Origin of the sequence: Legionella sp. PATHC032, assembly GCF_026191185.1 — a bacterium.
Taxonomy (GTDB): Bacteria; Pseudomonadota; Gammaproteobacteria; order Legionellales; family Legionellaceae; genus Legionella.
Genome location: NZ_JAPHOV010000001.1, coordinates 3,072,501 through 3,130,171 on the forward strand (window position 1 = coordinate 3,072,501; position 57,671 = coordinate 3,130,171).

Here is a 57,671-nt window from a genome sequence, read left to right on the forward strand (position 1 = left end):
CCCCATTGGCATTCGAGCAAAATAATACAACGGACTCACTAAATGTTGATGATAAAACTCCAGCGCAGAATCCCATTGGAATTGAACCAATACCCGTTACTAAAGCGACAGCCAACTGCGTTGCTCATCATGAGACCCAATCACTATCAACTGACGATAAAAAATCTGCTAACTCTGGTGAATCCATGAACTGTGACTGGAATGAAATAATACCACAGTTAAAATTATCGGGTTTAGCACTTAATGCCATAGAAAATGCAGAGTTTCTTGGCAAAGAAGAGCGAGAAATTACATTAGGAGTACATAAAGGTCACCAGTCCTTATTCACCCCCACAACAATTAACCGAATTGAAACCGCATTGGCTGGTTATTATAAAAACCCAGTAAAAATTATTTTAAACAGTCAAGATGCTGTGCATGCCTCTCCAGCGCAACAAAAAGAGAAAGCTAGCCAAGAAAAGCAAGAACAAGCAGAGGCAGCATTACACGCTGACCCAGTATTTCAACAGTTACAACAAGAATTTTCAGCAGAATTGGTCAAAAATTCTATTGTCCTGTTAAAAGATGACTTATAATACTTAAATTAACCATAAAATAGACGAGGCTGTAATGGATATTAATCAAAATTTAGGCAATTTAATGAAAGAAGCGCAAAAAATGCAACAACGTATGCAAGAAGCGCAGCAACAATTAAGCCAGCTGGTAGTAAATGGAGAATCAGGTGGTGGGATGGTTACTATTAAGATGAATGGACGTCATGATGTAACTGAAGTTAAAATCAAACCCACTTTAATGGATGAAGATATTGAAATGCTGGAAGATTTAATTGCTGCTGCAGTCAATGATGCGGTACGTAAAATTGAAAAAGCATCCAAAGAAAAAATCAGCCAACTGACTGCTGGCCTTAATATTCCAACTGATTTAATGGGTGGTAAAGAAGGAGAATAACCCTGACTATGGATGCTCTAAGCCGCTTGGTAGAGGCGCTTCGCTGTCTTCCCGGTGTGGGACCAAAATCAGCACAAAGGATGGTGTTCCATTTATTGCAGCACCAAAGGCAACGAGGCTTACACCTTGCCTCCTGTTTAGAACAGGCAATGAAGCACATTAGTCATTGTCAGCAGTGTAATAATTACACCGAGCAAACACTGTGTGCTCTTTGTCAAAATCCTAATCGAGATTCGACATTGCTTTGTGTGGTAGAGAGTCCAGCAGATGTTTCTGCCATAGAACAAAGCAATTCCTTTCAAGGCAAATATTTTGTCCTTATGGGGAAAATTTCTCCTCTTGATGGATTGGGACCTGATGACATTGGGCTACCCAAACTTAAGGAATTAATTATTAGGGAAAAAATTCAGGAAGTTATTCTTGCGTTAAGCCCCAGTGTTGAAAGCCAAACCACAATTCATTTTATTCATCAGTTGCTAAAGAATGAAACCGTCAATGTCAGTCAATTAGCACATGGAATACCATCAGGTGGTGAATTAGAATTTTTAGATGGGAATACTATAAGCAGTGCCCTTAAAAATAGAGCAGTGATTAATGTTTAAATCCAATTCCATGTTTATTTTATTCAGAAAAAAAATACTGTTCTTATTCCTTTTGTCCTTATGTTTCATAACAAGTACAGCTTCTGCTTCCTTCCACAGAAGTTTATGGCCCAAATGGCTGGTCAATGCACCTCTTTCCAAACAATCCATTTCTCATCAGGCATGGCAACATTTTCTTGATCATCATGTAATAACTAATGAAGAAGACATCAATCTGGTAGACTATGTCAATATAAATGAGAAAGAGTTGGCCTCACTAAAAGAATATATAAAAAATTTATCACAAATTGATATTGATAATTATAACCGTCAAGAGCAATTAGCTTATTGGATCAACTTGTATAATGCCCTTACAGTATTAACAGTTGCCAACTATTATCCCATTGCAAACATTCAGGAAATTAATATTTCTCCCGGATTATTTAGCGTTGGACCTTGGGGAGCCAATATTATCACTATCAAAAACACCAACTTATCCTTGGATGATATTAATAATAGAATTATTCGCCCAATTTGGAATGACCCAAGAACCCATTATGCTTTAAATAATGCCACTATAGGAGCACCTAACCTGAACAAACAAGCCTATCAAGGGGCATTACTGGAGCAACAACTTAACGACGCAGCAGCAAAATACATTAACTCTCTCAGAGGAGTTCATGTGATTGAAGGTAAATTAATTGTTTCTAAATTATATGACTGGTATGAAGAAGATTTTGGTGGTACCAAAAAATATGTCATCAAACATTTATTACAATTCGCGAAAGAACCTCTGCGCAACCAATTAAAGCATGTTAATACTATTGATAGTTATATTTATAACTGGCACATTAATTGTCCTGCAGACAATCAATCATGAAACACAAACATTCTACTTTTTCGTATTTTAGTCAGTTTCTTTTATTTAATCTTTGTTTTTTTGGTTTGCAATTGCTTCTGCTCTATTCACATGCCGAGAGCCTCGTCAGTTCGATCCAGCTGCCTTTGCCGGTCTATTTTGAAATTATCGGCACTCTCGTAATTCAACTCAGCCTGTATCTCATCATTTCCATGATTCAAACCCTGATGCTCATAGGAATTTTAAACCGATCTTGGCATTATTTTTCTACTGAGCAATGGCAAACCATTATTTGGTCCTTATTTGCGTGCTGTATATTAAGTGCTAATGCCTATTATTTCCCCCTTAGTATTTTTAGTAAATTATTTTCACCACCAATTCCTGAGTTTATTTTTTTAATATTACTTTATTTTTCCTTGTGTTGCTTGGGGTTACTCTTATTAAATTGTTTGTTTTATCGAAAGACTGCTTGCCTCTTATCAATGGCGCTACCCATTGGCGTTTGTATTATCTTGTTAAATAATTATTGGAAACCTTCTTTAAATCCTAACAAAGGTTCAGAACCCAATATCATTATCCTGGGCATAGACAGCTTAAGTCCTGAAAGTGTCACTGCTAAAAACATGCCTTTTCTTCATAAAGTGCTAATGGACAGTTTTCAATTTACAAACACGATTAGTCCTTTAGCCAGAACCTATCCTGCATGGAGCTCCATTTTAACTGGGTTATACCCCAAACATCATCTTGCTGAAGAAAACCTGGTTGAGCGAAACCGGGTTAAAAGTCAACTCAGCATTGTGTGGGATTTGAATAAACTAGGATATCACACCATATATGCGACTGATGATAGACGATTCAATAGCATAGATAAGGATTTTGGATTTAAAAAAATCATCGGTCCAAAAACCGGGGTCAATGATGTCATGCTTGGTTCGTATAATGATTTCCCGCTTGGGAATTTGCTGATCAATTTTCGCATTGGCGCCTGGTTATTCCCCTATAATTTTAGTAATAGAGCCAGCTTCATATCCTACTATCCGGAAACCTTTACAAATGAATTAAAAAGAGAACTGTCTGTACAACAAAATTTTCCTGTTTTCCTTGCCATACATTTTGCTCTTCCGCATTGGCCTTATGCCTGGGCTGCATCCTTGCCTGATCAAGTGGATAATGAATTCAGCCTCAGCAAGCGTGATACGCTTTACCTAAAAGCGCTAAAAACAGTAGACAATCAATTTAAAATCATTTTCTGTTATTTAAAAAAGCACGGCTATTTAAAAAATAGCCTGGTCATTATACTAAGTGACCATGGCGAAGTACTTTATTATCCCAACTCACGATTGACGAGTTACCAAAAATATCAAAGCTCGCTAACTAGCAAACTCGCAGAGTATTTTAAGGCCAAAACTGCAACCGAACTCGATAAAAGTGCCGGCCATGGTTCTGATATATTAAGTCCTATGCAATATCATAGCCTCCTGGCATTTAATATTTATAAAGATGGAAAGCCACTTACAAAAACAAACAAAATCAAAACAAGAGTAGCATTATTTGATCTGGCCCCAACCATTCTTGACTTTCTTAATATTACAAAAAAACAAAAAATGGATGGCATTTCATTGCTGCCTACTGTATTAAATCCTAACACTCTACTGCCACACCGAATATTCTTTATTGAAAGTGGGATGTATCCAAATCAAGATTTTACTAAAGAAAAAGCCATTGAATTAGGAAAAAAAATCTATAAGGTTAACCCGGATACCGGGCAACTTGAATTGAAGCCGGATGAATTAATGCAGGTAAATAATCAAAAGCTATACGGAGTCATTAGTGGAGATTGGATTTTAGCTCTATATCCAGATGACAACGCCTACATACCCGTTATTCTCAATCTTTCAACTGGCGAATGGATTGATAACCTGCAGAGTGATTTTGCCAAATCAAGTCCAGCAGAAGAACTAAAGAAACAGCTACAAGAGTTTTATGGTAAAAAACTGGTGTATCCCATCCAATAAAAGCACTATATAAAGTTAATGCATAATCGCCCGGACAAAGCAGAAGAAGTCTAGTATACTTCACAGTCTAGATTATTCTTAGTCAGCTGGCACTTCAATAACTCATATTTACTACTAAAGTTGCTTATTTGATTCCTCTATAAGATTAAACAATCTTTCTAATGAGTCACTCAGTACTATTCTTTCACAACCATAAATTGCAATAATTCTAAATACTGCCTCTCGATTACGCCTCCCTGTATGAATCTCTTTTTTCCCCAAATCATATAGATAAGGTTCAGTTGTGATAAACCTGTTTTTTAATTCAACTCTTAGTGCCTCCATAACACATTTTAGAGCTTGATATACTCTGGCTATGGCATTTCTTTCAGCTGAATTTAATGATGGCAACCAATCTAAAGAATAACCATTAATTATTGAATATAAAGTATAAAGTAAATATCGACTGTCATTGTTGGCAAAATAACCATATAAATCCAGGCATTCTGTTGTGGTGAGCTGACGATATAGAATTAGCATTTCTTGATGAAATTTTTCTAAATCATCCTCTTGAGATATACTTTCCATAACCAGACGTTGCTGCAAAACCATCACAGCATCAATTAGCCTGTTAGGATTAAACCAAAATTTGTATGCCCTTCCCAAATCATGTAAACGTTCCAGGGTAACTTTCTCATTATTTTCAGGTGTGAATTGTACTTTAAGGTTTTTAACAGCTAATTGGATTATATCTCTATAAACCTCATTGACTTCGATCAGAATACCTTGAGGCAGTTCCTCACCATGAAATAGGAAATCAATACCTGGATTTAGTCCGTATTGAAGCGCATTGCTATGTAATTGTTTTTGTAGAAGTTCTATAAATTCATGCAAAAAACCAAGGCGCATACGAACTGAAACCAATTTTTCAGGATGAATTAATTCATTAAATAATTTATCAGGATACAATTTATAAAAAAATATGGCATTTACTAAATTAACAACTTCAGATTCGGAAAAAAAAGTTAAGGCTATCGTTTGTTCTTCAAGATCCCAATTGCGAAATAACTTGGCTGGCTCTCTTAATAAAGTGGAATTATGATTCCAGATATCAACCAGAGTTGATAACCATAATTCAAGATTCTCTTTCTTAAATAACTGCTTTAGTCTATCAAACTGATTCAGGATTAAATGATTGATTCCCTCTGAAAGATCATATGGCTCAATTGCTTTAGCAAGATATTGATATAATGATGATATCTCAACAATAATTTTAGCTTCCTCCAGCAAATTCACTGCTGCAGATATTTTCTGTTTCAGATGTATAATCCTGTTGCAAGCTTCCGGATAACTAATATCCTTATGTGTCTCCAAACGCCCGAATCGTTTAAATTTTGAATCAATATCTATTAATTTCAAATACTCTGAATATTTATCTGCTAAAGCCATGTAAAGTGAATACCTGTTTTTTGAAAAGACTGTATCATCCTGCTGCTTAAAGCATTTGCCCAGCTGAGTCTCCAACTGTTTCAACTCATATTTGATTCGAGCTTTGGCTCTGTCATTATCCGTAACGAACCAATTTGGTAAAGTAAGTGTCTTTTGAGTCATCCCTTTCTCCTCAAGCATTATCCTGACACTTGAACTTTAACAATAGCATTGAAAAGAAATATTTTCCTAATTTTTATAACTAACAAAATACAAATTTTGCAATAAACCAGGTTTTGCTCTCTAAAAAGCCCTGGTAATCATAAATATTTAAAAATAATTGCAAGCAACTGATAAACTTGCCAAAATTAAAGCAATATATTTTTTGACCTTTGAGGCAAATTGATGTCACAACGCCACTATTTGCTATTTATTGATAATGAACCTGTCAGTGAAGAACTGAAAGATTATTTTGAAAAATTTAATCTTGATATTATTCAACAAAAGAAATTGTTTCCTATTCATGTTGAAAAAGGATTACCTACCGCCATTTTAATTAATTGGTCAATTTTAAAAACTGAACCAGAGGTAATTGAACAATTTTATAATATGTATCCAGTACCATTAATTGTTATTAATAATAAGCCTGATGAAGAATCAAGCATTGCCATGCTTGAAGCCGGTGCCGATGATTTTATGACCAAACCCATTTATCCCCGTGAACTGCATGCGCGAATTGGTGCTATTTCTCGTCGAGTAATCAGGGCGCAACAAAAAGTCGATCATGGTAAAGAAGTATTAATGTTTGCTAACTGGCGACTTTATCCAGCTTCGCGACAAGTATTCGGGGAGAATAATGAAGAATTACAATTAAGCGCCGGTGAATACGATTTGCTTCTCACTTTTGTCCAACAACCACAACGAGTCCTGGATAGAGAGTTTTTATTACAAATTACCAAGAATACAGACTTGGTTCCTTTTGACCGAAGGATTGATGTGCAAATTAGTCGTTTACGTCAAAAAATCGAAATAGATAAAAAAAAACCGGCTTTAATTAAAACCATTCGCAATGGTGGTTATATGTTCACAGCTCGAGTTGTAACCCTTAAAGAAAGTGACGCTACATTATAATTGATTATAATCTGGCAGATTTAAGCAAATTAGTTCATCTTATTTATTTAACACTTTTTTAAAAAAACATGAGCTGATCTTTGCTTTATTGGTGCAATACCTGACTTATCCTTTACATGCTGGCATTGCACCCTATAATTTCTAACTTCTGGATATCCCTGATTTACCAAGCATTGTCTGCCATCTCTCAAAACAAGATAAAGCACCAATTTATTTAGGCTTGTTATTAGAAGGCACTATATCTTTTGTTTCATTTTTTAATATCGCAACTGCGCTTTTCATTTCAACAGGCGTGTTAATACCTTGTTTTTCTATGTCTTTCTGCAAAGAAGACAAAGATATTTGCGATTGTTGTTTGGTTACTGTCGGCCGTTCTTGAGTATTTGCTTTAACTTTTGTTGGGCTGCTGGTTTTCGGTTTTGCTTTACTTATTTTTGACTTTGGCTGTCCAGCAATAGACTTTGTTTTACTTTTTGCTGTAATGGATTTTTTACTCGCTGATGATTTTGGGGCGTTGGTATCCACTTTGTGGCTTGCTTTGCCTATGATTGGATTAACTTTCTTTTCAGTTGGATTGTCTGCCATCTGATCATAAATATTAATCCAATGATGTTCCATTATTTGAAATACATTCAACATGTAACTCATTGCTTTTTGACTATTTTGAATGAATACATTCATATTTTTTTCCAGAATTTCTTCAGGTTTTAAAACATTGAATAATTCAACAGGAGTAACATAAGACACACTTTTTAATGTTTTAAGATTGAGATCCAACAAATCCTGAATTGGTTTTTCAACAGATCGAAACAAACTATTTAAATCTTTTGGCTGAAAAAATTGCTCTTTCATTACACTCTCCATATGTTGCAACGCACAAAAACAAGATTAGCTTAAAAAAATAATTTGTCAAACATTTAATTCCTTTTCGTCGTAGGTCCATAAATCAGTCCCCTCTCTAACTGGCTTGCTTCTAAATTATTTTTTACTCTCACCAGCAAGGTAATCATATCAAAACATTTATTCTTACTCTGAGTCCAATAATTATTGCGTTTTACAGAATATTTTTTGATAAAGCAAATTGTCACAAACAAAAATGTATCCAGGATAGAAACTCTAATTATTTACCCTTTCTCAACAAAGGGTTCTCTTCACCATTTTGTGTTTTTTTGCCTAATCGTTTGGATAAAAGAACTGAAGCTCTATTTTCTTTCACTTTCGCAAAAAAAGATTCTTCTTTCGTGGCTAATAACTCTTTATAAGTTTTGCTTTGATATGCTTTTTTAACAGGGGCTCTATGCGGTTGCTCTTCATCAAAAAAATTTAGAATAAACATTTTTTTAGCTACCGAATGTATAGGCGTTTTAGCATTGTTTGCAAAACTCCATTGTTTCCCAAATTCATCAACAATAGAAACTGAACCACTATAGTGGTAAATAGGTTTTTCTGACCTCAACAAAGAATGTCCCAATAATTCAGCCATCATTTTATTTTTTTTATCGGTCCCGCAGCAATAAAGATGAATCGCCGATACCCAATATGATATGGGTAAAATATCTCTCTCAAAGCGTTCAGCCACTTTTTTTATATCAAGGTGTTCTGCGATTAATGGATTGGAATGATTAAAAACAACCTTTAAGTTTTCATCATCTGAACCATGCGCACAAATATATATATCTATTTTTTCGTCAAATAGATCATAATCAATATCATCACTGAAATAAATTATTTCAGTGCGAACATTGGAAAATTGCTCATCGTTTTTTTTCCAAAGTTCAACCATTGATTTTAAATCGCCAGCCTGGTTCCTGGGGAAAGGTACATACAAAATTTTCATACGTTCTATTTCATATTAGAAATAGTATCATTATAACACTACTACCACAAAAATAATATACAATGATTGCTATTTGATCATGTGTTTAGTATCTTACCCCCAAAATGAGATCTTAATATATACATCGAAGCAATCTATTGCGATAAAATTAATAAATTGTATTGCTTTATCAATGAATGATCATTTAAGTAAACTAAAATAGAGACAAGCTGGAAGCCTATTGGGAACAGTATGATTCAACCACAATAGCGTAGCAGAAAAAATCGAGCTCTATTTTTGATAATGACAGAACTATTGATCGTCAAAGTCGATAAGAGTTATTTTCTTTTTTTATTAACCTTAATCATCTTTACACCTCTTATCATATTGTCGCTGACCCTTAATATTTCAATATGATAGTGGTCAATAACCAGGCAAGAATCAGGAGGTGGAATATATCCTAAATGCTCAATAATCAGGCCACTTAAGGTCCTTGGTCCGATTAAAGGCAGGTTCCAACCCATCATACGATTTAAATGGCGAATGGTTATACTGGCATCGACTATGACCGACCCATCTTGCTGAGGAGTAATATCACGACTTAGAGCAGCGATATCTGTTGTGAATTCACCAACTATTTCCTCAAGAATATCTTCCATCGTTACAAGCCCAAGAATATCGCCATACTCATCCACAACAAAGCAACTTCTTCTTTTCATTTTTCTGAAATTAAGGATTTGTATGTTTAATGGGGTAGCCTCTGGAATAAAATAAGGAACTTCAGCACTATTTAATAAATTTTCCATATCCAACTTATTTTCTAATGCTAAATTTAAAATATTTCTTACGTGGATCATCCCTACCAAATGATCAATAGAACCATGGTAAACTGGTAATCTTGTGTGTTGTGCTGTTTCCAATTGCTCTAAAAGCTCTATCCAGGGTAAATCTAAATCAATCCCAACAATATCAGCCTTGGGAACCATGATGTCTTCAACAGTTGCTTGTTCCAGATCCAATAAACTAATCAACATACTTTTATGCTCTACAGGCATTAAGCCTCCTGCCTCATGAACCACTGAACGCAACTCTTCGCCAGTTAGCATCTCCTTTTGCATCCGTTTTACCGATATATTAAATAATCTTAAGATGCCATTGGAAATCAAACTGATTAAATGGACCAAAGGAGAAAAAATCCATTGTAAAATGCTCAACGGCAATGAGGATGCAAATGCTACTTGCTGAGGGTAAATAGCAGCCAGAGTTTTAGGTGTCATTTCTGCAAAAACCAGGATCAGTATGGTCAACAAGGCAGTTGCTATAGCCACTCCTGCATCTCCATAAAACCGTTGCCCGATTAAAGTAGCTAGAGTTGATGCCACTATATTTGCCAAGGTATTTCCAATTAAAACCACACTTAATAGCTTATCAGGCCGAGCCAGCATGGAATTAACCCGAATGGCTTGCTTATCATTGCTTTTTACCAAGTGTCGTAATTTATATCTATTGATAGACATCATGCCAATTTCGGAACCTGAAAAAAAAGCAGACAGGCAAATTAGGAAAAATAATAAAACCAATAAAGTAGAAAGAGGGAGTTGCACTGAATATCCTTATACTTTTAAGAATGACAAATTATACAATAGAACTTGCTGTTTTGTAGTAGAAGGCGAGAGGGGCAGCAATAATAGCTAAGAGATAAGGTTGGTGCTGAGCAATGCCCAACACCAAACTCAGATAAAGTCACTGCATTATTTTTTTATGTGATTATAACGGTTAATACTGGATGTTATTTCTTCTCGAGCGGCCTCTGGACCTACCCAGCCCTCTACCTTGACCCATTTGCCTTCTTCCAGGTCTTTATAGTGCTTAAAAAAATGTTCGATAGATAATAATAAATGCTGAGGAATATCCTGGTAAGTTTGCATGGATTGATACATTTTACTTAATTTAGTTGTTGGAACAGCCAAAATCTTCGCATCAACTCCAGATTCATCTGTCATTTTTAACATGCCAACTGCTCGACATGAAATAACAGCCCCACTAATCAACGGAACAGGGGTTATTACCAACACATCTACAGGATCCCCATCTTCTGACAAAGTATTCGGGATATAACCATAATTTGTTGGATAAAACATGGCAGTCGTCATAAATCGATCTACAAATAAAGCACCAGTTTTTTTATCAACTTCATACTTTACAGGCTCACCGTGCATAGGAATTTCTATGATCACATTCACTTCATTTGGAACATCACGACCGCTCTGAATTTCCATTAAACTCATTTACGCACCCTTAATAATAAATAAAAGTAATATTATGCGAAAAAACGCATCAAAAGGCAAAGACAAGCGTTCGCAATATAATAAATGAAATGTATAATAGCATTTTGAATCGAACCATCGGATGACCTATGAATTGTTTGTTTTGCAAAATTGTCCAAGGTGAAATCCCTGCAACAATAGTTTTTGAAGACAAAAATATAATGGCTTTTCGCGATATTAGACCTCAAGCACCAACACATTTATTGATTATACCCAAAAAGCATATTGCAACTATTAATGATGTAAACGATGATGATAGCGAACTTCTTGCTAATATTCTAATAAGAGCAAAAAAATTAGCACAGGCTGAAGGGCTAAGTGAAATGGGTTATAGATTGGTTTTTAATGTTAATTCTGGTGGGGGGCAGGAAGTTTACCACATTCATTTACATTTACTTGGCGGGCGTCAAATGACTTGGCCGCCAGGTTAGGAATTCTTGCTATGGAAAAATTATATTCAAGTTTGCTTAAAGAGTTAGGCGAAGATATAAATCGTGAAGGATTGAAGGATACTCCTGGAAGAGCAGCTAATGCCTTACGTTATTTAACTAAAGGTTACAATGAGAACCTTGATGAAATCATTAACGGCGCTCTGTTTGATTCTGACATGAGTGAAATGGTTATCGTCAAGGACATAGAACTGTACTCATTATGCGAACATCACTTATTACCTTTTTTGGGTAAATGCCATGTTGGATATCTACCTGATGGCAAAGTAATAGGTTTATCCAAAATTGCTCGTATTGTAGATTTTTATGCGCGGAGACTGCAAATTCAAGAACGATTGACAGGCGAAATTGCTCATTGTATTGAATCCATTACCGGAGCTCGCGGTGTCGCCGTAGTAGTTGAAGCGAAACATCTTTGCATGATGATGCGTGGAGTCGAAAAACAAAACTCTGTCATGACTACTTCGGTTATGCTCGGTGAAATGCGTAACAATTCAAGCTGTCGTTTGGAATTCTTAAATTTAATTCGTTAATACAGATAACAAATGGGTAGGGGCTTTATCCCTGCCTGCAATAATAAAATAATTAACCCATTTATTGTTGATAACTTACCCGATATATTACATGAGCATAATCATCAGAGATTAATAGCGACCCATCCGGCATAACGAGCGTATCGACAGGTCTTCTCCATGCCTTTTCTCCCTGTAGCCTCAACTGATTCGAGGTTTGATCAACTAAGCGCTCAAAAACTAATATTTGATTATATTTTACCTGATGATTGGTTTGGCTCAAAGGCCAAAGGGGCTTTCATACTTAATGACTTTCATAAATTGTTTATTATCAATATTCAATCTAATCGCACATTAGGTTTATCGGGATAACGATGCTAAATACATGATATCAACAAGTAAAATGATTAGAGCCTGAAAAGAATGCGGCCTACAAAGTCGTTTGACTTAAAGGCCAAGACTTCTCATTGTAGCTATTGAAAATAGTATCCAAAAACAAAATAGCTCAACAATTATTATTTATTTTGTTTCTAATGGCATGCTTAACAGAGCCCAACGTCTAGAGTTTGTTACTTGCAAATGATTGAAATTTGAACATTGACGTTTTTACCAGCATCCTGGACAGGGGCCTATTTTAATAGAGCTCATAATCTCATTTATAGTAGAGTTTTCACTTAAAATATCTCGGATTTTTTTAAAATTAAAAGCATCTTCTCTAGTAAATATTCTAAATATATCTTTAGCAGGTCCCGAAAAATCACTTTCTTTATAGTGAGCAAGTTTTTTCTTAATTTTTACAATGGCATTAGCTATATTCTCCTCATCTGTATAATTAATGTTGCCTACAATTCTTTGCAACTCCTCAACTAAAAGTAAATTTTTTTTCGGTTGATCATGCATTAACGTTAGTGTTTTTAATACATCATAGACCGCTAAGATATTCGCTTGTCTTTCATTTTTAGGAATCATCAAAATACTTATCTTCATTTTCATTTGATTAGAGTTAGAAAATTGTGTTTGTCGTTCTGTTGGTTCATTTTTATTGATTTCTGTACGCGCACGTTTATTTTTTTCTATCTCTTTATTCTGAGTAGGTTGAGAAGTATTTTGATCAAAATCCCATATCCTATGTTTTCTCTTTTTTTCAGTATTTTTTGATTTATCATCCTTTCTCATTTCACCTTCAAATTCTGTGTCGGTAGCCTCTTTCTCTCTCCTCTCTTCTTTATATGGGCTTGAATATTCCTCTTCTTCCTCATCATTGATGTAATTAACATACTCCTTATAAAGCTCTAGCCTAGTGAGTAACTTGCTTATTAATTTATCTGCTTCGTGGTAATGCCCTACGGTAAATGATTTTTGTTTTATTTCTTCCAGAGCCACCTCTTCAACCTCAGCTATCTTTCTAATTACTGATATTATTCTTTCTCTATCTGAAAATAATTTTTTTGCAGAGAGGCTTTTAAACTGTTGTTCATCATAATCAATAAAATCAGTTAAATATCTATCATCTGATTCTTTCGCTATTTCATTTGTAAGATAATTGATAACAAAATTATCAATGTATTCTTCTAAATTAATATCATTCTTATCAATAATAAAGGATCTAAAACTAAAACCAGGATCAAGCCTTACAGCGTTAAAAGTGTTACCATCTTTGACAAATCCAAAATTTCCCCCCTCCCAATCTGCTTCACCTAAAAAATGACAGACCACAAACAAGTCTACTAATCCAACTATATTTACATCTAATATGTCCTCATCTTCATTGTCATCCCATTGAAAAGAAATAGCGTCAGTACCAGTTTCACGGACTACATCACACCAATCACTATAATTCTCTAATTTGTCCGATACGCGGTAATACTTCGTACCCATCGCATTGCTTGCAAGATAGTATTGTGGCTGTTGAGGGCCTAAAATGTAACGCAGTAAATTTCCAGAAAAAACAGCATATTCCGCTTCGAGAAGCATATCACTCAGATCTTGATGATTATTTGAACTAAATATATATTTTTTCCCCCCAAATGAACAAATAGATCTTCCCTCTCTTTCAAAAACCATAGATTCATTTGTTAAGCAATTATACTTTACCTTATCTTCTTCCTCTTTCCCTTGCATCATATTTATTCCGAATAATATCAATATATTTTTATTATAGGATATGTCGAAAATCTTTACTTTAATCAAGGAGACAGCCAAATTAAAATGGCATAAGGAATGGGTTTTCTAGCTGGGAAAACTAATTTGTGTCCAAAATAAGGACATATTATAGATCAATATTTGTGCCCCATATCTTTAGCTGACTGGAAGAGTAGCGTGAACTCAAAAATTGAGCAACCGCTATTAAATTGATCTGATCGATCAGCATTTAGCTATTATCCAACCACTAACCCCTGCAGAACAAGAACTAGGACATACAAGAAGCACTGATATTCGTGAAGTTATGAATGTCTTTTTTATAAGTCAAAATTTGCACTAGAATGCTTAATCTTCTTTTTTAAATTCACCCCGATTTTTTCAATTGGATTGAAATTAAGGCAGTAAGGTGATAAAAACATCAACTTTTCTAATAATCTCGAGTGTATTTTGATGCTGATTACATTAATTCAAAAATAAAACAGCTTCATGTTTAAACTCTACTTCAGTAGCTTATAATTTATGCAGCCATATACACCAATTGCAAGCACTCAATTAAAACTCGCTAAAAGGCTATGCTTTTTGCGAGTTTATAATGAATAGAACTTTAAATGCTACTATTTTATTATTCCTCTTCCTCAGAGATTTTGTTATCTGAATTAATTTCTTCAGATTGCTCTTCCATCGTAAGGAATGTAGCAGATACCGGAGCACCTTCGCCCTCTTTGGCTTCAGCTTGCGGTTTGTCCTTCCACTCCAGTTTCACTCGTCCTTGTTTATCGATCCCCGCAACAAAGACTTCAATTTCCTGACCTTCCTGCAACACCTCTTCAACTTTTTGTGTTCTGTCGGCACATATTTGTGAAATATGCAGTAACCCATCTTTACCAGGCAGTAAATTGATAAAAGCGCCGAAGTCAACTATCTTGCTTACCTTTCCTTGATAAGTCTGACCCACTTCAATTTCAGCAATTAGAGCTTTAATTTGTTTTTGCGCCTCTTCCAAAGCCATCTTATCCGGAGAAAATAACTGGATAACCCCTGAGTCATCAATATCTATAGACACTCCTGTACTTTCAATAAGTCCTTTAATCGTTGCGCCACCTTTGCCAATGATTGTGCGGATTTTATCTTCAGCAACTTTCATGGTAGTGATTCTTGGAGCGTGCTGAGATAATTCGGTTCTATGCTCAGCAAGGGCATTGTTCATGACGCCAAGAATATGGATACGACCTTCTAAAGCTTGCTCCAGAGCCTGTTCCATAATTTCATTGGTAATCCCGGAAATCTTGATATCCATCTGCAAAGCAGTAATCCCTTTTTCTGTACCTGCTACTTTAAAATCCATATCACCTAAATGATCTTCATCACCCAATATGTCTGTTAATACAGCATAACGCTCACCTTCCTTGATTAAGCCCATGGCCACACCAGCAACTGGCGCTTTTAAAGGTACTCCAGCATCCATCAATGCCAGACTTGTTCCACAAACAGTAGCCATAGAACTGGAACCATTAGATTCAGTAATCTCGGATACAATCCGTAACACATAAGGAAACTCATTGGTATCAGGCAGTACAGCCATTAAAGCACGCTTGGCTAAACGGCCATGCCCAATTTCACGGCGTTTGGGACTACCTACTTGCCCTGTTTCCCCGACAGAATAAGGAGGGAAGTTATAATGAAGCATAAATCGGTCTCTGGTTTCACCACTAATTCCGTCCAATATCTGTGCGTCACGCTCATTACCCAAAGTAGCGACAACAATAGCTTGGGTTTCTCCTCTGGTGAACAAACAGGAACCGTGAGTTCTTTCCAGGAATTTGGTACGAATAGAAATAGGTCTAACTGTTCTGTGATCACGCCCATCGATGCGAGGCTCACCGTCAAGAATACGGTTACGTACTATAGAACGCTCTAACTCACCAAACATATTGGCAATAACATCTGCTTTTAATTCATCATTTTCAGCCATCAAAGCAGAAATAGTTTGTTCTCTTAACTCGTCTAAGCGCTGATACCGTTGTTGTTTGTCTTTAATAAGGTAAGCGGCTTCAACCTCATTCCTCGCTACATCATTGATTCTAGCTTTTAGCACTGTATCAATTTCAGGCGCCTTCCACTCAGGCTTGTTCTTACCAACTTCTCTAGCAAGTTCTTCTATTGATTTTATAACACTTTTCATCATTTCATGGCCATATAACATAGCACCACGCATGATGTCTTCACTTAATTCTTGTGCTTCTGATTCCACCATTAAAATGGCATCTTTTGTTCCTGCAATAACCAAATCAAGTTTGGACTCTTCTTGCTCGTTTCTACTTGGATTGAGTAGATAAACTCCATCTTTGTAGCCTACCCTAGCAGCGCCTATAGGGCCATTAAACGGTACACCAGAAATTGAAAGCGCAGCAGAGGCTCCAATCATAGCGATAATATCAGGAGATACCTCGGGATTTAAGGATAGAACAGTGGCAATTATCTGTACTTCGTTAAAAAAATTATCCGGGAATAATGGCCGGATCGGTCTATCTATTAACCGTGAAATTAATGTTTCATTATCAGATGGTCGTCCTTCGCGCTTGTTAAAGCCCCCAGGAATTTTACCTATTGCATAGAACTTTTCTTGATAATTCACTGTTAATGGGAAAAAATCATTACTTTCACCACCATCCTTTTTCCAAACCACAGTCACTAGCACTTGTGTACCATTCATACTTGCCATTACGGCACCATCAGCCTGTCGTGCTACTTCACCTGTTTCCAGAGTTAATTTATGGTTACCGAATACTATTTCTTTTGTAATTTTTGCCACGTAATGTTCCCCATTAAGTAAATATAAGAAAAAAAAGGCGCAGAACGCTGCGCCTTTTATTCTAAAACTGATTTATTATTTGATGCGTCCCCATAGAGACAATAATCCCATCAATCAATAGGAATCTCTCAATCCCAGATTTTGGATTAATGTTTGATAGCGATCTTGATCATTACGCTTCAAATATTTTAGTAACTTGCGGCGCTTGTTAACCAATTCTTGCAAGCCACGTCTCGAATGAAAATCTTTTTTATTTTCTTTAAAATGATCAGTTAAATATTTAATGCGACTGGTAATTAAAGAAACTTGTACTTCTGGTGAACCAGTATCTTTATCACCGCGTTTGTATTCATTAATAATTTCTGCTTTTTCTGCGCTATTTAGCGACATTATTTACTCCTGGAACTCAGCTAAGTATTCTTTTAAAGGCGAACATTCTACCAAGGCATGTCAAATGAAACAAGTAGTGGATATTAATTTGTGTAAAAAATTTCATACTTTTCCCGAAATACACAGAAACTTTTACATAAATTGTAATCATAAAGCAAAAGAAATTAACCTTTTTGCTTTAATATCACCATGAATTAAAGCTTGGCCAATGCCAATAAATTGAGATTGCTCACTATAGAGACGCAAATCCTCTCCTTCACCGGCATCAGTTTTATTTGTAATCACCTTGCCCTGGCGAATTGCTGTTACTTCACAATCGGAAAGAGTTACTGGTGTTAAATGCTGAATAGCCTGATCAATTGGGATTAAGCAAGCAACTCTTTGTGATAAAGACATTTCCTGCAATTCATCAAGGGTGTACATTCGATTTTTTTCAAACCCTGCAGTATAGAGCCTATGCAATTTTGTCATATGAGCTCCTACCTTCAACGCATCACCAATATCTTCCACTAAATTACGTATATAGGTTCCTTTGCTGCATGATACAGTTAGTGAAAAATATTCTCCATCAAATTGTTCCAACTTCAATTGGCTGATTAATATATCTCTGGCCTTACGTTCTATCTCTATCCCTTCTCTGGCGAATCGATACAAAGGAGTGCCCTTATGCTTTAAAGCAGAAAACATGGATGGAACTTGCTTGATTTTACCCTTATATTTTTCTAACGTTGCAAGCAATTCCTCATGACTAACAGTATAATTTTCAAGACAAAATATTACTTCGCCAGTACAATCAGCAGTATTTGTTTTAATGCCAAACCTTCCAATTGTTTCATAACATTTATCCGCATTGAGAAAATACTGGCAAATTTTAGTTGCTTCTCCAAAACATAGAGGCAACATGCCGGTTGCTAAAGGATCTAAACTGCCTGTGTGGCCAGCTTTTTTAGCCCCAAACAAACGTTTAGCTTTCTGAAGCACAGCATTTGACGTCATTCCTTTCGGTTTATTTAATAGTAGGATTCCATCTGTAGAATACTGAGATTCAATTGTTGTCATCGTTATTTGAATCAGGAGGATTTACTTCATCAATTAATCGACTTAACCGTTGTCCATACTCAATCGATTCATCATAAATAAAATGAAGCTGCGGCACAGTGCGTAGTGTAATACTTCTTGCCAGAGCACTTCTCAAATAACTGGCTGCACCATTTAATATATTGGTAATCACTGATTTATCTTCATTAAGAACAGTAAAATAAACTTTCGCATGACCTAAATCGGCAGCCACTTTGACTGCTGAAATGGTAACAAAACCCTTCAAACGCGGATCTTTTATTTCCTGAGGAATGATCAAAGCTAATTTGCGCTGAATCATCTCAGCAATTCTGTCAGTTCGCTTAAAATTATTACTCATTTTCTATAAGTCACGCTTAATTTCGACTGTCTCAAAAACCTCGATTAAATCTCCAGGTTTCACATCGTTGTAATTTTTTACGCCAATACCGCATTCAAAACCTTGTCTTACTTCTAATACGTCATCTTTAAATCGCCTTAATGACTCTAAGGTACCTTCATAAATCACTACATTTGAACGCAATACACGTATTGGATTATTACGCTTTACAACTCCTTCAATAACCATGCATCCAGCAATAGCACCAATTTTGGGTGATTTGAATACATCCCTAACTTCAGCAATACCAATAATTTCTTCTTTAAATTGTGGCGCAAGCATCCCGGTTAAAGCACCTTTTATCTGATCTACTATGTCATAAATAACACTATAATAATGAATCGATACGGATTCTTGTTCTGCAAGACGCTTGGCTGTCCCATCAGCTCTTACATTAAATCCGATTAAAATGGCATTGGAAGCGATAGCCAAATGGACATCGGACTCTGTTATTCCACCAACACCACTAGATATCACCTCGACCTTAACTTCATCTGTTGATAATTTTGTCAATGCATCAGAAATTGCTTCCAGTGATCCTTGAACGTCTGCTTTTAAGACAATGTTCAAGACCTTGGATTCGGTAGCCGTCATATTTTCCATAATACCTTCTATTGTGGTTTTTTGACGTCTGGCTAATTTCACATCACGGAACCTACCCTGTCTAAACAAAGCAACTTCTCTGGCCTTTTTCTCATCTGGTACAACTACTGCTTCATCTCCTGCATGAGGTATAGCCGATAATCCGAGGACTTCCACTGGAATGGACGGGCCAGCACTATCAACCAAATCGCCATTGTCACTAACCAAAGCACGTACACGTCCATACTGAAAGCCAGCCAGTAAAATATCACCTTTATGTAACGTGCCACTTTGAACTAGAACAGTTGCAACTGGACCTCGTCCTTTATCCAGACGTGATTCAATAACAACTCCTTTTGCAGCACCATCAGTCACTGCTTTTAACTCTAATACTTCTGATTGCAATAAAATAGCATCCAGCAAATCATCTATACCCATACCCGATTTGGCTGAAATATTAACAAACATGGTATCTCCACCCCATGCCTCAGGAATAACCTCTTGGACTGATAGTTCATTCATAACTCGTTCAGGATCAGCATCAGGTTTATCCATTTTATTAATTGCAACAATAATTGGAACCTTGGCTGCTTTGGCATGCTGTATCGCTTCAATAGTCTGAGGCTTAACACCATCATCAGCTGCCACGATCAAAATGACTATATCAGTTGCTTGGGCACCGCGAGCTCTCATCGCGGTAAATGCAGCATGTCCAGGCGTGTCTAAAAAAGTAATGTTGCCTTTTGGTGTGCTGACATGGTAAGCACCTATATGTTGCGTAATCCCTCCGGCTTCACCTGCTGCAACCTTGGTTCGACGAATATAATCCAATAAGGAGGTTTTACCATGGTCAACGTGTCCCATAATTGTGACAACCGGTGCTCTACCCTCTGTTCTTGTGCCTTTGGAAATGGCCTCGCCTAAACCAGCTTCAACAGCGTCTTCTTTGATAATAACTGGTTTATGCCCCATTTCTTCTACAACGATTACAGACGTTTCTTGATCAATGACCTGATTAATTGTTGCCATCGCCCCCAAAGACATCATGACTTTAATCACTTCAGCGGCTTTTACTGACATTCGTTTTGCCAATTCGGCAACTGTAATTGTCTCAGGTATCAATACGTCTCTGATTATTGGAGCAGTAGGTAATGCAAAACCATGCGTTAATGTTTCTTCAGCCTCTCGGTATTTATCTGATTTTTCAGTTCCTTTTTTCTTTTTAAATTTACTTCGACCACCACGTCGATGAAGTTCTTGCTCCTCTTCATCATGTTCAAAAGTATGATATTTAGGCTTTTTCTTACCCTTTTTAAATTCAGAAACATCAGAATCAGTTTGCTCCAGATGTTTCTTTTTACTCGCTTTCTCAGGTTTAACTTCTTCCTTTTTGGAAACAGGGATGACATCCTCGACTACATCCACAAGATTTTCTAAAACATCAGAGCTGGCATGCGTTAATGCATCCTGATTCTCTGCTGTCTCTTCCTCTAAATTGCTGCTTTCTTCTTCTTTTGCGGTTTCTTCAATTTCTGTTGCAGGTTCAATGATTGTATGTTCTTCAGTCTCTTTCAACTCAGGAGTTTCTGCAGACACATCATTAACAACAGGGATTTCTTCATGGACAGGCTCTTCAACAACAGGTGGAATTACGGGCTCTTCTATCTCTGGTTGTTCGGGAATTGCACTTCTCTTTATGAAAGTTTTTTTCTTTCTAACCTCAATATTAACTGTTTTTCCGCTATGCATATCATGCCCAACAGTAACCTGAGACATGCTTTTACGTCTTAAAGTTATTCTTTCAGGCGCAGCACTAATATCACGATTAGAGCTACCTTTTAAATGATTAAGCAAGATCCTCTTTTGTTCTTCATTCACAGTCTGTTGATCATCAGTAAAAGATAACCCTGCTTCCTGTAACTGGTTCAATAAGCGCTCAACCGGGATACCAACGACTTGAGCTAATTGTTTAACCGTCACATCCGCCATATTTAATCCCCTCTCAGCAACTTTTTATAAAGCTGAATATATTTAAAATGCATCTAGCATTATATTGGTCAATTTTCGATAGCCATAGTTTATTGAAACCATGGTTCTCTTGCTTTCATAATTAAAGCACCTGCTTTTTCTTCAGTAATGCCTTCAATTTCTATTAATTCATCTACAGATTGCTCTGCAAGATCTTCCATTGTTGTAATTCCTTTACTTGCTAATTTATTTGCCAAATCCTCTGTCATGCCTTCCATGTTGATAAGCGAATCATCCGGAGTCCCAGATAAGCTTTTACCTGATGAAAGCGCCATCTCCAGCAACTTGTCATTTGCTCTGTTTCTTAACTCTTCAACTATTTCTTCATCAAACTCTTCAATAGCGAGTAGCTCTTCCTTAGGAACATAAGCTACTTCTTCGAGAGAAGAAAATCCATGAGCTACCAATAATGACGCAATTTCCTCATCAATTTCTAGCGCACTGGTAAACAGATTAACTATTTTACTCGATTCCTCTTGATTTTTGCTTTCAAATTCTTCCGTTGTCATGACATTCAATGTCCAACCAGTCAATTGGCTAGCCAAACGAACATTTTGTCCATTTCGACCAATTGCTTGCGATAACTGTTCTTTCGCTACAGCTAAATCCATAGTATGGGTATCTTCATCCACAACGATAGATGTGATATCAGCTGGAGCCATAGCATTTATGACTAATTGGGCAGGATTATCATCCCATAAAATGATATCAACACGCTCACCACCTAACTCGCTCGAAACTGCTTGTACCCTTGCTCCACGCATACCAACGCAAGCACCGATAGGGTCAATACGCCCATCATTTGTTTTAACCGCAATTTTTGCTCTATTTCCTGGATCGCGCGCAGCAGCTTTGATATCTATTATATTTTCACCAATTTCAGGAACTTCAATACGGAACAATTCAATCAGCATTTCATTTCGAGTTCTGCTTACGAACAATTGTGGCCCTCTCGCCTGTGGCGTTATTTCATACAGATAGGCTCGAACTCTGTCATTGGGACGAAACATTTCATGAGGCAACATTTCAGAACGAGGCAAGAAAGCTTCAGCTTTACCACCTAAATCAATAATTACATTATCTCGAGTTACTTTTTTAACAGTTCCATAGATTAGCTGCCCAAGTTTGCTACGGAACTGGTCTATGATCAATTCACGTTCCGCTTCTCGCACTTTTTGCATAATAACTTGCCGCGCAGTTTGAGCTTCAATTCTTCCAAACTCTATGGAAGGAATAATTTCTTCAATTCGGTCACCAATAGCTGCCGAAGGATTTCGTTCTTTTGCTTGCTCCAAGGACAATTGACGGTCTGGGAATTCTAATTCTTCTTCATTCACTACATCCCAATACCTAAAGGTTTCATAGTCACCTGTTTTAGAATCAATTTTGATACGCACACCTATATCCAAACCAAGAATCTTTCGAGTTGCAGATTCCAGTGCAGCCTGAATGGCAAGTATAATGACGTCTTTACTAACGCCTCTTTCGTTTGATAATGCCTCAGCAACTAATAACAATTCTTTGCTCATTGTTCGCCTCTCTAGACTGTCAAATTTGCTTTCACAATATTTGATAAAAGTATTTCTTGATGTTCATTATTAATATCCAATACTATTGTATCTTCTGATGCTGAAACAATAATACCTGATAATTTTCGTTTCCCATTTACTGGCTTAAAAGTTTTTACGTGAATTTCGTAACCAATGTAGCGCTGATATTGCCAAATGCTAAACAAGGGTCTGGGTATCCCAGGAGATGATATTTCTAAACTGTAGTGCCCTGGAATAGGGTCTTCAACATCAAGCATAGCACTGACTTGTTTACTCACTTCCTGACAGTCATCGATTCCTATTCCATCTGGTTTGTCTATATAAATTCTTAATAATGAGTGCTTCCCTTGGGAAAGGTATTCACAACCCCAAAGTTCATAACCCATATTTTTGATTATAGGCTCTAAGAGCACTATCAAGTCATTATTTATCATAGTATGTATAAACAAAAAAAGGGCGCACTCGCCCAAGCCTGGTAACTGACTTAGATTTAGACAGTATCCTAGTCAACATAATAAAAAACCCCAAAAATGGGGTTTTATAAAATTGGTAGCGGGGGCAGGATTTGAACCTACGACCTTCGGGTTATGAGCCCGACGAGCTACCAGGCTGCTCCACCCCGCGTCAACTGAGGGCAAGTATACTGATACTTGGGGCCCTAAGCAAGTACTTTTGTTAAAGTTTATTAATTAATTTGCAAATGCATTAATGCATGCCGCAATTAACGCGCCTGGGAAAATACCCAAATAGAGTAAAGAGAGGCAATTAAGCGAGTAAACTATGGTATTGCCTGTACCAATCCTTACTATATCTTCATTTTCTGGTTGATCAAAATACATAATTTTAACGATTCGCAAATAATAATAGGCACCTATCACTGTAAATAGCAACCCTACTACAGCTAACCAAGTCATTTGAGCATCTACTAATGCCTTCAATACCAACAATTTTGTAAAGAAGCCAACGGTTGGAGGCACACCAGCCATTGAAAACATGACTAATAACATCATAAAAGCCAGCCATGGGTTTCTTTTATTCAAGCCCTTTAAATCGTCAATACTATCAATTTCCATTCCATGATTTGACATCAATACAACTAAACCAAAACCAGCTGCTGACATAACAGCATAGATCAAAATATAATATAGAGCTGCTGCATAACCAGCAGAACTGGCAGCTAAAACCCCAAATAAAGCATATCCTATATGAGAAATTGCAGAATAAGCTAGCAAGCGTTTAATTTTGGTTTGAATAACAGCTAATAAATTACCTATACCGGTAGAAAGGAGAGCCATTGCTAAAATAATTTGCTGCCATTGAATAGTGATATCGACTAATCCAATAGTCAGAAATCGCAGTGCCATACCCAATGCTGCAATCTTAGGTGCTGTACTAATAAATAGTGTTACAGAGCTTGGTGCCCCTTGATATACGTCTGGAGCCCACATATGAAATGGAACTGCGGCTAGTTTAAATCCCACACCTGCGAGTATAAATACCATTGCAAAAGCAAAAAGAGTATTTTGTTGCTGCCAATTTACAGCAACCGCATTAGCAACATCTAACAAATCAAGTTTTCCTGTTGCGCCATAAACCAAGGATATTCCATACAATAGCATACCAGAAGCAATAGCACCCATAACAAAATATTTCATTGCAGCTTCGGATGCATCACTATCAGTTCGGCGGATGGCGGTCATTGCATATAGAGGCAATGACATTAACTCCAAACCTAGATAAAGAGACAACAGAGAGTGTGCTGAAACAAGAGTCATCATACCTAGCGTTGAAAATAACCCTAGAACATAATAATCACCTGTAGGCATTTGCCGTTCATCCAGATAGTTTTGGGAATAGATAAAACTTAACAATACCGTGATATCAATAAACAGTTTCATTAAATGACTTATATCATCACTTATAAATAATTTGTTAAGTATGAGTATTTTATAGCTTCCTATAAAGAAGAAGCTTACTGCTGCTGATACTATAATTCCAATACAAGATATGTAAAATGCAATTGATTTTAATTTATGACGAAAGAACAAATCAGAAAGCAACGCCAAGCACGCAGTTATTAAAATTATCATTTCTGGTATTGCTACATGGATATTTTCTAGTAATGTCATCATATTTAACCTTGCTAAGGAACTCGATTGCAATTTAAGACTATCGTAGTTCTTTGTTAGAGTTTAGATTTATCAGCTAATGCTAAAGTATGACTTACAGTTTGATGCACAAACTCTAACATGGGTTTTGGATACACTCCTAGAGCAATGACCATTATTGCAAGTAATACATAAGCACTTAATTCAAAGCCTGATATATCTTTTAAGGCAGCAACCTTTTTATTAGCTATGGGACCAAAAATAACTCTTTTATACATCCATAGCGTATAGGCTGCCCCAATAATCAATGTGGTTGCAGCCCAAAATGCAACCCAAAAACCAGCTTTTATACTACCTAATATCACCATGAATTCACCAACAAATCCGGATGTTCCTGGCAAGCCGGCATTCGCCATAGCAAAAAGCATAAAAAAAGAAGCGAATATGGGCATGGTATTTACTATTCCACCAAAATCCGCGAGTAGTCTTGTATGCATACGATCATATATAAAGCCTACACCAGCAAACATTGCACTTGAGACAAAGGCATGCGATATCATGACGACAATTGCACCTTCAAGAATTAATCCAGCATTGCTTAATCCTCCATGACGAGCAATTGCAAATATAGCGAAACAGCCCAGAGTTACAAACCCCATGTGTGAAATTGAAGAATAGGCAATCAATTTTTTCATATCCTTCTGAATAATAGCAATTAGTCCGATGTAAACTACTGCGATCAAAGATAAGGCAACCATCAAAGGAGCATATTTACTGCAAGCATCAGGGACTATTGGCAGAGAAAAACGGATAAATCCATAAGCACCGAGTTTTAACAAAATTGCTGCTAAAACAACTGAACCACCAGCAGGAGCTTCAGTATGCGCATCCGGCAACCAGGTATGAACCGGAAACATTGGTATTTTTATTGCAAAACCTAAGAAAAAAGCAATAAAAATCAAAGTCTGTGCAGTCATGCCTAATTTGATGGCATAAAAGGTTTCGATCTTAAATGAACCTGCAATGTAGCCCATGTATAAGAAACTAGCCAGCATGAGAACCGACCCTAAAAAAGTATATAAGAAAAATTTGATTGCCGCATAAACTCTATTATCAGAACCCCAGATACCTATAATCAGATACATTGGAATCAAGGTCGCTTCCCAGAAAATATAAAATACTATGGCATCCATAGCAGAAAATACACCGACCAGAAGCCCTTGCATAATTAAAAACGCTGATAAATATTGGGAAACCCTTTTGCTAATGCTATCCCACGTAGCTAAAATCACTATTAAATTAGTAAAAATTGTCAAAACAATTAAAAGTAAAGATAACCCATCAATACCAAGAGCATAATTAATACCCAGTGCCGGCATCCAGGGAATTTCCTCTATAAACTGCATGCCAAAAGATTGCGGATCAAATCCTTTAATTAAAGGTATGCAGAACACTAAACATAGAAGTATGGTGAATAATGTTAAATAACGCGATACATTCGGATTTTTATCATCTCCAGTCAGTAAAACAAAAACGCCACCTAATATCGGTAACCAAATTAATAAATTGAGCAAATAATGCATACCTTCACCTTATCTTCAGTCCAGGATTAACCAGCATAAAAAGGCCAGTAATCCAAACACCATTACTGTCGCATAATGATAGATGTACCCAGTTTGTATCTTTCGCCCTTTTCCAGAGAACCAGCGAACCAAGCGTCCACTACCATTGACTACTGCACCATCGATTAATTTCTGATCACCAATCTTGTAAAAAGCAATACCTAACCCCCTGGCTCCTTTCACAAAAAACAGCTCATTAAAGCGATCAAACCCATATTTATTGAGTAAAATGGAATAAATGATTGAAAAATATCTAGCTAAATAGCCAGGAATAGATGGGACGGCAATATAGCAAACCCAAGCAATAACTGCTCCAAGTACAGTAATCCAAAATGGAAAGGAATAAATCGCGTGAACTGCACTTGCAAATGGTGAACTCACTTCATGAGCAAGTTCTGCTAATACATTATGCTCAGGTAAAACAAAAATTGATGAGCTTAAGAGGTTTGGTGTATCAAATAGAATGGGCATGTAAAGCACATAACCTAAAATTATGGATGGGATAGCCAGTAATACTAATGGTAACCATACTACCCATGGAGATTCATGAAGATGGCTTAAAGTATGTTCATCCATGCGTGGCTTGCCATGAAATGTCATGAACAAGGACCGAAAGGTATATAGTGCTGTAACCATAGCACCTGCTGTTACACAAAAATAAGCATAACTGCTGCCAGGTATCTGGGAAAGCTGTGCCGCTTCAATAATTGTATCTTTCGAATAAAAGCCAGCAAAAGGAGGGAAAGCACATAATGCCAAACTACCTATGACAAAGGTTACATAGGTAATCGGCATTTTATTCCATAATCCGCCCATTTTCCGCATATCCTGTTCGTGATGCATACCAATAATGACTGAACCAGCACCAAGAAACAGTAGAGCTTTAAAGCAAGCATGAGTCAATAAATGAAACATACCAGCACTATAGGCAGAGGCACCCATTGCCACCATCATATAGCCTAGCTGTGACAAAGTGGAATAAGCTACCACACGTTTTATGTCGTTCATAACTAAAGCCAATATTCCAGTAAACAATGCTCCTGTTGCCCCGATTACTAATACTGTGCTAAGTGCTGTTGTAGACAATTCAATTAAAGGAGAAATACGAGCAATCATGAAGACACCTGCGGTCACCATTGTTGCTGCATGGATTAGCGCTGAAATAGGCGTTGGACCCTCCATGGACTCAGGTAACCAAACGTGGAGTGGTATTTGTGCAGATTTACCCATAGCGCCAACGAAAAGCAGCAGACAAATAACTGTAATCAATGACCAGGAGTAACCACTGAATAACTCTATATTCTGGCTTGCCAAATAATTTGCACTGCTAAACACCTTTTCATAATCAAGACTTCCAGCATAAGCAAAAATTAAACCTATTCCTAATACAAATCCAAAATCTCCAACACGGTTTACAAGAAATGCTTTCAGGCTGCCCTCTATTGCAGATTCCTTTTGATACCAAAATCCGATTAATAAATAGGAAACAAGCCCAACCCCTTCCCATCCAAAAAATAATTGCAGAAAGTTGTTTGCACTAACTAGCATGAGCATCATAAAGGTAAATAAAGAGATATAACTAAAAAATCGTTGATATCCATCATCATCAGCCATGTAGCCAATACTGTATACATGAACTAGCAAAGAAACAAAATTAACTATAACCAACATGACCACACTTAAGGGGTCTATTAAAAAGCCAATATTAAATTCGTAGGGAATTAATGCTCCCCCACTGGCCCAGTGATAAACAAGGCTATTTGTATTTGGGATTGAACCAGAAAACAGACCCCATGCAAGAAAAATTGAACATATTAAGGAAATGGCTACGCCTAAAATAGTTACTGTATGAGCTCCGACCCGACCAATCTGGTTTCTAAAAAATCCTGCTATAGCAGAACCAACGAGAGGAGTCAAAACGATTACTAAGCAGACTTGTTGAATACTCACGATTTTAACCTTTTAAATGATTCATTTTATCAACATCAATATTGCCTCTATTTCTATAAAGCAACATTACTATGGCCAAACCTATTGCTGCTTCTGCAGCAGCTACAGTTAAAATGAAAAAGACAAATACCTGTCCACCTACTTCATTGTAATAATGAGAAAATGCAATAAAATTTGTATTCACTGCCAATAACATCAACTCAACACAAACAAGTAATAAAATAATATTTTTACGATTGAGCATAATACCAACAAGGCTCAAGCCGAATAAAATCACCCCTAATACTAAATAATCATAAACAGGTATCATAAAGAATTCCCCAATAACTATTTCTCTGGTTTCATACTGATCAATTTCACTCGTTCTGCCCTTCGAGTCATAATTTGCTGAGTGATATCTTGTCGTTTTGACCTGACAGCACCTCTATGTACCAAGGTAATCGCAGACACTATGGCTACCAGTAAAATGACCGCAGCTATTTCAAAGGCAAGGAAATAATCCGTATATAGAACCATTCCTAATTTTTCTGTGTTCGATGTAACATTTTCAGGTGGAACCAGTTCGTCTTGAGTGGATAAATCCATTAATTGTGAGTTAACACTCATAGGCTTTTCTTGAATTTGCACACTGTTTTTAAATAAATCTTTAGGAATAGCTACCATTAATAACCCAGTCAATAAAGCAACTATGATTAAGCCAAACGGTAGATATTTAATTAAATGACTTTTCATGCTTTCAATGTCGATATTTAGCATCATGACGACAAACAGAAACAAAGTCATAACAGCGCCGACATATACCAGGATAAGGATTAATGCTAAAAATTCAGCCTCAGCCAAAATCCATAAAACCGCGCTGGTAAAAAAAGTGAGTACTAAAAACAAAACACAACGAACCGGATTGTTTTGGCTTATTACCATTAATGCCGATAATACGGTCAATAATGCAAAGATGTAAAAAATTGCTTGGATTATCCATTCATGCATAAATCACCCCATCAACGGTATTTTTCATCAGCAGCTCTGTCTGCTGCGAGTTGTGTTTCCATCAAATCGCCCACTGCCAAAAGTTTCTCTTTTGTCATAATATTTTGACCACGTTCGCTGATATGGTAGTGATGAATTGGAGTCACAACGATCGAATCAACAGGGCAGGATTCTTCGCATAATCCACAATTAATGCATTTAAACATATCAATATCATACCGGGTAGTACGGCGTGATCCATCTTCTCTTTGCTCTGATTCAATTGTAATAGCCAATGCTGGGCAAACAGCTTCGCATAATTTACATGCAATGCAACGTTCTTCACCATTGGGATAACGACGCAATGCCAAAAGCCCCCTGAATCTTGGAGAAAGTGGCGTTTGTTCTTCAGGAAACTGAATTGTTATTTTTTTCCTGAAAAAATACTTTACTGTCAGCCATAAACCGGCTAGTAATTCTATCAGTAAGTAGGTACGAACATAGTGAATTATATAATGATATACTTTTTTCATCGGCTTCTCTTCTAACCGTCAAAACCATGGCTTGACATGAGCAACCACCATAAGGGAGGTCACTATTAACCAAACTATAGTAACAGGGATAAGTACCTTCCAGCCTAAACGCATAAGCTGGTCATAACGATATCGGGGGAAAGTAGCCCTCACCCACAAATACACAAAAAGGAAGAAACTAATTTTTAGAAGTAACCAAACAAATCCTGGTACTACAAAAAAGATTTGATCAAGGAACGTAATGCCTTCAAAAGGTGATAGCCATCCGCCCATGAATAGAATTGCCAAAACTGTTGAAATCAGGATCATGCTGGCGTATTCAGAGAGAAAGAATAGCGCAAACCCTATGCCAGAATATTCAACATGAAAACCAGCAACAATTTCTGATTCACCTTCTGCCAAGTCAAAAGGAGCTCTGTTAGTTTCTGCAATGCCAGCGATCCAGAAAACCAAGAACAGGGGGAGTAAGGGGATAAACCACCAATGCAGCATCCCACCTTTTTGAGAAGTAACAATATCAGTCAAGTTCATGCTTCCGGCGGCCAAGAGTACCCCGACAAGAGCAAATCCCATAGCGATTTCGTAGGAGACTGTTTGAGCTGTACTACGCAGCGCGCCAAACATGGCATATTTGGAATTCGATGCCCATCCTGCAATAAGAACACCGTAGACACCTAACGAACTCATGGCGAACAAGTATAAGACACCCGCGTTAATATTTGCCAGGACAATACCTTCTTGAAAGGGAATTACTGCCCAACCGACTAAAGAAGGAACTAAAGCAAAAAGTGGAGCAATAACAAAAAGGTATTTATTTGAGCGAGTAGGAACTATGATTTCTTTAGTTATTAATTTCAGTAGATCAGCAAATGGCTGTAGTAAACCCTTTAAACCGACCCTGTTCGGTCCGATACGGACTTGAATATAGCCAATGACTTTACGCTCCGCAAAAGTTAGATAGGCCACGGAAAGCAGTAAAGGGACAACTATCACAAGAATTTTAATGATAATCCAAATTAATATGCCAATAGTATGAAGCATTTTTTTACCTTTCTAGCGCTTTATTGTTATTGCAGCAAACGAGTGACCCAGGTCAACTGTTTCTGGCATTGCATTTGCTACCCACACAACATCAACCGCAATGCGCTCATCACGTTTTAGCGGCAATGTTATCTCAATATCTCCTTGAGATACAGTAGCAATTTCTTCTAATTTCAATCTATCTGCTGTTGACGGATGAATTCTTATGCAGGCAGATTCGGATGCGGCACATAATTGTAACTCTTTTGCATTTCGAGTAATAGCATCTATTCGATAAAGAGGCCATTCTCCAACTCTTACCAATGATTGATTAATGACAGGCAATGATTCAGGATAATAAGGTTCGTATTCATGCTCCATTGTCATCGATACTGCTTCTTTGACTTCAGCCAAGATGTCCTCTGTGGAAGTATAATCAAATTTTTTACAGTGCAGCAAATTACCCAAAACACGAAGTACCTTCCATGCTGGTCGGGATTCACCAAATGGTGGCATAGCCCCTTTCACTGTTTGCCAGGTATTATCGATGTTTATGTAGGTTCCTGATGTTTCAGTATAAGCAGCGACTGGTAAAATGACGTCTGCATAATCATGCATGGATTCATTATCATAGGCTGATAACAGGACAACAAATTCTGCAGCCAGCATTGATTGTCTTGCCCCAGCTGGATTTGCAAAATCATACCCTGGTTCAACACCCATGAGTAAATAACCTTTTAATTTTGAATTTAATGCTTCTTGTACATTGAAGCCAGGCTCTGCAACTGATTTCCCAGCAACTGTTCTATGTGGCAGCATTCCTGCAATACATGCGCCCGCGCTGTTTGCTCCGGTCGTTAACCTGACTAATTTAGCTCCGCTCAGCCTTTGAATAACTGCAACCAAAGTACGCAATAATGAGGCTTCTGGATGATTTTCAACTATTGCTCCTGTTATCAAACAGGCTTTTTCTTCTCTTAATGATTGTGCAATTTGTTTGGTTTGTTTATCTACTTCCAAACCTATTAACAATTTTTGAACTTCTTCTGGAAGCGATGCTAAATCGGTTGTAAGCGCTAAGGCTAATTTAGCTAATTGCATAGGCATTTCCAGAGGAGAAATGATGGTTCGTCCAGACAAATCAAAATGATAATCAAAATCTATTGGATTGATGGCATAAATTTTTGCGCCATTGCGAAAAGCTTTTCTTACTCGTGTTCCTGCCAAGGGTACTTCTCTATGAATATTGCATCCAACTAATACAATTGAATGCTGATGATCTATCTCAGCGTAGGGTAAAGTACTTACTGGTGTAGTAGGTAAAAATGCCTGATCTCTAAAATCAATTTGTTGTAACCTGTGATCTAGATTTTGAACCCCTAGTTCTCTCATTAATTTTTGTAGTAAATACATTTCTTCCAAGGTAGAAGAGCTGGACGCAAAAGCAGCCACTTGTTCTGGTCCATGCTGTTTGATAACTCGGCTTACTCCTTCCGCGGTAAACTTGAGCGCAGTTTCCCAATCAACTTCTTCCCATTGGCCATTTCTTTTGATTTGTGGCTTGCTCGCCCTTGAAGTTGCGTTTAACCCCAAATAACTAAATCTGTCTCTGTCTGAAAGCCAGGTTTCGTTGATTGATTCATTTTCCCTGGGAACTACACGCATTAATTTATTATTTCTTGTGTGAATATGAACATTGGAACCTAAGCAATCATGAGGCGCAACGCTGTCATGTTGTGTCAATTCCCATGCCCGGGCTTTAAACCGATAAGGCTTCGAAGTCAAAGCGCCAACGGGGCACAAGTCTATGATATTCCCTGAAACTTCCGATGTCATGCTGTGTTCTACATAAGTACCAATCTGCGTTTTTTCGCCACGACCAGTAGCTCCCAGCTCTCTTACCCCTGCAATTTCCTCGCCAAAGCGTACACAGCGGGTGCAATGGATACAACGCGTCATTTCTGTAGAAATTAAAGTGCCTAAATTCTCATCATCTACTGCACGTTTGGTTTCTGTGTACTCGGATTTATCAGCTCCAAATCCCATAGAAATATCTTGAAGCTCACATTCTCCACCCTGATCACAAATAGGGCAATCCAAAGGGTGATTTATCAAGAGGAATTCCATCACTACCTTTTGTGAGTGTATAGCCTGCTCTGATTTTGTAAATACTTTCATCCCATTCGTTATAGGTGTAGCGCAAGCAGGAACCGGTTTCCTCCCATTTTCCACTTCGACCAAACACATACGGCAATTAGCTGCCACAGATAATTTTTTGTGATAACAAAAACGTGGAATATAGATACCAGCCTCATCTGCAACCTCTATAATCATTTTACCGTTTTCTGCTTCAAATGTTTTGCCGTCGATTTCAATAGTAGCCATGGTCTAACCTTCTTAATTATGCTGCGACGATCGAGCGTTTATGCTTTATGAAATATTCAAATTCATCATAAAAATGTTTAACAAAGCTTTGTACTGGCCAAGCTGCTGCCTCGCCTAACGCACAAATGGTCCTTCCCTCTATGTTATTCGCCACATTCACTAACTTCTCCACGTCTCCCGGCTCGCCATGACCGTTTATAATTCTGTGTAATAACCTGACTAACCAGCCTGTACCTTCACGACAAGGCGTACATTGTCCACAAGATTCATCCATATAGAACTCAGAAATACGATACAAGGCGTCCACCATGCAAGTGGTTTCATCCATGATAATAACTGCACCTGAGCCCAGGCCTGAACCAGCTTTCTGTATGCTGTCATAATCCATATCCAGGCTCAGCATGACGTCACCAGGAAGCACTGGCATAGAGGAACCACCAGGAATTACAGCTTTGATTTTTCGTCCTTTAATGACGCCACCAGCCAGATCAAGCAGTGTTTTGAATGGTGTGCCCAAGGGTATTTCATAATTACCAGGTTTGTTAACATGGCCGCTAACACTAAAGCACTTCGCACCGCCATTATTAGGCTTACCCAATTTTAAAAACCATTCTCCGCCTTTTTCCATAATTACCGGAACAGATGCAAATGTCTCCGTGTTATTTATGGTTGTAGGTTTACCATATAATCCATAATTTGCAGGAAATGGTGGTTTAAAACGAGGCATTCCCTTTTTTCCTTCAATCGAGTTGAGCAATGCCGTTTCTTCACCGCAAATATAAGCGCCCGCTCCCAAATGATTATATAAATCAAAATCAACGCCTGAGCCTAATATATTCTTACCTAGTAATCCAGCATCGTATGCTTCTTTTAATGCAGCCTCAGTACGCTCAAAAGGCAGCCAGAATTCTCCTCTTATGTAGTTGTAACCAACAGTGGCACCCATAACATATCCAGCTATGGCCATCCCTTCAATTAATTGGTGAGGATTTAAAGTAAGAATCTCTCTATCCTTGCAAGTACCCGGTTCACCTTCATCAGAATTACATACTACGTATTTTTGAACAGGGGAGTTTCTATTCATAAAACTCCATTTTAAGCCGGTTGGGAATCCAGCACCGCCTCGTCCACGCAAAGCTGAGGTTTTCAACTCTTCAATTATAAATTGAGGTGATGTTTGCTCTTTTAAAATTTTTCGCCATGCGCTATAGCCACCAATACTTTCATAGGTTGATAGCGACCAGGGCTCTGGTAAATGAAATGTTCGGTAACAAACTTGATTTAGTTCAACCATGGCAAACACCTTTATTTTCTATTGGTACTGTTCCAATACTTTATCTATAGATTCAGCAGTCAAATTTTCGTGATAATCTTTATCAACTTGCATCATTGGCGCATTCACACAGGCACCTAAGCATTCAACTGATCTTAAAGTAAATCGACCATCTTCTGTTGTTCCACCTAGCTTAACACCCAATTTCTTTTCTAAATGTTCAACAACGCCAGCTGAATCTCTCAGCATGCAAGAGATATTGGTACAAACATTAATTAAATGTCTTCCCACTGGCTTGTGTTCATACATTGTATAAAAGCTTGCTACTTCATAAACTGCGATAGGTGGCATATCAAGATATTCAGCTACTGCATTCATTAATTCCGTTGTTAAATGACCATGTTCTTCTTGCACTATTCGAAGAGCACTCATGACTGCGGATTGCTTTTGATCTTTAGGATATTTTGATATCCAATGATCAATATCACTCATACGCTTTGCCGGCATCAATTGATTTAATATTTTTGCTGAATTAGCAGACATTTCGAAACCTTTATATCGTTTATTATCTCTTAACACACTTTAAGCAAACATGTCGTTAAATTAACGGTCTATCTCTCCAAACACTATATCTTGGCTTGCTAATATAGCCACTCCATCAGCTAACATGTGACCTCTAACCATATCATCAAAGCTTGATAAATGGGCAAAGCCTGGAGCTCTTATTTTCAGACGGTAAGGCTTGTTAGCTCCATCTGAGACCATATAGATACCAAACTCGCCTTTAGGTGCTTCAACAGCGGAATAAACCTCACCACGTGGCAAACAAAAGCCTTCGGTAAATAATTTAAAGTGATGAATCAATGCCTCCATGTCATGTTTCATTACCACTCTGCGTGGGGGCGTTACTTTGTAATCATCGACTTTTACTGGACCAGGATGTTTTCGTAACCATTCAATACATTGCCTTATGATTCGATTGGATTGTCTCAACTCCTCGACTCTTACCAGGTACCGATCATAGCAATCCCCTGTCTTGCCAACAGGAATATCAAATTCAACCTTATCGTAAGCAGCATAGCTCTGTTTCTTGCGTAAATCCCAGGCAATACCGGAACCTCTTAGCATTGGTCCGGTAAATCCCCATTGAAGCGCGTTTTCTGGTGAAACGACACCAATATCTACAGTACGTTGCTTCCATATACGATTATCGGTTAACAATGTTTCGTATTCATCCACACATCGGGGAAATCGCTCAGTAAAGTCCCAAAGAAAATCCAAAAGGCTACCCTGACGATTGTGATTCTTTTTTTCAGTCTCTCTTTCGCTATGCCATCTTGAGGGTTTGTATTGCGGCATAGTATCTGGCAGATCCCTTGCTACTCCCCCTGGCCTGTAGTAAGTAGCATGCATACGTGCTCCTGAAACTGCTTCATAGCAATCAAACAAATCTTCCCGCTCTCTGAAGCAATAAAGAAACACTGTCATTGCGCCAATATCCAATGCAGTAGCCCCTAACCACAAGAGATGGTTCAGAATTCGAGTCACCTCATCAAACATAGTTCGTATGTACTTGGCTCGCAAAGGTGGTTCTATACCCAATAACTTCTCAATCGCCATGACATAAGCATGTTCGTTACACATCATTGAGACGTAATCTAATCGGTCCATGTATCCAATGCTTTGAATGTAAGGCTTGGTTTCAGCTAGTTTTTCTGTTGCACGATGAAGCAATCCAATATGTGGATCGGCACGAACAATGGTTTCACCCTCTAACTCAAGAACCAATCTTAAAACACCATGTGCAGCAGGATGTTGTGGGCCAAAATTCAAGGTATAATTTTTAAGTTCAATCATTTTTGCTACCTTCATTACCTATGTAGCGGTTATCATTACGAATAACCTTTGGAACTACAATTCTTGGCACAATGTCTACAGGGGCATAGATTACCTTTTGCAGTTTTGCATCATATCTCATTTCCACCTCACCACTGAGTGGAAAATCCTTACGGAAAGGATGGCCTATAAAACCATAATCCGTCAGTAATCGCCTTAAATCAGGATGACCATCAAATAAAATTCCATATAAATCATAAGCTTCCCGTTCAAACCAGTTAGCAGACTTCCATAAATGATGTACTGATGGAACAATTAAATGAGATTCTTCTATAAATAATTTGACTCGTAGACGATGATTCTTTTTGGTTGATAATAAATGATAGACCACGGCGAATCGTGGTTTATTTACAGCATAAGCTTTGGCTTCCTGACGCTCAACACCTCGTGAAAATCCATGCTCTGTCGCAGACTCTGTTTCCCAATCATAATCACCATAATGCAAATAATCTACACCACATAGATCAATCAACTGATCGAAAGAAAATTCCTCTCTGTCTCTCAACTCAATCATGACAGGCAGGATATTTTGCACCTCACACTCAATGGTTACTTCACCATGTGCGGAGGTCAACTCGGTGATATGATTTGCTAAATCAGCTTGTAGCTTTTCAATCAAATACTCATTTTTTGTCATCTAATCTGCACCCTTGATGAGCTTATGCCTCTAAAACAGGTTTCCGCCTGATTTTATTCTGTAGTTGAATAATACCGTATAACAATGCTTCTGCTGTTGGTGGACAGCCAGGAACATAGACATCGACTGGCACAATGCGATCGCAACCACGAACCACTGAATAGGAATAATGATAATATCCCCCACCATTGGCACAAGACCCCATAGAAATAACCCAGCGTGGTTCTGGCATCTGATCATAAACTTTTCTGAGAGCCGGAGCCATTTTGTTACATAAAGTCCCTGCTACAATCATGACATCTGACTGGCGTGGACTGGGACGGAAAATAATACCAAACCTGTCCAAATCATAGCGAGCTGCCCCCACGTGCATCATTTCCACGGCACAGCAAGCTAAGCCAAATGTCATTGGCCACATGGAGCCACTGCGTGCCCAGCCAACCAACTTTTCGACCGTAGTCAACTCAAAACCTTTTTTTTCTAGTTCTGCAACCGCCATAGTTCGCCTCTAAGCAGTTAAATAATTAATAATCCAGTTTTTACATAACCATTATTACAATAGCTTAAAATATAATCTCAGCTATTATTTTGGCAAAAAACGACCAAGATTTACAAACCAACTTAAAATCCACTGTGTTCCTCAAAAAGCAAAAAGCTCTCTAATGATTTGCCAAACGTCCTTTGCTTCCCATAGTCATTGCTAAAACGAAAGATTAAATCAAATATTTTAAAAGAATGAAAGAACCTTATTCCCACTCCAAGGCGCCTCTTTTCCATTCATAGATAAAACCTATAACCAACAATCCAAGAAATAACATCATAGCATAAAAGCCGAACCATCCTATTTTACGTAATGCCAAGGCCCAAGGGAAAAAGAATGCTGTTTCCAGATCAAAAATAATAAATAAAATAGCCACCAGATAAAACCGTACATCAAATGGAATATGGGAGCTTTCAAAGGCGCCAAAACCACACTCATAAGGAGAGTTTTTGGCACTGTCTGGATTATGCTTGGAAAGCAAAGAACCAGCCCCTATCATTACTGCGCCTAAAATCAAGGCAACAATTATAAAAACGAGAACGGGTAGATATTGAGATAGCATCAGTTCACCTTGCTCGATTTAAAATGGTGCCGAAGGCCGGACTCGAACCGGCACGGCTTTCGCCACCGCCCCCTCAAGACGGCGTGTCTACCAATTTCACCACTTCGGCTTATTTTTATTTTTGTTATCCTGAGTTCATCACAAAAGACAACAGCCCTAAAGACACTACACCTTTTTAGTTACTTCTTATTATTTTTTTCAACTGGTACTGGGACTGAACTGACTGGAGCACCAGTTTGTTGAGGAATAGCTAACTGTCCTGCTTTTTGGTGCTGCGTAGAAACCATATAAGACAGCATCAAACTGGTAATAAAAAATGTCATTGCCAGACCACCAGTTAACTTAAACAAGAAGCCACCAGTACCTTGACTTCCAAATAACGTGTTCGATGCGCCAGAACCAAAAGCAGCACCTATATCAGCGCCCTTACCGTGTTGGATAAGAACCAAGCCAATTAAAATTACAGCAATTAAGACATGAATCATTAATATCAATTGATACATTTCACAATTTCCACAAATTGTTTTGCATTCAACGATGCTCCACCCACTAACCCTCCATCAATATCTGGCATGGAAAACAATGCTTTTGCATTATTTTCATTAACACTACCACCATATATGAGCGTCAAGTGTTTAGCATCACTATCATTTATTTCTCTAACCAGTTCTCTAATAAACTGGTGTACTTTTTGTGCCTGTTCAGGTGTTGCAGTTTTTCCTGTTCCTATTGCCCATACAGGCTCATAAGCCACTACGCAATTACGAAAACAATCTTTCCCTTTTGTACCCACTGCAAGCAACTGTTGAGCAATAACCTGCTCTGTTATCCCATTCTCTCTTTCAGAAAGAGTTTCACCAACACAAAGAACAGGTATCATACCATGATCTTTGACATGGTGGAATTTTTGCGCCACAAAATTTTCATCTTCGTGAAAAAATTGCCTGCGCTCAGAGTGTCCCACCAGAACATATCGGCAATCAAAATCTTTAAGCATGGGGGCTGACAGCTCACCGGTGAAAGCTCCATAATCTTTCGGATAGACATTTTGTGCGCCTACTATAATTTTCCCCTTGCTTAAGCACTCTTTCACCTTGGGTATATAAATGCTGGGTGGCATTACAACAACCTGTGCTGCGCAATCAAAGCTTATTAATTCATCAATTTGCGAAACCAGTTCAGTCACCTGTTGAATCTGGCCATTCATTTTCCAGTTACCAGCAACTATCTTTTGTCTCACACTCCCTCCAACAATTCTAGTATAGGCGGACAAAATCCTTTCTATTATTTCCAGGCTATCAGTAAACAACAAATAATGAGCAGCAGTCGAATATACCGAAACTTCACTCAGATGTGTAGCTTTATCTATGTTTTTTTTCAGAATTATTTATTCATTTTTTTTGCAAAAATTACATTTTTCTACTTGCTTAGTCGTTTGATTTCGATAGAATCCTACTATGATTTAACCAGGAGGGTTTTATAATGAACGAAATCATACGGCATTTAATGAATGAAATCTCGACCTTGGCTCCACCAATTAACCCCTTAAATTTAAAGCAAATATTCAGTTCAACCGTGCTGCCAGAAGGCAAAGCTCCCATCGAAATAGAATCCCAATTAAGTCTTTTATTATTAATTAAAAAATGCGTTGATGAATATTCCAGTCTAGCTGAAGAACAGGAAGAGTATAAAAGGAAAAAACAAAAACTTGTTGAGGTCATGAAAAAAGGAGAAGAACTGCAAAAAAAAATTTCTGATTTAGCTAAAAAAATTGAACTCGCAAAAAGTGAATTAAATCCTTTATACAAAGAAATTGAATCTAAAGCGAATGAAGTACTGTCCAAACAAAATCCATTAGCACCTCCTTATAAATTTCCTGAATACGGAGAGGTTCAAAAATCAATCGTGGTCGGGCACTACAGTTATCTCTTCAAAAACGGCAAGGAAATAGATACTAAATGCGCCAAATTAAAGCTGGTTTTGCTTAAAAACAAATGGAATGCCTTAATGACAGATTTATCTCAGTTGGGCATCCAACCCCCTGCAGAAGAAGATGCTGTTGATAGTTTACAAAAATTTATAGCTACAGTTGAATTGGAAATTAAAAAATTAACTCGCGCTTGCGAAAAATGGGATGAATTGCAAAAGCGATTCGCCAAGCAATTATCTGCAACTGATATTAATAAAAAAGAGACTGAGTTAGAAAAACAAATTGAACTATTGGTTAAAGACCTAAGCCGTATTGAAACTGCAGTGACTAACTACTCCCTGGTACCTGATTTAAAAGCAGAGTTAATCAAGAAGTTCCAAGAAAGTGAAGACACTCAAGGATTGATACAGGAATACCAAAATCAGATTGATGGAATATTATCTAATTTTAACCCATCTTCATGGATTTCATGGTATTCGGACACTAATTATTCTGAAAACCAACAAAAACTTAAGGATTCCGTTAGTTTCCTGCAATTATTAGCTCAACAAAAAGAATTAAAAATTAAACATCATGAACTTGTCAAACAGACGGAATTGTTGGTTCAAGCTGTGCCGGAAATCCGTTTAAATGCAGAGGATATATCTATTTACAAGAAGTTAGTTCCCGATGCCATTGATCTGATAAATGAAATTCCAATAGAAAGTATACCCAATTTTGTTTTACCGAGTGGACTTTCTTATGACTCTTCGCCTGCTGATTTTTATTTGGTTCTTCTCATTCTCATGCCAAAGGTCTCGGAAAAAAAGGAACAATATTCACAAGCGTTGGAAAAACTTCAAGAAATGCCTGCTCTTGGCAAACAAATATGCCAATTAAGGAGTGAATATGAATTACCTGCAACGATGGATGAACAACTTCCAAGTTTGCGAGAAGCGGAAGAACATAGGGATTCCTTGAATACAGATGAACCTCTTAAAGAAGAGTTAAAAAGCCAAATTAAACTATGCCAATCTTATCTTGAAACAGCCAAGCAAATTGATCTGCTTATGAAAGAGCATGGACAAACAACCAATGAAGCAAAAGCACTGATTGAGCAATTGCGTTTACTTTCAAATCAACCACTAAAGTACGAAGACATAAACTCTGTTAAAGAAGATTTATCTACTCTTGCAAATCAAATCCAGTCCCTTGTGTCTGAATTAAATCAATTACCTTTACCTAATCTGACTGATGAAAGAATTGATCCTCCATTGGAAAAACAAGAAGTGGAATTGATACACTTTACACAAGTAGTTCAGAGAAAAACTGATTCTCCCCTAGAAAAGCAGCAGCTGGACAAAGAACAGGAAACACCGGTTGTTCTGGAATCAACACGCCCACATCAAGTGATTCACCAAGAATCTGAATCTACCGCCGAAAAACGACGGCTAGACAATGAACAAGAAATAATGGTTGTTCTGGAATCAACACCCATCCATCAAGTGACTCACCAAGAATCTGAATCTACCGTCGAAAAACGGCCAGTAGTCAATAGACACGAAATACCAGTAGTTATGGAATCAACACGTCCTCCTCAAATAATTCATAAAGAGTCTGAATCTGCTGGTAAGAAGCAGCTTGTAGAAGTAGAGCAGGAGATGCCTGCCGTACTGGAATTACCCCTCTCCTCTCCTATGGTTGAAAAGGATTCCGGATCTACTGTAGAAAAGCAACAAATAAACAATGGACAGGAAATACCAATCGTTCTGGAGTCAAAATCCACCCCAAAGGTTATGAGAGACACTGCGTCTATTGTGGAAAAACAACCAGTAACTGAAAGACAAGAAAAATCTATCGTCCTTGAATCATCACGACCTTCTCCTATGGTTCAGAAAGACACTGGGCTTTCTGGTAAAAAGCAGCATAAAGAGATGGAACAAGAAATACCTGTTATCCCTGAATCGATAGTCCCAACCCAAGTGGTTCAACAAGGCTCAGAGTCTAGTGTAGGACAACAAATACCCAATGGGCAAGAAACACTGATTGTTGTCAAATCAACACAATCGACTCATGTGGTTAAAAAGCAGGAAATAAAGAAAGAGCAAGAAAAACAAGTTGACCTGAAATCAATAACATCTAAACCATTGAGACCATCAACTCCTGAGGTTCCAGTAACACCCAGGAAACCAATTGGCCTGTCATTATTTAATGGTCATGATGAATTATCAGAAGATAATATTTTATCCTTTTTTGATGAGGCTGGTAATCAAATTAGCATCCCATCTGAAGAAGACTCTGAGGCGTTTGCCATCGACAGAGGAAAATTAAATTCCCTGGTAATTGATACATCATGCAAAGAAAAGCCGGTTTCTTCAGACCATGAGTCAGACAAGTTATCAAATCCTCAATACCAGGAATCTGCTCCCAATATCATCACTTCGCCACCATTTTCTATCCTGCTTAAGCAAAAATTAGATTCATTTCATTTACAAAACATGGAATATATAAAACATCTTCCAAAGGAAATTCAGCTATGGTATAAGAGTTTATATGAAGCAGTGCAAAGCTCTTCTGTAAATGAGACCTTTAGTTTTAAGGCACTTCATCTTTTGAAAGACATCTTGTTTGAATTAAAAAATCAAAGCGATTTATCTGTATTACTGGCTTACAAGCGTCTTTGTCCAAACCCAAGGCAAGACATACAAAATATTCTCATCTTAAAACCCGCCCTGCCTATCCTTGATGAACCCATTGATGAAGAACAACAGTTAAAGAGTTGGCCTGAAGAATTACAAAAATTTCATCAGCAGTATATAAAATTAAAAACAGATCATCCCTTGGAAGCTGAATTATTTATTCAGGCAACCCATTCAATTATTACAATTAAACATTTGATGGAACAGCCTGATTCAAAAACTTCAAACCGGGAAACCATACCCCTCATTACTCAAGATCCACGATATGAGCCTTTAAAACGACACAGAGGATTTATGAGAGCATGGGAATATGTAGAGGATTTTTTCCGAATGCTAATCGGCAAGTTAATAGGACAAGAAGAATATGAATATTCAAAAAGGCCTTGTTTTTTCAAAACAAGATCTCACCGATTACTTGAAGAAGTGGACACAATGATCCATTCCATGACTCCAACAAGTAGTTAATACGTTTATAGTGTGAAGAGGAGGGGCTTTTGGAAATAGCCCCCGCATTACAAATTTTAAAAGGCAGATACTCAAATGGAAGGTAGGCTTTCAGTTAATCTTTTATCGATCTGACTGATGTCATCACATAACATTTGTGCTTGTTGTTTGACTATAGATTCATTAGCACCTTCCACCATAACCCTCAGTAAGGGCTCAGTGCCTGAAGGTCTGAGTAACACTCGACCCTCTCCATTAAGATGATTTTCCAAATTTTTAACCGCCTGAATGACATCAGGATTAGACGCTAACAAGGCAGCATTATTCGTTTTTAAATTCACTAAAGTTTGAGGTAACAATTGTATACCTGCAGTTAACTCATGAAGTGCTTTATTTTGTTTCACCATAATTGAAAGAACTTGTAGTGCTGCTACAATGCCATCACCTGTTGTCGTTTTATCCAAACAAACAATATGGCCTGAGGTTTCACCTCCAATCTTCCAATCTTTCTCTCTTAGCGTTTCTAGAACATACCTGTCACCTACTTTTGAGCGTTGAAAAGGAATTCCCAATGAGGTCATTGCTAATTCAAGACCATAATTACTCATCAACGTACCTACAACCCCTCCATGCAGCACCCCTCGTTGATGTCTGTCCTTAGCAATGATATAAATAATTTGATCTCCATCAACGAGATTTCCCAGAGAGTCCACTAAAATAACCCGATCTCCATCCCCATCCAAACCAATACCAATATCAGCCCCAACAGCAAGCACCTTTTCTCTTAATAATTCAGGCGCTGTCGAACCGCACTCTTGATTAATATTAAAGCCATCCGGTTTAACTCCTATAGGAACTACATCAGCGCCCAATTCAGCGAATACATTTGGAGCGATATGATAGGTTGCTCCATTGGCGCAATCCACAACTATTTTCAAATTGGATAGTCGAGATAGGGAAGGAATAGTGGATTTACAAAACTCTATGTAACGACCCGCCGCATCATTAATACGTGTTGCTTTACCCAGCTTGGCTGAAGATACCGTTTGCAACTGTTTGTCTAATTGGGCTTCAATCGCAAGCTCTACGCTATCTGGAAGCTTTCCTCCATCAGCTGAAAAAAACTTAATTCCATTATCTTCAAATAAATTATGAGAAGCACTAATGACGATACCTGCATTAGCTCTCAATGTTTGTGTTAAATAGGCTATTCCAGGGGTAGGCATTGGCCCTAATAACGCCACATCAACCCCAGCTGCAGACAATCCTGCCTCCAAAGCGGACTCCAGCATATAACCAGACACTCTGGTGTCCTTACCAATCACCACCTTTTTCCTTGCTCCGTTTACAAGAACGCAGCCTACTGCCCAGCCTAATTTTAAAACAAACTCAGGGTTAATATTTGATAATCCAACGTGACCCCGTATTCCATCCGTACCAAAATATTTACGTTGACTCATCCTTACCTACCTTATTATTTAATTTTTCTGGTTTCAGTTATCTTCTGATGATCTCAGGAGCTATTAACTGATTTCTTCACCTGCCTGATAAATTGCATTAATCATAGTTAGTGCTTGATTCGTTTCACCTACATCATGTGTCCTGATAATTGCAGTGCCTTTAAGAGCTGCATATATTCCTAGCGTAATACTTCCAATCAAACGTTGCTCAACCTCATTGTTCAATACAGCGCCAATTGTGCTTTTGCGTGAAACACCTAAAAGAATTGGCAACCCAAAAGCACACAATTCATCCAGATGATAAATTAATTCTAGGTTATCTCTAACGCGTTTTCCAAAACCAAAACCCGGGTCAAGAATTAATTTATTCCTATTCAGCCCCGCTTTCTGACATTTATCGATGCGTTCTTCAAAAAAATGCTGTAATTCCGTTATTATCCCGTCTGGGTAAGAAGGATTTTCTTGCATAGTTTTAGGCTCTCCTTTCATATGCATTAAACAGACAGGAACATCTAATTGCGCCGCCACCTTCAGAGCGCCATCCCTTCTTAAAGCATAAACATCATTTATAATATTCGCACCAGCATCAATTGCAGCTTCCATCACTTCAGGTTTATTGGTATCAATAGAAATACACACGTCTGCAAACGCACGAAGTTGTTTGATTACAGGAAGAACTCTTGATAGTTCAACATCTAAAGGGACTGGCGGAGCCCCAGGTTTAGTTGATTCTCCACCAATATCAATGAGATCGGCTCCACAGGCAATTAATTGTAAGGCTTGATCACAAGCTCTATCCACGGACAAATACTTGCCACCATCATAAAATGAGTCAGAAGTAACATTTAGCACACCCATAATCAATGGTTTTTCAAAAACTAATGAGGAATTAGGTTGGCTTTTTCGCTCAAGCCAACCGAGGAATTGTTCGGAATTCACAGGGTACTCTCGATAAATAACTACTGATAAAATTAATGTCCTTCTGCCGGATTTTCTATTGTTTCACCATTAATAGGTTTTGCAGGAGCATCATTAAATGACTCAGCCTTATCCATCGGTTTTGTTGATCCCCAATCCTCCGGAGGGGTAGGTTCTTTCCCAGACATAATTTCTTGAATTTGATTGGTATCTATCGTTTCGTATTTGATGAGACTTTGCGCCATCAAATGTAATTTATCGATATTGGTTTCCAATATTTCTTTTGCTCTTTGATAGTTCCTATCAATAATGGCACGAACTTCATCATCAATTTGCTGTGCTGTTCTATCGGACATCTCTTTATGTTTATTCACAGAGCGCCCCAAAAATATTTCTTCTTCTTCCTCACCAAAAGTGAGAGGACCTAAGGCAGATAACCCCCATGTTGTAACCATTTTACGAGCAATCTCTGTAGACCGCATAATGTCATTAGAAGCACCCGTTGTTACACTTTCAGGACCAAAAATTAATTCCTCTGCAATTCGACCACCAAATAAGCTGCACAATTGACTTTCCAAACGGCGTTTGCTGTGACTATATCTGTCTTGTTCTGGTAAAAACATAGTGACACCCAAAGCTCGTCCACGAGGAATTATTGATACTTTATAAACCGGATCATGCTCAGGAACTGACAGACCAACGATAGCATGACCTGCTTCATGATAAGCGGTGAGTTTTTTCTCGTTATCATCCATTACCATGGAGCGTCTTTCAGCTCCCATCATAATTTTATCTTTTGCTTTATCCAGTTCAATCATACCTACTTTGCGTTTATTAGCCCTGGCAGCGAATAATGCCGCTTCATTAACAAGATTGGCCAAATCCGCTCCTGAAAAACCAGGGGTACCACGTGCAATAGCTTTGACTTCGACATGACTATCGACAGGAACCTTTTGTAAATGAACTTTTAATATTTGTTCACGACCTCTAATATCAGGCAAAGGAACGACAACTTGACGGTCAAAGCGACCAGGACGTAAAAGCGCGGGATCCAGAACATCGGGACGGTTAGTTGCCGCTACGACAATAACCCCTTCATTACCTTCAAATCCATCCATCTCAACAAGCAATTGGTTAAGTGTTTGTTCGCGCTCATCATGGCCGCCACCCAGGCCGGCACCTCTGTGCCTACCTACTGCATCGATTTCATCTATAAAGATGATACATGGAGCATGCTTTTTGGCTTGCTCAAACATATCACGCACTCGGGACGCGCCTACCCCAACAAACATCTCAACAAAATCAGAACCTGAAATAGTAAAGAAAGGAACTTTCGCTTCCCCGGCAACTGCCCTGGCTAATAATGTTTTACCTGTACCAGGGGAACCAACCAGCAAAACCCCGCGGGGGATGCGTCCACCCAAATTTTGGAACTTTGTTGGATCACGTAAAAAATCAACAAGCTCTTTAACTTCTTCCTTGGCTTCATCAACTCCTGCAACATCCGCAAAGGTGACCTTAACCTGATCTTCACCTAATAGCCGGGCTCTTGATCTGCCGAAGGACATAGCGCCTCGACCGCCCCCACCTTGCATTTGACGCATGAAAAATATCCATACGCCTATCAATAACAACATTGGGAACCAGTTAATGAATAAATGCAAAAGGAAACTTTCCTGTTGCTTTTCCTGACCACTGACATCTACTTTGCTTTTCAACAACTCACCTAGCAAAGCATTATCTTGCATCGGCATGTACGTGACAAAACGTTTATTATTTTTGGTTACGCCCTTGATGATTTTGTTATCCTCAATCGTAACAGAGTTAACCATCCCTTGATCCACTTCTTGTAAAAATTGGCTATAAGAAATTTTCTCAGCAACTGAGTTACGAGGACCAAAATTACTGAAAACAGAGACAAGAACTATCGCTATTATCAGCCATAAAAATAAATTTTTAACCATGTCGTTCAATGTATTAACCTCGTTAGTTACTTACAATTTTGTTGCGAGACCCAAAATAGCTCTTGCACAGTTCATATCATCCAAAACAACGCTAAATGTATTTATAAATATATATAAAACTACTATAAATTATAGCCCTTTGCCAGCAAATAGGTTTCTTTTGAACGAGATCTTGAAGCAGATGGTTTACGGATTACCACTTTTTCAAAAGACGCCCGTGCCTGTTTGACTACTTCATCAAAACCTGAGCCATGAAAAATTTTAACTAGCATATTACCACCGGGTTTTAACATTTTTTCCGCAAAATCAAAAGCCAGCTCTACCAGATACATCGCTCTTGGAATATCTATTGCTGAGCTTCCACTCATATTTGGGGCCATATCCGATAATAACAAGTCTAAAGTCCTTTGCGGAATCAAATTAATTAATTCTTGCAAAACATTATCTTCACGAAAATCCCCAAGGATAAACTCCACATTAGGCAAAGCATCCATAGGTAAAATGTCCAATGCAACAAGACGACCACTTCCCCTCATCTTTTCCGAAGCGTATTGGGTCCAGCCGCCAGGGGCGGCTCCTAAATCAACCACCGTCATGCCTGGTTTAATGAGAGACTCTTTGTCATCCATTTCCTTAAGTTTATATACGGCACGACTTCGATACCCTTCAGCCTGGGCTTTTTTTACATAAACGTCATCAAAATGTTCTTGCAGCCAACGTTTACTGCTTTTAGTACGACTCATAACAATAAAGATAAAACAATTTTTTCTATGATACAGAATTTTACTACCTTTTCCCAGCAAAACGTGCAATAATTTGCCATTTTATTGTCTGGGATATCGCAGTGGATACGTCTTTTAAACAATCACTTAAAGCCAAGGCCCATCATTTAAAGCCGGTTGTACTCCTTGGTGCGAAAGGTTTAACTGAGGCTATATTGGCAGAAACAAATGTAGCCTTGATAGCGCATGAATTAATTAAAGTCAAAATTAATGGGGCTGAAAAGGAAGATAGAATGCAAATGGCTGAGGAGCTTTGTGAACAACTTGATGCCGAATTAGTTCAGATGATAGGGAATACACTGGTTCTGTATCGTAAAAATAAAGAATGAAATTTGTAATATCGTTACGGAGCATGGAGAAGCAAAGCAAAACAACCTTTTTAACTCAAAGGATTTTCAAATTTCTGCAAGTATAAATAGCCTAATTGGTATGAAGCGTAATCAGTAATATGCCCTTCATCGCGATATACCGGAATCCCATTCAAATCGGCATAACAAACATCATCGCGACATTGAACTTTTTTAGGATCTATTATTACCAATTGAGGGTATTTTCTTCGCATGTTATCAAACAATTGGTTTAACCAAATCTCATTGTCTGAACGGGTTAAAGTAAAGCGACACGCTTCTGAATTATAATGTTGTCTTAATTTAATATGCTTAAAAAAGCATTGATGTAAATTTCCATGCGTTAACGCGGTTGACTCGATTAATACAGGTTTCGCTCCAGAAGATATTATCACCCCAAGTGCTCTGTCCAAGGCATCTGCCAATCGCTTTTGGGTTAATTCTGCAGAATAATCATCACCTAATTGATTGATGATATGAGCTGACACGTAATTGCTCCATACTTGACCTATGATCACGTAATCATAATGATTCTCTTGAATCATGCGATAATATTTTTCCGTTTGATCATAACAGTCCTGATATATTTTATCTTTAAAATGCCACCAATCATAAAGATATATGCCTGGTAAGGAAATACAAGAAGAGGTCCCTTGAGCCAATATTGAAACACCGGCGGATTTCCCTAACACATCCATAAACCCCCAATAATGATTGGAAAAAGAATCACCTATCATAAGGCCAGTCTTGCTATCTTGCTCTTTTGCTCCTATTTTGCATTTCGACTCATTGTCTGCCTTGGTATTGTCTATGCATAACGTTCTGTATGGGCTTTCGTGATTCTTTAATTGTTTATAAACCCTAACCAGCTCCTGATTAAATCGTTGTGGATATCCAGAGTGTGATTTAATGACAAAAGAGCTTAAATGGGAAAATAAAACGGGAAGCAGGAATAAAAGCACAACCGTATAACGAAAAGGAATATGTCTGAATCTTTTCGTTGGTTTTTCTATATATCGCCAGGATAAATAAGCTAAAACAAAAATAATGCTATAGACTATAAATAAAACCTCAAACCGCTCTTCGATAGTTTGGTACCTTAAAACTGAAAAGACGACCCAATGCCAAATATAAAGAGAATAAGATAAAATTCCTATAAAAACTAATGGTCGAAAAGAGAGAGTTTTTACAATAACAAGTGAAGGAAAATTTGTACCTAATGCTATCAACAAACCCGTTGCAAAACATACAAAAAATGTATGCCAATTAGGATATCCAAGAAGAATATTATCCAGTGTCGCGGTATAAATAATAAAAAATAAAGCTGATAAGCCCAAAATAACTAAAATAGACTTATTGATTGAGAACTCAATTCGAGGGCTTAAAGCGATACAAGAGCCGATTAAAAACTCAAATATACGACTGGAAAATTGATAATAGTTTTGGGCAGGAGCCACCTGTGAGTAGTGCAAAGCCAGCAGAAAAAATAAAATGGCTAACCCATACACAACATAGATAACCTGCCTTTTATTTAGAAAACGATATACGGCATACATCACTAGTGGCAATATCAAATAACATTGCCACTCGATTGAAAGTGACCAGGTATGCAACAACGGAAGTTGATGAGTATCGGGTGAAAAATATCCGGTGGTTGTTTTATTAAAGAACAGATTGGAAATAAATAATGATGTTTTACGTGCGCTACGACTAAATTCAATTAAATCATCAGGTAAATAAAACAATAAACTTAGTAGAGTTGTCGCCACTATTAGAGCAACAAAAACAGGCTGTAATCGCCATAACCTGCGGTTATAAAAATCGAAGAATGAAAAATCATTGCGATTCAGTGACTCATGGATAATAGACGTGATGAGAAACCCTGATATAACAAAAAATACATCAACACCGATAAACCCTGATGGAAAAAGAGAGAGACCCCCATGATAAATTAAGACCAATAATATGGCGATGGCTCTTAATCCATCTATATCGGGTCTATAATTCATACCACTTGCTCATTTACATAATTAAAGTAGAAAATATTACCATTTAACTCAGAATACAGAAACTTTTTCTCCAAAATCAAACTTTATCATCAATTAATAGTAATTTATTTACCGCCACCCCTTGCAAATGAGAATGATTATCATTTATATTTAATTTAGAACATAACAATCCTTTCAGGAGATAATAATGGCCTTGGCGTACGGTAATTTTCATGAACTCAGCCATCAATTACGCTTTTTACTATTTGAAATTGGCATAGGACTACCACAAAATAGTGTGGATTATTTTATTACCTTAGCTCATAAAAATACCCTGAACCGTTTACAACACGCGTCCATTAAGGAAAAATTAATTCAATCGACAATTGCCAGTCATCATGTCCATGATTTCATTGATCAATTGCAAATAAAACTGAAAAATTCAATGCCGGAAAGTACGTTCTTTCAATGGCGAAAAATCAGGGCAGCATTAGATGAATCGATTGCTAATGAAGCCTTGGCTTACGCCTATAGGCAAAACTGGAACACCCAATTAAGAAATGAAGCCATGCACTACAAAAGTTTATGGGCGTGGATAAACAATGAACTGTCTCCGTATCAAACACTATTATTTTTGGAACAATGGGGCAGCTTAGCGCATCCTTATCACCCGGCATTCAGAGCAAAAATAGGATTTACGCGAAGAGAAGTACTCCAAAATTCGCCCGAATTCCAAGCTAAAGTCAGTGTGCATTGGTGTGCATTAAATAAAACAAAAATTCAATCAATCAAGCCTAAAATTGACTATATCAACCGAATTTCTCAAGAATTTCCCAAAGAATATTTTTATTGGCGAGAAAAATTGTTATTTAGCCACATAAATCCCGATGAATATTATCCCATTCCTGTTCATCCCTGGCAGTGGCGAAATCAATTACAAATGGCTTTTGCTTCTTTAATTGATAATAAATCCCTCATCCTGTTACCTCATCACCAAACTCTAATACCTTCTTTATCACCTGATATTATGATGCCAACAAAATCCACTCAATATACACTCAAACTGGCTACTACTTTAAGCACCTCATTGGCTGGAAAACTCGATAATTCGGATAACGTGGTATCGCTCACTAACTGGCTTGACTCCCTGTTAGCCAAATCAAACTATTACCAAAATACCTTGTTTATATGTAAAAACCTGGAGAGCATCAGCGCCGATGATCAAACTCTCTCTGAATACAATCGAAAAAAATTATTGTTTGGCTTATATCAAAACCCACTCCACAAAATAAGACAGAACCAAAGAGTAGTTCCATTACCTGCCTTATTAACTCACTCACCTTGTACCAACACACCATTACTCATTGAAATTATTAAAGCAAGCGATCTTCACCCAATGGCTTATTTCACTGAGTATTGTTATAAGATGTTATTTGGACAGTTGCATCTATTGCTAAAATATGGGTTAGCACTAGAAGTGGAGCAACACAATATTTTAGTTATCTTCGATGATAATAAACCTCAGGGAATAATTATAAAAGAGCCAAACAACCTTAAGATATGCCATCATGAATTATTTAAAAACGTTCAAAAACCCGACGTTTCAGACCACTTATCTATCTATACAAAAGATCTTAATAAAATTAGAACCCTTTTCATTCAGGGAACATTAAAAAATCATCTAAATCACTTGATTGGTTGTTTACGTGATGAGTATCAGATTTCTGAAAAAACTTTATGGGGATTAACTCGCCAAACCATGCAAACTGTATTTAAAGACTTACCCAAAGACATTGAACCGCGTATTCTAAGCTGGCAGCAACATCTATTGCTTCATGATAACTGGGAACATCAACCTGAATTGCTATTAAGCCTGCATTCAAACCTCAATCCAAATATTACAATAAAGGAATCCAATCCATTATCTGAGACCTAAGTTCTAATTACAAAATCTTAACAGGAGTAGCCTTACAAACCCATGCGCTCTTGTTCCAATCTTAAAATATGAGAGTTTCTCAGAGCCGAGATGTGGATGCTATAAGTCAATAAATCCCAATTGATTTCTCAATAAGGTGACAGAGACAATGGTATTGTATAAACTAATTCACATACGCCATTTGAAACACTCAAATAATAGAGTATTGTTGGCACAATATATTCCCTCCTCAGCACTAAAAATAAAGAGGAGGAACTAATTATCGTATAACAGATGATACTAAAACATATTCCCAATACCTTAACATTGCTAAGATTAGCTTTAATAGCTCCTTTTCTAATGTATTTATTTCATCATGAATACGTTAAGGCCTTTTATCTATTTATCGCAGCAGGATTAACTGATGGTTTGGATGGTTGGTTAGCCAGACATTTTCAATGGCAAAGTTTTTTTGGATCATTTGTTGACCCTCTTGCCGATAAATTGTTAGTTGCCTCCAGCTTCATCTCTTTAGCTCTCTTAAACTCCTTGCCCTGGTGGTTAGTACTGCTTGTTTTTTTAAGAGACTTCACTATTTCAATGGGAGTATTGGCTTGGTACTACTTTATACAGCGCAAATTGGATTTTGAGCCCACTCGCCTTAGTAAACTCAATACAGGTTTCCAATTAACTTTAGTGACTTTATGTTTGTTTGAATTAGCTTACTTTAGATTCCCCTATGATTTAGTTGATATACTCATCTATTTAACTGCCTTTACAACCGTTACTTCCTACCTTGATTATGTTTGGACCTGGGGCAAAAAAGCCTGGTCCCCCAAAGAATCGTTAAAATGAATAAACAGCTGGCCCTGGCAATAAAATTGAATGATGAGGCAACCTTGAATGACTTTAATTGGGGGAATAATACCTTGTTGCAACAACAATTAATTGAAATGCTTTCTTTTAAGGCCGATAGGTTGCTCTATCTTTGGGGCCCTAAAGGAAGCGGCAAATCCCATTTACTGCAAGCTTGTTGCCAAGCTATTAATTTAACCCAATCAGCCATTTACCTTCCTTTAGCTTTTTTAAAAGAATGGGGACCACAAAGCATTGAAGGATTAGAAGATCAAACTTTAATTTGTATCGATGATATTAATACCATTGCTAACGATTCGGCCTGGGAAGAAGCTTTATTCCATTTATATAATAAGATAAAGGACTCTGAACGTTCGCTTTTAATTATATCGGGCAATCAGCCGCCAATAAAATGTGACATTAAACTTGCGGATTTACGCTCCAGACTAAGTTGGGGATTAGTTATCCAGTTGAATGAATTAAACGATGATGAAAAAATAAACACACTCAAAATGCGCGCAGCAAAACGTGGATTTGAACTTCCAGAGAGTGTAGGACATTTTTTATTAAACCGGTGTTCTCGAAACATGCATGATTTATATGAGCTCCTCAACCGGCTAGATGATGCATCTTGGGAAGCTCATCGTAAAATTACTATACCTTTTGTTAAAAATATTTTGAAAATATAAGGGGTTATTACTCTCATTTATAAGCTTATTTGAGAGTTTCAATGAGAACCCACCGTAATCCTTTTATCATTTTCTATATATTACCTACCGACAGAGTTAATGATGTGGCAGATTCATGGAGTTACGACAATTACGACACTTCAATTTGACAAAAATGAAAACGAGTCTATATTTATAGAGTTGCACAATTTTTTATCTGCTATTCGCTATTACCTAGATAATTTATGGATAAATTATACAGCGAACTATTAAAGCGAAAAAAATGTTTCATGGAGAGAGCAATGAACAAACACGATGTTAAAGCTATTCACTCATACGTTGTAGATGAAGAAGATAAAAAAATCTCCTTAAAATTAATAAGTAAATTATATCACTTCCTCTCCAAGTATTATCACCTAGCCAACCAAGAAGAATTTATAGGTTTAATCATACAGCCTGATTTGTATGGGGAGTTGACGGTTCTCTATGGAGAAAATAAAGAAATAGCTGGATTCAGTCGTAACTGCAGGCAATCTATTGATTTGGGAAAAAAACAAGTGACTTGTTATATCGCTTATATGTACCTAAATCCTGAATACCAAATTCATGCATCTATTAAAAGTGCTGGCCTCACTCAGGCGATAAAATACAAGTTAGCTAATCCTCAAGAGGAATTGGCTTATATAGCATTTGCCAACAACCCCTTAACTTACGAATTTATTTATCAATTGAGCGACCTAATATATCCTAAACCATTACAAAGGGTTCCAGATCAAATATTGACTGTTCTAAACGCCCTTAAAAAACAAAATGGCTGGATTTCAACCAATAATCATCCTATGGTTGTCAATTCCCCATTGGTTCCTTTAAGAAGTCAACTCTCAAGAATTAATGAAGAAAGTAGTGAATTAAAAGAGTTTTATATGTCGGCTAATCCCGATTATTTGCAAGGAAACTCCCTTTTAATCTATATGCCTTTGCATTTAGCTAACATAGGCTATGGATTGAATCATTATGATTCTGACTCCTACCATAATCAGAAACAGCATCATCAAGGCCCTTCTCATCGTAAACGCTCTCCTGCTTCCGATTTGAGGAATTAAAGTGAAAGGAATACACATTAGAACTTGTCTTTAATCCAGTAGTACCTTCTAATTTCTTTTCAGGAGCCTGGTGTACACTCATCTCCTTCATTTGTTTGCCGATGTCTATCAGTTTATTCTCCAAATTAGCCACTTTCGAGAGCAAATCCGAGGTAGTCATTACCTTTTCATCAAGGTTGTTTAGTTTTTTCAATTCTTTGTCCATTTTCGACTTTCCACATAATTTTTCTATTTTATCCTCATCCAAACCAAACCATTCGCTAACGAGTTTATTTACTCCTACGCGTTGTACATACCAATACAAACTAAAGGCAGCCAAGCCAACAATCACACTAAATAATAAAACTGGCCAAAATGTAGGTGTAACAGAAGTCATAACCAGAGCCAGCATGAAGGTCGCTACTGATTGCCCGGCAAAAAAACCCCCACCAAAAAAGAGTATTCCAGATACTCCAGAAACTATTGTTTTAGCGACATCCATTTTTGGGCTATTCAGTGCTAAATCAAATTTCTCGCCAGCTTTTACTAAAGACTTGACGCGATCTTGCAGCATCACAAGGGTTAAATGTAACTCGTTCAACTCCTCCATTGACATGGAAGCAAGAGAAAGGCTGTCAATTTTTTTTCTAATTGCCTTAATTTCTTCCATTTGCAGCAGGTATAAATCCAATAGCTTGGGGGTATCGGTTAACTTTATTTCCAGGTTTTGAGAGACCTGGACTAAATCAAATCCATAAAATACAACAACGGATAAAGCGGAAAATAAAATACCTGCGCAAAGGACAAACCAGGCAGGGAAGGGTAATACAGCCATCATGGTTGTAATGCTGTCAAAACCCTCGCACGCAGCTAATAATGTCCCAGCTATTGCCAAAAGCCAGAATTTCAACTTATTAGAGACAGGCGGTTCTTTTTCTACAGGCTTAATTTCCTCATCCGATCCATTCAATGAAGTATTTAAGTCACGTAGCAACTCGGCATACAAAGCAGCCTCTATGAACTCCCTTTTCTTTTTCATTGTTTTTGAAATTTTGGATAAATTGGAAAGATCAGTGGTTAACAGTTGAATTAAGCATGAAAAATCAATTGACGAACTCCCATTCGCTAAATTGGAAGACTCAAATCCACCCAAATTTAAGTAATCGTTTAATAATTCCAGAGAACGCTGACTTAGCTTAATTTTTTTTTCAAGCCCCACTTTATACTCCAAGCAAATTAACTCATAGAACCTGAGAACCTTAACCCGGTAATCATTAAGGAAAGATCGATTTTAAGTACATATTTTATACATTTTTTATTAAATTAACATTAAGAGACATGTAATAGGACAAAAATAGTAATAAATAATTTCTGGTTATCTTCTACTCAAAAACGCACTAACAATATATGGCAAAAGCAAAAAACGGCAATTGGTGATATTAAAACCAACCAAATTGCCGAAAAGGGAAATAAACAAACCTAGTGACTGGGAATATAGGTCGTGGAGTATTCTACTGTTTCTATATCCTTATTTCCTTTCAAGGAAGGGACTGTAATATAGCGGCTTAACCGAGGCGATACTAACCACATAATAACTGCAATCAATAGAGTAACAATGCCAATACAGGCAAATACATCGGAATAAATCAATAAAGACTCAACTCCTGGTTTGATGTTCTCAGGAAGTGCTGTAAAAGACGCGACTGTTGCGCCAATAAATCCTGCCACTGCAGAGGTTAAAAACCACATTCCCATAACAAACCCTGCATTAGCAGCCGGCACTAATTCAGCAACCATTGCAACACCAAGAGCTGATACTAATAACTCGCCAAGACTTTGGAATAAATAACTGAAAATCATCCACCAGGAAGAAACCATGCCATTTCCAACATAAAAATAACGAGCAAAATACAGCATTAAAAAGCTCACTGCACACATGGTCATGCCGAATGCAAATTTATAAGGTATAGAAAATAAAATATTATGTTGGTGCAATTTTCTATAGAAATAAGCTAATACGGGACTCATTAATACAATCCATATTGGATTTAGAGCTTGAAAGCTCTGCGGATCAATTGTGATGCCCAGGACAGTAGGTATTACATTATTTACAGCGAACAGATTTAATGAAGTAGGCATCTG

At 37.5% G+C, this 57,671-nt stretch carries 48 protein-coding genes, 2 tRNA genes and 3 pseudogenes (2 of these 53 cut by a window edge); 14 read left to right on the plus strand and 39 right to left on the minus strand.

What is annotated here, in order from left to right; genetic code table 11:
* The 5 genes in view from dnaX to OQJ02_RS13755 are tightly spaced (at most 34 nt apart) and all read left to right on the plus strand, a layout consistent with a single transcriptional unit that may run on beyond the window.
* On the plus strand, positions 1 to 575 hold the final stretch of the coding sequence (gene dnaX / locus OQJ02_RS13735; RefSeq protein ID WP_265719547.1) for a DNA polymerase III subunit gamma/tau. It extends 1,096 nt beyond the left edge of the window; only the last 575 of its 1,671 coding nucleotides appear in the window; the start codon falls outside the window, past its left edge; the stop codon is at positions 573 to 575.
* Positions 576 to 609: 34 nt separating this feature from the next.
* Entirely contained in the window at positions 610 to 948 is a 339-nt protein-coding gene (locus OQJ02_RS13740; protein ID WP_265719548.1) for a YbaB/EbfC family nucleoid-associated protein, read from the plus strand.
* Positions 949 to 956: 8 nt separating this feature from the next.
* Positions 957 to 1,550 (plus strand): recombination mediator RecR, encoded by a 594-nt coding sequence (gene recR / locus OQJ02_RS13745; RefSeq protein WP_265719549.1) that lies wholly within the window; start codon positions 957 to 959, stop codon positions 1,548 to 1,550.
* Positions 1,543 to 2,409, plus strand: coding sequence for a DUF547 domain-containing protein (locus OQJ02_RS13750; RefSeq protein ID WP_265719550.1), 867 nt, complete (start codon positions 1,543 to 1,545; stop codon positions 2,407 to 2,409). The genes recR and OQJ02_RS13750 overlap by 8 nt, the downstream gene beginning before the upstream one ends.
* Entirely contained in the window at positions 2,406 to 4,403 is a 1,998-nt protein-coding gene (locus OQJ02_RS13755; protein ID WP_265719551.1) for a sulfatase-like hydrolase/transferase, read from the plus strand. The genes OQJ02_RS13750 and OQJ02_RS13755 overlap by 4 nt, the downstream gene beginning before the upstream one ends.
* 114 nt (positions 4,404 to 4,517) lie before the next feature.
* On the opposite strand, the gene OQJ02_RS13760 is transcribed toward OQJ02_RS13755, so the two are convergent.
* Positions 4,518 to 5,993, minus strand: coding sequence for a hypothetical protein (locus tag OQJ02_RS13760; RefSeq protein ID WP_265719552.1), 1,476 nt, complete (start codon positions 5,991 to 5,993; stop codon positions 4,518 to 4,520).
* A 222-nt stretch (positions 5,994 to 6,215) separates the two neighbouring features.
* Here OQJ02_RS13760 and OQJ02_RS13765 point away from each other — a divergent pair, with 222 nt between their 5' ends.
* Entirely contained in the window at positions 6,216 to 6,941 is a 726-nt protein-coding gene (locus OQJ02_RS13765; protein ID WP_265719553.1) for a winged helix-turn-helix domain-containing protein, read from the plus strand.
* Between the two features lie 210 nt (positions 6,942 to 7,151).
* On the opposite strand, the gene OQJ02_RS13770 is transcribed toward OQJ02_RS13765, so the two are convergent.
* The 4 genes from OQJ02_RS13770 to ppa form a co-directional block, all read right to left on the minus strand.
* Complete coding sequence (locus OQJ02_RS13770; RefSeq protein WP_265719554.1) at positions 7,152 to 7,793, minus strand: hypothetical protein; 642 nt, start codon at positions 7,791 to 7,793, stop codon at positions 7,152 to 7,154.
* Between the two features lie 268 nt (positions 7,794 to 8,061).
* The gene (locus tag OQJ02_RS13775; protein ID WP_265719555.1) at positions 8,062 to 8,778 is read right to left on the minus strand and encodes an RNA-binding protein; all 717 of its coding nucleotides are present in this window, start codon (positions 8,776 to 8,778) and stop codon (positions 8,062 to 8,064) included.
* A gap of 317 nt (positions 8,779 to 9,095) precedes the next feature.
* Entirely contained in the window at positions 9,096 to 10,361 is a 1,266-nt protein-coding gene (locus OQJ02_RS13780; protein WP_265719556.1) for an HlyC/CorC family transporter, read from the minus strand.
* Between the two features lie 147 nt (positions 10,362 to 10,508).
* Entirely contained in the window at positions 10,509 to 11,045 is a 537-nt protein-coding gene (ppa, locus tag OQJ02_RS13785; protein ID WP_265719557.1) for an inorganic diphosphatase, read from the minus strand.
* Positions 11,046 to 11,173: 128 nt separating this feature from the next.
* Between ppa and OQJ02_RS13790 the strand changes: the two genes are divergently transcribed.
* Together OQJ02_RS13790 and folE are read left to right on the plus strand one after the other, a co-directional pair.
* A complete protein-coding gene (locus OQJ02_RS13790; protein WP_265719558.1) occupies positions 11,174 to 11,515 on the plus strand; it encodes a histidine triad nucleotide-binding protein in 342 nt (113 codons plus the stop codon).
* Positions 11,516 to 11,526: 11 nt separating this feature from the next.
* A complete protein-coding gene (gene folE, locus OQJ02_RS13795) occupies positions 11,527 to 12,066 on the plus strand; it encodes a GTP cyclohydrolase I FolE (RefSeq protein ID WP_265719559.1) in 540 nt (179 codons plus the stop codon).
* 585 nt (positions 12,067 to 12,651) lie between these two features.
* On the opposite strand, the gene OQJ02_RS13800 is transcribed toward folE, so the two are convergent.
* The 27 genes and pseudogenes from OQJ02_RS13800 to tpiA form a co-directional block, all read right to left on the minus strand.
* Complete coding sequence (locus tag OQJ02_RS13800) at positions 12,652 to 14,169, minus strand: hypothetical protein (RefSeq protein WP_265719560.1); 1,518 nt, start codon at positions 14,167 to 14,169, stop codon at positions 12,652 to 12,654.
* Between the two features lie 640 nt (positions 14,170 to 14,809).
* The gene (pnp, locus tag OQJ02_RS13805; protein WP_265719561.1) at positions 14,810 to 16,999 is read right to left on the minus strand and encodes a polyribonucleotide nucleotidyltransferase; all 2,190 of its coding nucleotides are present in this window, start codon (positions 16,997 to 16,999) and stop codon (positions 14,810 to 14,812) included.
* 114 nt (positions 17,000 to 17,113) lie between these two features.
* Positions 17,114 to 17,389, minus strand: coding sequence for a 30S ribosomal protein S15 (gene rpsO, locus OQJ02_RS13810; protein WP_010948459.1), 276 nt, complete (start codon positions 17,387 to 17,389; stop codon positions 17,114 to 17,116).
* 147 nt (positions 17,390 to 17,536) lie between these two features.
* Complete coding sequence (gene truB, locus OQJ02_RS13815) at positions 17,537 to 18,448, minus strand: tRNA pseudouridine(55) synthase TruB (protein ID WP_265719562.1); 912 nt, start codon at positions 18,446 to 18,448, stop codon at positions 17,537 to 17,539.
* Positions 18,435 to 18,806 carry a 30S ribosome-binding factor RbfA gene (gene rbfA, locus OQJ02_RS13820; RefSeq protein ID WP_265719563.1) on the minus strand — a complete coding sequence of 124 codons (372 nt, stop codon included), beginning with the start codon at positions 18,804 to 18,806 and terminating at the stop codon, positions 18,435 to 18,437. Before rbfA ends, truB begins: the two co-directional genes overlap by 14 nt.
* A gap of 3 nt (positions 18,807 to 18,809) precedes the next feature.
* Positions 18,810 to 20,966, minus strand: a pseudogene (gene infB, locus OQJ02_RS13825) (translation initiation factor IF-2); the annotation flags it as partial.
* Between the two features lie 204 nt (positions 20,967 to 21,170).
* Positions 21,171 to 21,416, minus strand: a pseudogene (locus OQJ02_RS15485) (translation initiation factor IF-2 N-terminal domain-containing protein); the annotation flags it as partial.
* An 89-nt stretch (positions 21,417 to 21,505) separates the two neighbouring features.
* Positions 21,506 to 22,984 carry a transcription termination factor NusA gene (gene nusA / locus OQJ02_RS13830; protein WP_265719565.1) on the minus strand — a complete coding sequence of 493 codons (1,479 nt, stop codon included), beginning with the start codon at positions 22,982 to 22,984 and terminating at the stop codon, positions 21,506 to 21,508.
* An 11-nt stretch (positions 22,985 to 22,995) separates the two neighbouring features.
* On the minus strand, positions 22,996 to 23,439 hold the full coding sequence (gene rimP / locus OQJ02_RS13835; RefSeq protein ID WP_265719566.1) for a ribosome maturation factor RimP: 444 nt from the start codon (positions 23,437 to 23,439) through the stop codon (positions 22,996 to 22,998).
* A gap of 113 nt (positions 23,440 to 23,552) precedes the next feature.
* Positions 23,553 to 23,629, minus strand: a tRNA-Met gene (locus OQJ02_RS13840).
* Between the two features lie 65 nt (positions 23,630 to 23,694).
* A complete protein-coding gene (gene nuoN, locus OQJ02_RS13845) occupies positions 23,695 to 25,137 on the minus strand; it encodes an NADH-quinone oxidoreductase subunit NuoN (RefSeq protein WP_265719567.1) in 1,443 nt (480 codons plus the stop codon).
* A gap of 53 nt (positions 25,138 to 25,190) precedes the next feature.
* Positions 25,191 to 26,696, minus strand: coding sequence for a complex I subunit 4 family protein (locus tag OQJ02_RS13850; protein ID WP_265719568.1), 1,506 nt, complete (start codon positions 26,694 to 26,696; stop codon positions 25,191 to 25,193).
* A 15-nt stretch (positions 26,697 to 26,711) separates the two neighbouring features.
* A complete protein-coding gene (gene nuoL / locus OQJ02_RS13855) occupies positions 26,712 to 28,685 on the minus strand; it encodes an NADH-quinone oxidoreductase subunit L (RefSeq protein WP_265719569.1) in 1,974 nt (657 codons plus the stop codon).
* A gap of 4 nt (positions 28,686 to 28,689) precedes the next feature.
* Positions 28,690 to 28,995: an NADH-quinone oxidoreductase subunit NuoK gene (gene nuoK, locus OQJ02_RS13860; protein WP_010948468.1), complete on the minus strand. Its 306-nt coding sequence runs from the start codon at positions 28,993 to 28,995 to the stop codon at positions 28,690 to 28,692.
* 17 nt (positions 28,996 to 29,012) lie between these two features.
* Positions 29,013 to 29,672, minus strand: coding sequence for an NADH-quinone oxidoreductase subunit J (locus tag OQJ02_RS13865; protein WP_265719570.1), 660 nt, complete (start codon positions 29,670 to 29,672; stop codon positions 29,013 to 29,015).
* Positions 29,673 to 29,683: 11 nt separating this feature from the next.
* On the minus strand, positions 29,684 to 30,184 hold the full coding sequence (gene nuoI / locus OQJ02_RS13870; RefSeq protein ID WP_265719571.1) for an NADH-quinone oxidoreductase subunit NuoI: 501 nt from the start codon (positions 30,182 to 30,184) through the stop codon (positions 29,684 to 29,686).
* Between the two features lie 18 nt (positions 30,185 to 30,202).
* Complete coding sequence (gene nuoH / locus OQJ02_RS13875) at positions 30,203 to 31,225, minus strand: NADH-quinone oxidoreductase subunit NuoH (protein ID WP_265719572.1); 1,023 nt, start codon at positions 31,223 to 31,225, stop codon at positions 30,203 to 30,205.
* Positions 31,226 to 31,237: 12 nt separating this feature from the next.
* Positions 31,238 to 33,589, minus strand: coding sequence for an NADH-quinone oxidoreductase subunit NuoG (gene nuoG / locus OQJ02_RS13880; protein WP_265719573.1), 2,352 nt, complete (start codon positions 33,587 to 33,589; stop codon positions 31,238 to 31,240).
* Positions 33,590 to 33,605: 16 nt separating this feature from the next.
* On the minus strand, positions 33,606 to 34,883 hold the full coding sequence (gene nuoF, locus OQJ02_RS13885) for an NADH-quinone oxidoreductase subunit NuoF (RefSeq protein WP_265719574.1): 1,278 nt from the start codon (positions 34,881 to 34,883) through the stop codon (positions 33,606 to 33,608).
* Between the two features lie 18 nt (positions 34,884 to 34,901).
* A complete protein-coding gene (gene nuoE, locus OQJ02_RS13890) occupies positions 34,902 to 35,405 on the minus strand; it encodes an NADH-quinone oxidoreductase subunit NuoE (RefSeq protein ID WP_027222915.1) in 504 nt (167 codons plus the stop codon).
* Between the two features lie 60 nt (positions 35,406 to 35,465).
* The gene (locus OQJ02_RS13895; RefSeq protein WP_416209892.1) at positions 35,466 to 36,719 is read right to left on the minus strand and encodes an NADH-quinone oxidoreductase subunit D; all 1,254 of its coding nucleotides are present in this window, start codon (positions 36,717 to 36,719) and stop codon (positions 35,466 to 35,468) included.
* On the minus strand, positions 36,712 to 37,395 hold the full coding sequence (locus tag OQJ02_RS13900) for an NADH-quinone oxidoreductase subunit C (RefSeq protein WP_265719576.1): 684 nt from the start codon (positions 37,393 to 37,395) through the stop codon (positions 36,712 to 36,714). The genes OQJ02_RS13895 and OQJ02_RS13900 overlap by 8 nt, the downstream gene beginning before the upstream one ends.
* A 22-nt stretch (positions 37,396 to 37,417) precedes the next feature.
* Entirely contained in the window at positions 37,418 to 37,894 is a 477-nt protein-coding gene (locus tag OQJ02_RS13905; protein ID WP_010948477.1) for a NuoB/complex I 20 kDa subunit family protein, read from the minus strand.
* Positions 37,895 to 38,141: 247 nt separating this feature from the next.
* The gene (locus tag OQJ02_RS13910; RefSeq protein WP_027222918.1) at positions 38,142 to 38,498 is read right to left on the minus strand and encodes an NADH-quinone oxidoreductase subunit A; all 357 of its coding nucleotides are present in this window, start codon (positions 38,496 to 38,498) and stop codon (positions 38,142 to 38,144) included.
* Positions 38,499 to 38,522: 24 nt separating this feature from the next.
* Positions 38,523 to 38,607: transfer RNA gene (locus OQJ02_RS13915), tRNA-Leu, on the minus strand.
* A gap of 70 nt (positions 38,608 to 38,677) precedes the next feature.
* Complete coding sequence (secG, locus tag OQJ02_RS13920) at positions 38,678 to 39,001, minus strand: preprotein translocase subunit SecG (RefSeq protein ID WP_061484601.1); 324 nt, start codon at positions 38,999 to 39,001, stop codon at positions 38,678 to 38,680.
* On the minus strand, positions 38,989 to 39,738 hold the full coding sequence (gene tpiA / locus OQJ02_RS13925) for a triose-phosphate isomerase (protein WP_265719577.1): 750 nt from the start codon (positions 39,736 to 39,738) through the stop codon (positions 38,989 to 38,991). Before tpiA ends, secG begins: the two co-directional genes overlap by 13 nt.
* 242 nt (positions 39,739 to 39,980) lie before the next feature.
* On the opposite strand from tpiA, the gene OQJ02_RS13930 reads away from it, so the two are divergent.
* Positions 39,981 to 43,571, plus strand: coding sequence for an interaptin (locus OQJ02_RS13930; RefSeq protein WP_265719578.1), 3,591 nt, complete (start codon positions 39,981 to 39,983; stop codon positions 43,569 to 43,571).
* A 71-nt stretch (positions 43,572 to 43,642) separates the two neighbouring features.
* On the opposite strand, the gene glmM is transcribed toward OQJ02_RS13930, so the two are convergent.
* The 4 genes from glmM to rlmE form a co-directional block, all read right to left on the minus strand.
* Entirely contained in the window at positions 43,643 to 45,010 is a 1,368-nt protein-coding gene (gene glmM / locus OQJ02_RS13935) for a phosphoglucosamine mutase (protein ID WP_265719579.1), read from the minus strand.
* Between the two features lie 63 nt (positions 45,011 to 45,073).
* Positions 45,074 to 45,949 carry a dihydropteroate synthase gene (folP, locus tag OQJ02_RS13940; protein ID WP_265719580.1) on the minus strand — a complete coding sequence of 292 codons (876 nt, stop codon included), beginning with the start codon at positions 45,947 to 45,949 and terminating at the stop codon, positions 45,074 to 45,076.
* Between the two features lie 32 nt (positions 45,950 to 45,981).
* Entirely contained in the window at positions 45,982 to 47,892 is a 1,911-nt protein-coding gene (gene ftsH / locus OQJ02_RS13945) for an ATP-dependent zinc metalloprotease FtsH (RefSeq protein ID WP_265719581.1), read from the minus strand.
* 122 nt (positions 47,893 to 48,014) lie between these two features.
* The gene (gene rlmE, locus OQJ02_RS13950) at positions 48,015 to 48,635 is read right to left on the minus strand and encodes a 23S rRNA (uridine(2552)-2'-O)-methyltransferase RlmE (RefSeq protein WP_265719844.1); all 621 of its coding nucleotides are present in this window, start codon (positions 48,633 to 48,635) and stop codon (positions 48,015 to 48,017) included.
* A 101-nt stretch (positions 48,636 to 48,736) separates the two neighbouring features.
* On the opposite strand from rlmE, the gene yhbY reads away from it, so the two are divergent.
* The gene (gene yhbY / locus OQJ02_RS13955; protein WP_265719582.1) at positions 48,737 to 49,003 is read left to right on the plus strand and encodes a ribosome assembly RNA-binding protein YhbY; all 267 of its coding nucleotides are present in this window, start codon (positions 48,737 to 48,739) and stop codon (positions 49,001 to 49,003) included.
* Between the two features lie 50 nt (positions 49,004 to 49,053).
* Here yhbY and OQJ02_RS13960 read toward each other — a convergent pair whose 3' ends face one another.
* Positions 49,054 to 51,030, minus strand: a complete 1,977-nt coding sequence (locus OQJ02_RS13960; RefSeq protein WP_265719583.1) for an acyltransferase family protein — start codon at positions 51,028 to 51,030, stop codon at positions 49,054 to 49,056.
* Positions 51,031 to 51,217: 187 nt separating this feature from the next.
* Between OQJ02_RS13960 and OQJ02_RS13965 the strand changes: the two genes are divergently transcribed.
* From OQJ02_RS13965 to OQJ02_RS13980, 4 genes are all read left to right on the plus strand, one after another.
* A complete protein-coding gene (locus OQJ02_RS13965; protein ID WP_265719584.1) occupies positions 51,218 to 52,945 on the plus strand; it encodes an IucA/IucC family protein in 1,728 nt (575 codons plus the stop codon).
* Positions 52,946 to 53,218: 273 nt separating this feature from the next.
* Positions 53,219 to 53,779 carry a CDP-alcohol phosphatidyltransferase family protein gene (locus OQJ02_RS13970; protein ID WP_265719585.1) on the plus strand — a complete coding sequence of 187 codons (561 nt, stop codon included), beginning with the start codon at positions 53,219 to 53,221 and terminating at the stop codon, positions 53,777 to 53,779.
* Positions 53,776 to 54,468 (plus strand): DnaA regulatory inactivator Hda, encoded by a 693-nt coding sequence (gene hda, locus OQJ02_RS13975; RefSeq protein ID WP_265719586.1) that lies wholly within the window; start codon positions 53,776 to 53,778, stop codon positions 54,466 to 54,468. The genes OQJ02_RS13970 and hda overlap by 4 nt, the downstream gene beginning before the upstream one ends.
* Positions 54,469 to 54,749: 281 nt before the next feature.
* Positions 54,750 to 55,550 carry a hypothetical protein gene (locus OQJ02_RS13980; protein WP_265719587.1) on the plus strand — a complete coding sequence of 267 codons (801 nt, stop codon included), beginning with the start codon at positions 54,750 to 54,752 and terminating at the stop codon, positions 55,548 to 55,550.
* Here OQJ02_RS13980 and OQJ02_RS13985 read toward each other — a convergent pair.
* A pseudogene (locus tag OQJ02_RS13985) lies at positions 55,435 to 56,841 on the minus strand (hypothetical protein). The gene OQJ02_RS13980 and the pseudogene OQJ02_RS13985 overlap by 116 nt on opposite strands.
* Positions 56,842 to 57,008: 167 nt before the next feature.
* A protein-coding gene (locus OQJ02_RS13990; RefSeq protein WP_265719588.1) for an oligopeptide:H+ symporter crosses the window boundary here: on the minus strand, positions 57,009 to 57,671 show its end. The gene runs 840 nt beyond the window's last position; only the last 663 of its 1,503 coding nucleotides appear in the window; its start codon lies off the right edge, out of view — the gene reads right to left on this strand; it ends in the stop codon at positions 57,009 to 57,011.

What these genes read in the sequence shown, in the direction of transcription:
- OQJ02_RS13740 (WP_265719548.1), top strand. Translation starts at nt 610, where the DNA reads ATGGATATTAATCAAAATTTAGGCAATTTAATGAAAGAAGCGCAAAAA.
- recR (WP_265719549.1), top strand. Translation starts at nt 957, where the DNA reads ATGGATGCTCTAAGCCGCTTGGTAGAGGCGCTTCGCTGTCTTCCCGGT.
- OQJ02_RS13750 (WP_265719550.1), top strand. Translation starts at nt 1,543, where the DNA reads ATGTTTAAATCCAATTCCATGTTTATTTTATTCAGAAAAAAAATACTG.
- OQJ02_RS13755 (WP_265719551.1), top strand. Translation starts at nt 2,406, where the DNA reads ATGAAACACAAACATTCTACTTTTTCGTATTTTAGTCAGTTTCTTTTA.
- OQJ02_RS13760 (WP_265719552.1), bottom strand. Translation starts at nt 5,993, where the DNA reads ATGACTCAAAAGACACTTACTTTACCAAATTGGTTCGTTACGGATAAT.
- OQJ02_RS13765 (WP_265719553.1), top strand. Translation starts at nt 6,216, where the DNA reads ATGTCACAACGCCACTATTTGCTATTTATTGATAATGAACCTGTCAGT.
- OQJ02_RS13770 (WP_265719554.1), bottom strand. Translation starts at nt 7,793, where the DNA reads ATGAAAGAGCAATTTTTTCAGCCAAAAGATTTAAATAGTTTGTTTCGA.
- OQJ02_RS13775 (WP_265719555.1), bottom strand. Translation starts at nt 8,778, where the DNA reads ATGAAAATTTTGTATGTACCTTTCCCCAGGAACCAGGCTGGCGATTTA.
- ppa (WP_265719557.1), bottom strand. Translation starts at nt 11,045, where the DNA reads ATGAGTTTAATGGAAATTCAGAGCGGTCGTGATGTTCCAAATGAAGTG.
- OQJ02_RS13790 (WP_265719558.1), top strand. Translation starts at nt 11,174, where the DNA reads ATGAATTGTTTGTTTTGCAAAATTGTCCAAGGTGAAATCCCTGCAACA.
- folE (WP_265719559.1), top strand. Translation starts at nt 11,527, where the DNA reads ATGGAAAAATTATATTCAAGTTTGCTTAAAGAGTTAGGCGAAGATATA.
- OQJ02_RS13800 (WP_265719560.1), bottom strand. Translation starts at nt 14,169, where the DNA reads ATGATGCAAGGGAAAGAGGAAGAAGATAAGGTAAAGTATAATTGCTTA.
- rpsO (WP_010948459.1), bottom strand. Translation starts at nt 17,389, where the DNA reads ATGTCGCTAAATAGCGCAGAAAAAGCAGAAATTATTAATGAATACAAA.
- truB (WP_265719562.1), bottom strand. Translation starts at nt 18,448, where the DNA reads ATGACAACAATTGAATCTCAGTATTCTACAGATGGAATCCTACTATTA.
- rbfA (WP_265719563.1), bottom strand. Translation starts at nt 18,806, where the DNA reads ATGAGTAATAATTTTAAGCGAACTGACAGAATTGCTGAGATGATTCAG.
- nusA (WP_265719565.1), bottom strand. Translation starts at nt 22,984, where the DNA reads ATGAGCAAAGAATTGTTATTAGTTGCTGAGGCATTATCAAACGAAAGA.
- rimP (WP_265719566.1), bottom strand. Translation starts at nt 23,439, where the DNA reads ATGATAAATAATGACTTGATAGTGCTCTTAGAGCCTATAATCAAAAAT.
- nuoN (WP_265719567.1), bottom strand. Translation starts at nt 25,137, where the DNA reads ATGATGACATTACTAGAAAATATCCATGTAGCAATACCAGAAATGATA.
- OQJ02_RS13850 (WP_265719568.1), bottom strand. Translation starts at nt 26,696, where the DNA reads ATGCATTATTTGCTCAATTTATTAATTTGGTTACCGATATTAGGTGGC.
- nuoK (WP_010948468.1), bottom strand. Translation starts at nt 28,995, where the DNA reads ATGATACCTGTTTATGATTATTTAGTATTAGGGGTGATTTTATTCGGC.
- OQJ02_RS13865 (WP_265719570.1), bottom strand. Translation starts at nt 29,672, where the DNA reads ATGCATGAATGGATAATCCAAGCAATTTTTTACATCTTTGCATTATTG.
- nuoI (WP_265719571.1), bottom strand. Translation starts at nt 30,184, where the DNA reads ATGAAAAAAGTATATCATTATATAATTCACTATGTTCGTACCTACTTA.
- nuoH (WP_265719572.1), bottom strand. Translation starts at nt 31,225, where the DNA reads ATGCTTCATACTATTGGCATATTAATTTGGATTATCATTAAAATTCTT.
- nuoG (WP_265719573.1), bottom strand. Translation starts at nt 33,589, where the DNA reads ATGGCTACTATTGAAATCGACGGCAAAACATTTGAAGCAGAAAACGGT.
- nuoF (WP_265719574.1), bottom strand. Translation starts at nt 34,883, where the DNA reads ATGGTTGAACTAAATCAAGTTTGTTACCGAACATTTCATTTACCAGAG.
- nuoE (WP_027222915.1), bottom strand. Translation starts at nt 35,405, where the DNA reads ATGTCTGCTAATTCAGCAAAAATATTAAATCAATTGATGCCGGCAAAG.
- OQJ02_RS13895 (WP_416209892.1), bottom strand. Translation starts at nt 36,719, where the DNA reads ATGATTGAACTTAAAAATTATACCTTGAATTTTGGCCCACAACATCCT.
- OQJ02_RS13900 (WP_265719576.1), bottom strand. Translation starts at nt 37,395, where the DNA reads ATGACAAAAAATGAGTATTTGATTGAAAAGCTACAAGCTGATTTAGCA.
- OQJ02_RS13905 (WP_010948477.1), bottom strand. Translation starts at nt 37,894, where the DNA reads ATGGCGGTTGCAGAACTAGAAAAAAAAGGTTTTGAGTTGACTACGGTC.
- OQJ02_RS13910 (WP_027222918.1), bottom strand. Translation starts at nt 38,498, where the DNA reads ATGCTATCTCAATATCTACCCGTTCTCGTTTTTATAATTGTTGCCTTG.
- secG (WP_061484601.1), bottom strand. Translation starts at nt 39,001, where the DNA reads ATGTATCAATTGATATTAATGATTCATGTCTTAATTGCTGTAATTTTA.
- OQJ02_RS13930 (WP_265719578.1), top strand. Translation starts at nt 39,981, where the DNA reads ATGAACGAAATCATACGGCATTTAATGAATGAAATCTCGACCTTGGCT.
- glmM (WP_265719579.1), bottom strand. Translation starts at nt 45,010, where the DNA reads ATGAGTCAACGTAAATATTTTGGTACGGATGGAATACGGGGTCACGTT.
- ftsH (WP_265719581.1), bottom strand. Translation starts at nt 47,892, where the DNA reads ATGGTTAAAAATTTATTTTTATGGCTGATAATAGCGATAGTTCTTGTC.
- rlmE (WP_265719844.1), bottom strand. Translation starts at nt 48,635, where the DNA reads ATGAGTCGTACTAAAAGCAGTAAACGTTGGCTGCAAGAACATTTTGAT.
- OQJ02_RS13960 (WP_265719583.1), bottom strand. Translation starts at nt 51,030, where the DNA reads ATGAATTATAGACCCGATATAGATGGATTAAGAGCCATCGCCATATTA.
- OQJ02_RS13965 (WP_265719584.1), top strand. Translation starts at nt 51,218, where the DNA reads ATGGCCTTGGCGTACGGTAATTTTCATGAACTCAGCCATCAATTACGC.
- OQJ02_RS13970 (WP_265719585.1), top strand. Translation starts at nt 53,219, where the DNA reads ATGATACTAAAACATATTCCCAATACCTTAACATTGCTAAGATTAGCT.
- hda (WP_265719586.1), top strand. Translation starts at nt 53,776, where the DNA reads ATGAATAAACAGCTGGCCCTGGCAATAAAATTGAATGATGAGGCAACC.
- OQJ02_RS13980 (WP_265719587.1), top strand. Translation starts at nt 54,750, where the DNA reads ATGAACAAACACGATGTTAAAGCTATTCACTCATACGTTGTAGATGAA.